General features: G+C 60.8%; 51 protein-coding genes and 1 riboswitch (1 of these 52 only partly in view). Of the genes, 31 read left to right on the top strand and 20 right to left on the bottom strand.

Features of this window, described 5'->3' with window-relative positions:
* Positions 1 to 70: 70 nt before the first annotated feature.
* The 6 genes from mreD (at position 71) to tldD (ending at position 8,983) form a co-directional block, all read left to right on the top strand.
* Entirely contained in the window at positions 71 to 559 is a 489-nt protein-coding gene (gene mreD, locus BFP96_RS19295) for a rod shape-determining protein MreD (protein ID WP_065885772.1), read from the top strand.
* 50 nt (positions 560 to 609) lie between these two features.
* Positions 610 to 1,206, top strand: a complete 597-nt coding sequence (locus BFP96_RS19290; protein ID WP_065936828.1) for a Maf family protein — start codon at positions 610 to 612, stop codon at positions 1,204 to 1,206.
* Positions 1,207 to 1,277: 71 nt separating this feature from the next.
* Positions 1,278 to 2,735, top strand: a complete 1,458-nt coding sequence (gene rng, locus BFP96_RS19285; RefSeq protein WP_065885774.1) for a ribonuclease G — start codon at positions 1,278 to 1,280, stop codon at positions 2,733 to 2,735.
* A 76-nt stretch (positions 2,736 to 2,811) separates the two neighbouring features.
* Positions 2,812 to 6,627 carry a YhdP family protein gene (locus tag BFP96_RS19280; RefSeq protein ID WP_065936827.1) on the top strand — a complete coding sequence of 1,272 codons (3,816 nt, stop codon included), beginning with the start codon at positions 2,812 to 2,814 and terminating at the stop codon, positions 6,625 to 6,627.
* 48 nt (positions 6,628 to 6,675) lie between these two features.
* Positions 6,676 to 7,524: a carbon-nitrogen hydrolase family protein gene (locus BFP96_RS19275; RefSeq protein ID WP_065936826.1), complete on the top strand. Its 849-nt coding sequence runs from the start codon at positions 6,676 to 6,678 to the stop codon at positions 7,522 to 7,524.
* Positions 7,525 to 7,540: 16 nt separating this feature from the next.
* Positions 7,541 to 8,983, top strand: a complete 1,443-nt coding sequence (gene tldD, locus BFP96_RS19270) for a metalloprotease TldD (RefSeq protein ID WP_065892647.1) — start codon at positions 7,541 to 7,543, stop codon at positions 8,981 to 8,983.
* Between the two features lie 45 nt (positions 8,984 to 9,028).
* On the opposite strand, the gene yjgA is transcribed toward tldD, so the two are convergent.
* A complete protein-coding gene (gene yjgA, locus BFP96_RS19265) occupies positions 9,029 to 9,550 on the bottom strand; it encodes a ribosome biogenesis factor YjgA (RefSeq protein WP_065885777.1) in 522 nt (173 codons plus the stop codon).
* A gap of 108 nt (positions 9,551 to 9,658) precedes the next feature.
* Here yjgA and pmbA point away from each other — a divergent pair, with 108 nt between their 5' ends.
* From pmbA to BFP96_RS19235, 6 genes are all read left to right on the top strand, one after another.
* The gene (gene pmbA, locus BFP96_RS19260; protein WP_065885778.1) at positions 9,659 to 11,005 is read left to right on the top strand and encodes a metalloprotease PmbA; all 1,347 of its coding nucleotides are present in this window, start codon (positions 9,659 to 9,661) and stop codon (positions 11,003 to 11,005) included.
* A 146-nt stretch (positions 11,006 to 11,151) separates the two neighbouring features.
* The gene (locus BFP96_RS19255) at positions 11,152 to 11,547 is read left to right on the top strand and encodes a FagA protein (protein ID WP_065936825.1); all 396 of its coding nucleotides are present in this window, start codon (positions 11,152 to 11,154) and stop codon (positions 11,545 to 11,547) included.
* The gene (locus tag BFP96_RS19250) at positions 11,540 to 12,916 is read left to right on the top strand and encodes a class II fumarate hydratase (protein ID WP_065892645.1); all 1,377 of its coding nucleotides are present in this window, start codon (positions 11,540 to 11,542) and stop codon (positions 12,914 to 12,916) included. Before BFP96_RS19255 ends, BFP96_RS19250 begins: the two co-directional genes overlap by 8 nt.
* 27 nt (positions 12,917 to 12,943) lie before the next feature.
* On the top strand, positions 12,944 to 13,372 hold the full coding sequence (locus tag BFP96_RS19245; protein ID WP_065892644.1) for a hypothetical protein: 429 nt from the start codon (positions 12,944 to 12,946) through the stop codon (positions 13,370 to 13,372).
* Position 13,373: 1 nt separating this feature from the next.
* The gene (locus BFP96_RS19240) at positions 13,374 to 13,985 is read left to right on the top strand and encodes a superoxide dismutase (protein WP_065885782.1); all 612 of its coding nucleotides are present in this window, start codon (positions 13,374 to 13,376) and stop codon (positions 13,983 to 13,985) included.
* Positions 13,986 to 14,017: 32 nt separating this feature from the next.
* Positions 14,018 to 14,911, top strand: a complete 894-nt coding sequence (locus BFP96_RS19235; RefSeq protein WP_065936824.1) for a ZIP family metal transporter — start codon at positions 14,018 to 14,020, stop codon at positions 14,909 to 14,911.
* Positions 14,912 to 14,948: 37 nt separating this feature from the next.
* Here BFP96_RS19235 and BFP96_RS19230 read toward each other — a convergent pair whose 3' ends face one another.
* From BFP96_RS19230 to BFP96_RS19185, 10 genes are all read right to left on the bottom strand, one after another.
* Positions 14,949 to 15,221, bottom strand: coding sequence for an HPr family phosphocarrier protein (locus BFP96_RS19230; protein ID WP_065897282.1), 273 nt, complete (start codon positions 15,219 to 15,221; stop codon positions 14,949 to 14,951).
* Positions 15,222 to 15,237: 16 nt separating this feature from the next.
* The gene (gene rapZ / locus BFP96_RS19225) at positions 15,238 to 16,095 is read right to left on the bottom strand and encodes an RNase adapter RapZ (RefSeq protein WP_065885785.1); all 858 of its coding nucleotides are present in this window, start codon (positions 16,093 to 16,095) and stop codon (positions 15,238 to 15,240) included.
* A gap of 2 nt (positions 16,096 to 16,097) precedes the next feature.
* Positions 16,098 to 16,562: a PTS IIA-like nitrogen regulatory protein PtsN gene (gene ptsN / locus BFP96_RS19220; RefSeq protein WP_065897284.1), complete on the bottom strand. Its 465-nt coding sequence runs from the start codon at positions 16,560 to 16,562 to the stop codon at positions 16,098 to 16,100.
* Positions 16,563 to 16,572: 10 nt separating this feature from the next.
* Positions 16,573 to 16,878 carry a ribosome hibernation-promoting factor, HPF/YfiA family gene (hpf, locus tag BFP96_RS19215; protein ID WP_003171804.1) on the bottom strand — a complete coding sequence of 102 codons (306 nt, stop codon included), beginning with the start codon at positions 16,876 to 16,878 and terminating at the stop codon, positions 16,573 to 16,575.
* Between the two features lie 76 nt (positions 16,879 to 16,954).
* Positions 16,955 to 18,448, bottom strand: coding sequence for an RNA polymerase factor sigma-54 (locus BFP96_RS19210; protein WP_057724573.1), 1,494 nt, complete (start codon positions 18,446 to 18,448; stop codon positions 16,955 to 16,957).
* Positions 18,449 to 18,632: 184 nt separating this feature from the next.
* Positions 18,633 to 19,358 carry an LPS export ABC transporter ATP-binding protein gene (gene lptB, locus BFP96_RS19205; protein WP_004372092.1) on the bottom strand — a complete coding sequence of 242 codons (726 nt, stop codon included), beginning with the start codon at positions 19,356 to 19,358 and terminating at the stop codon, positions 18,633 to 18,635.
* Complete coding sequence (gene lptA, locus BFP96_RS19200) at positions 19,358 to 19,891, bottom strand: lipopolysaccharide transport periplasmic protein LptA (RefSeq protein WP_065885789.1); 534 nt, start codon at positions 19,889 to 19,891, stop codon at positions 19,358 to 19,360. The genes lptB and lptA overlap by 1 nt, the downstream gene beginning before the upstream one ends.
* Positions 19,878 to 20,450 (bottom strand): LPS export ABC transporter periplasmic protein LptC, encoded by a 573-nt coding sequence (gene lptC / locus BFP96_RS19195; protein ID WP_065885790.1) that lies wholly within the window; start codon positions 20,448 to 20,450, stop codon positions 19,878 to 19,880. Before lptC ends, lptA begins: the two co-directional genes overlap by 14 nt.
* Before the next feature lie 8 nt (positions 20,451 to 20,458).
* Positions 20,459 to 20,983, bottom strand: a complete 525-nt coding sequence (locus BFP96_RS19190; protein ID WP_003171809.1) for a KdsC family phosphatase — start codon at positions 20,981 to 20,983, stop codon at positions 20,459 to 20,461.
* A complete protein-coding gene (locus tag BFP96_RS19185) occupies positions 20,984 to 21,958 on the bottom strand; it encodes a KpsF/GutQ family sugar-phosphate isomerase (protein WP_065897286.1) in 975 nt (324 codons plus the stop codon).
* 310 nt (positions 21,959 to 22,268) lie between these two features.
* Between BFP96_RS19185 and BFP96_RS19180 the strand changes: the two genes are divergently transcribed.
* The 10 genes from BFP96_RS19180 to hisC all read left to right on the top strand — a co-directional run bounded on the left by BFP96_RS19180 (position 22,269) and on the right by hisC (position 30,301).
* Positions 22,269 to 23,078 carry an ATP-binding cassette domain-containing protein gene (locus BFP96_RS19180; protein ID WP_057724577.1) on the top strand — a complete coding sequence of 270 codons (810 nt, stop codon included), beginning with the start codon at positions 22,269 to 22,271 and terminating at the stop codon, positions 23,076 to 23,078.
* On the top strand, positions 23,078 to 23,875 hold the full coding sequence (mlaE, locus tag BFP96_RS19175) for a lipid asymmetry maintenance ABC transporter permease subunit MlaE (RefSeq protein ID WP_057724578.1): 798 nt from the start codon (positions 23,078 to 23,080) through the stop codon (positions 23,873 to 23,875). Before BFP96_RS19180 ends, mlaE begins: the two co-directional genes overlap by 1 nt.
* Positions 23,875 to 24,342, top strand: a complete 468-nt coding sequence (mlaD, locus tag BFP96_RS19170; protein WP_065885792.1) for an outer membrane lipid asymmetry maintenance protein MlaD — start codon at positions 23,875 to 23,877, stop codon at positions 24,340 to 24,342. The genes mlaE and mlaD overlap by 1 nt, the downstream gene beginning before the upstream one ends.
* A gap of 11 nt (positions 24,343 to 24,353) precedes the next feature.
* Positions 24,354 to 25,001 carry an MlaC/ttg2D family ABC transporter substrate-binding protein gene (locus BFP96_RS19165; RefSeq protein ID WP_065897290.1) on the top strand — a complete coding sequence of 216 codons (648 nt, stop codon included), beginning with the start codon at positions 24,354 to 24,356 and terminating at the stop codon, positions 24,999 to 25,001.
* Positions 24,998 to 25,303, top strand: a complete 306-nt coding sequence (locus BFP96_RS19160; RefSeq protein WP_065892637.1) for an STAS domain-containing protein — start codon at positions 24,998 to 25,000, stop codon at positions 25,301 to 25,303. The genes BFP96_RS19165 and BFP96_RS19160 overlap by 4 nt, the downstream gene beginning before the upstream one ends.
* Before the next feature lie 115 nt (positions 25,304 to 25,418).
* Entirely contained in the window at positions 25,419 to 25,658 is a 240-nt protein-coding gene (locus BFP96_RS19155) for a BolA family protein (protein ID WP_003188597.1), read from the top strand.
* A gap of 23 nt (positions 25,659 to 25,681) precedes the next feature.
* Positions 25,682 to 26,947, top strand: a complete 1,266-nt coding sequence (gene murA, locus BFP96_RS19150) for a UDP-N-acetylglucosamine 1-carboxyvinyltransferase (RefSeq protein ID WP_065892636.1) — start codon at positions 25,682 to 25,684, stop codon at positions 26,945 to 26,947.
* A gap of 215 nt (positions 26,948 to 27,162) precedes the next feature.
* Positions 27,163 to 27,798 carry an ATP phosphoribosyltransferase gene (gene hisG, locus BFP96_RS19145; RefSeq protein ID WP_003188599.1) on the top strand — a complete coding sequence of 212 codons (636 nt, stop codon included), beginning with the start codon at positions 27,163 to 27,165 and terminating at the stop codon, positions 27,796 to 27,798.
* Between the two features lie 127 nt (positions 27,799 to 27,925).
* Complete coding sequence (hisD, locus tag BFP96_RS19140) at positions 27,926 to 29,245, top strand: histidinol dehydrogenase (RefSeq protein WP_065892635.1); 1,320 nt, start codon at positions 27,926 to 27,928, stop codon at positions 29,243 to 29,245.
* 3 nt (positions 29,246 to 29,248) lie between these two features.
* Positions 29,249 to 30,301 (top strand): histidinol-phosphate transaminase, encoded by a 1,053-nt coding sequence (hisC, locus tag BFP96_RS19135; RefSeq protein ID WP_065892634.1) that lies wholly within the window; start codon positions 29,249 to 29,251, stop codon positions 30,299 to 30,301.
* A 512-nt stretch (positions 30,302 to 30,813) separates the two neighbouring features.
* Here hisC and BFP96_RS19130 read toward each other — a convergent pair.
* A complete protein-coding gene (locus BFP96_RS19130; RefSeq protein WP_065885798.1) occupies positions 30,814 to 32,088 on the bottom strand; it encodes a uracil-xanthine permease family protein in 1,275 nt (424 codons plus the stop codon).
* A gap of 2 nt (positions 32,089 to 32,090) precedes the next feature.
* Positions 32,091 to 32,729: a uracil phosphoribosyltransferase gene (gene upp, locus BFP96_RS19125; protein WP_003188608.1), complete on the bottom strand. Its 639-nt coding sequence runs from the start codon at positions 32,727 to 32,729 to the stop codon at positions 32,091 to 32,093.
* Between the two features lie 163 nt (positions 32,730 to 32,892).
* Between upp and BFP96_RS19120 the strand changes: the two genes are divergently transcribed.
* The 3 genes from BFP96_RS19120 (at position 32,893) to BFP96_RS19110 (ending at position 34,316) form a co-directional block, all read left to right on the top strand.
* Complete coding sequence (locus BFP96_RS19120; RefSeq protein ID WP_065885799.1) at positions 32,893 to 33,450, top strand: hypoxanthine-guanine phosphoribosyltransferase; 558 nt, start codon at positions 32,893 to 32,895, stop codon at positions 33,448 to 33,450.
* A gap of 3 nt (positions 33,451 to 33,453) precedes the next feature.
* Positions 33,454 to 33,921, top strand: coding sequence for a WbuC family cupin fold metalloprotein (locus tag BFP96_RS19115; RefSeq protein WP_065892633.1), 468 nt, complete (start codon positions 33,454 to 33,456; stop codon positions 33,919 to 33,921).
* Positions 33,922 to 34,028: 107 nt separating this feature from the next.
* Positions 34,029 to 34,316, top strand: a complete 288-nt coding sequence (locus BFP96_RS19110; RefSeq protein ID WP_065936823.1) for a PA4642 family protein — start codon at positions 34,029 to 34,031, stop codon at positions 34,314 to 34,316.
* A gap of 103 nt (positions 34,317 to 34,419) precedes the next feature.
* On the opposite strand, the gene mqo is transcribed toward BFP96_RS19110, so the two are convergent.
* Both mqo and BFP96_RS19100 read right to left on the bottom strand, forming a co-directional pair.
* On the bottom strand, positions 34,420 to 35,958 hold the full coding sequence (mqo, locus tag BFP96_RS19105; RefSeq protein WP_065936822.1) for a malate dehydrogenase (quinone): 1,539 nt from the start codon (positions 35,956 to 35,958) through the stop codon (positions 34,420 to 34,422).
* 702 nt (positions 35,959 to 36,660) lie between these two features.
* Positions 36,661 to 36,894 (bottom strand): hypothetical protein, encoded by a 234-nt coding sequence (locus BFP96_RS19100; RefSeq protein WP_065885803.1) that lies wholly within the window; start codon positions 36,892 to 36,894, stop codon positions 36,661 to 36,663.
* 182 nt (positions 36,895 to 37,076) lie between these two features.
* Between BFP96_RS19100 and BFP96_RS19095 the strand changes: the two genes are divergently transcribed.
* Complete coding sequence (locus BFP96_RS19095; RefSeq protein ID WP_057724591.1) at positions 37,077 to 37,661, top strand: YajG family lipoprotein; 585 nt, start codon at positions 37,077 to 37,079, stop codon at positions 37,659 to 37,661.
* Positions 37,662 to 37,718: 57 nt separating this feature from the next.
* Here the strand turns inward: BFP96_RS19095 and BFP96_RS19090 are convergent, their stop codons facing one another.
* Positions 37,719 to 37,928 carry a hypothetical protein gene (locus tag BFP96_RS19090; protein ID WP_065885804.1) on the bottom strand — a complete coding sequence of 70 codons (210 nt, stop codon included), beginning with the start codon at positions 37,926 to 37,928 and terminating at the stop codon, positions 37,719 to 37,721.
* A gap of 184 nt (positions 37,929 to 38,112) precedes the next feature.
* On the opposite strand from BFP96_RS19090, the gene BFP96_RS19085 reads away from it, so the two are divergent.
* Positions 38,113 to 38,361, top strand: coding sequence for a hypothetical protein (locus BFP96_RS19085; RefSeq protein ID WP_065897294.1), 249 nt, complete (start codon positions 38,113 to 38,115; stop codon positions 38,359 to 38,361).
* A gap of 24 nt (positions 38,362 to 38,385) precedes the next feature.
* Here the strand turns inward: BFP96_RS19085 and BFP96_RS19080 are convergent, their stop codons facing one another.
* Positions 38,386 to 39,549 carry a 1-acyl-sn-glycerol-3-phosphate acyltransferase gene (locus BFP96_RS19080; RefSeq protein ID WP_170876029.1) on the bottom strand — a complete coding sequence of 388 codons (1,164 nt, stop codon included), beginning with the start codon at positions 39,547 to 39,549 and terminating at the stop codon, positions 38,386 to 38,388.
* 132 nt (positions 39,550 to 39,681) lie between these two features.
* Between BFP96_RS19080 and BFP96_RS19075 the strand changes: the two genes are divergently transcribed.
* The 4 genes from BFP96_RS19075 (at position 39,682) to BFP96_RS19060 (ending at position 41,734) form a co-directional block, all read left to right on the top strand.
* Positions 39,682 to 39,864: a CPXCG motif-containing cysteine-rich protein gene (locus BFP96_RS19075; RefSeq protein WP_065885807.1), complete on the top strand. Its 183-nt coding sequence runs from the start codon at positions 39,682 to 39,684 to the stop codon at positions 39,862 to 39,864.
* Between the two features lie 11 nt (positions 39,865 to 39,875).
* Positions 39,876 to 40,136, top strand: coding sequence for a putative signal transducing protein (locus BFP96_RS19070; RefSeq protein ID WP_065936821.1), 261 nt, complete (start codon positions 39,876 to 39,878; stop codon positions 40,134 to 40,136).
* A gap of 36 nt (positions 40,137 to 40,172) precedes the next feature.
* Complete coding sequence (locus BFP96_RS19065; protein ID WP_065892629.1) at positions 40,173 to 40,793, top strand: SOS response-associated peptidase; 621 nt, start codon at positions 40,173 to 40,175, stop codon at positions 40,791 to 40,793.
* A gap of 122 nt (positions 40,794 to 40,915) precedes the next feature.
* Positions 40,916 to 41,734: a M48 family metallopeptidase gene (locus tag BFP96_RS19060; RefSeq protein ID WP_065885810.1), complete on the top strand. Its 819-nt coding sequence runs from the start codon at positions 40,916 to 40,918 to the stop codon at positions 41,732 to 41,734.
* Positions 41,735 to 41,891: 157 nt separating this feature from the next.
* Here the strand turns inward: BFP96_RS19060 and BFP96_RS19055 are convergent, their stop codons facing one another.
* The 3 genes from BFP96_RS19055 to BFP96_RS19045 all read right to left on the bottom strand — a co-directional run.
* A complete protein-coding gene (locus tag BFP96_RS19055) occupies positions 41,892 to 42,476 on the bottom strand; it encodes a TMEM165/GDT1 family protein (protein ID WP_005784895.1) in 585 nt (194 codons plus the stop codon).
* A gap of 89 nt (positions 42,477 to 42,565) precedes the next feature.
* Positions 42,566 to 42,685, bottom strand: a riboswitch (yybP-ykoY riboswitch).
* Positions 42,686 to 42,736: 51 nt separating this feature from the next.
* The gene (locus BFP96_RS19050; RefSeq protein WP_065892628.1) at positions 42,737 to 43,735 is read right to left on the bottom strand and encodes a class I SAM-dependent methyltransferase; all 999 of its coding nucleotides are present in this window, start codon (positions 43,733 to 43,735) and stop codon (positions 42,737 to 42,739) included.
* A 30-nt stretch (positions 43,736 to 43,765) separates the two neighbouring features.
* On the bottom strand, positions 43,766 to 44,253 hold the 3' portion of the coding sequence (locus tag BFP96_RS19045; protein ID WP_065936820.1) for a 2-hydroxyacid dehydrogenase. It continues 478 nt past the right edge of the window; only the last 488 of its 966 coding nucleotides appear in the window; the start codon falls outside the window, past its right edge; the stop codon is at positions 43,766 to 43,768.

Genomic DNA, 44,253 nt, shown 5'->3' with positions numbered 1-44,253 from the left:
CGGCGACCACCACGCCTGCCGCGAGGCCCGCGACCACCGCCCCGGCCACAACGCGGCAGAGGGAGGAATAATGGCCAGCACTCAATCGCGCAATGGCTGGATTGTCTGGCTGACCTTTGCCATCGGCTTGCTGCTCAGCGTTTCACCGCTGCCGCAATTCATGGAAATCCTGCGGCCGCTGTGGCTGGCCCTGCTGTTGGCGTTCTGGTCGTTGAACCTGCCGCACAAAGTGGGCATGGTCACGGCGATGTGCCTGGGCTTGGCGGAGGATGTGCTCTATGGCACCTTGCTGGGCCAGAATGCACTGATCCTGACCCTGATTACGTTCCTGGTGCTGTCGTTGCAGCAGCGCTTGCGCATGTTCCCGATGTGGCAGCAGTGCCTGGTGATCCTGGTGATCTTCGGTCTGGCGCAGCTCGTTCAACTCTGGCTCAGTGCCTTGACCGGCAATCGCCAGCCCACCCTGGCACTGGTGTTGCCGGCGCTGGTCAGCGCATTGCTGTGGCCCTGGGTCAGTTTCGGCCTGCGTGGGTTACGTCGTCGCTATAAAATCAATTGATGGATTGCGAGGCTCTGCCTGGTTATCGAACCCTACAGGGAGAGTCTGCAGTGAATATGCTTTATCTGGCCTCGGGCTCCCCGCGGCGACGTGAGTTGTTGACCCAGATCGGTGTGCCTTTCACCGTGGTCAGCGCCGCCATCGATGAAACGCCTCTCACACACGAAACCCCTGTGGCTTATGTCGAGCGCCTCGCGCGAAGCAAGGCCGCGGCGGGTTTGGCTGCGCTCGAGCAAACCATAGGCATCTGCGTATTGGGCGCCGACACGGCGGTTATCGTCGATGGCAAGATCCTTGGCAAGCCGGTGGACCAGGCCGATGCCTTGGCCATGTTGATGGCCCTGGCAGGGCGTGAGCATGAAGTCCTCACGGCCGTTGCCCTGACCGACGGCCAGCGCTGTGAAACCCGGTGTGTCAGCAGCCGAGTCATTTTTCGCGACATTTCTGTCCAAGAAGCGACGGCCTACTGGCACAGCGGCGAACCCCGGGACAAGGCTGGCGGCTATGCTATCCAGGGGCTTGGCTCGGTGTTCGTGAGCGGGCTCAATGGCAGCTATTCCGCCGTGGTCGGCCTGCCGGTGTGCGAAACCGCGCAACTGCTGGGCCAATTCGGCATACCCTGTTGGCAAAACCTTAACGCGTGCTGAGCGCTTCTACTTTCGCGCCAAGCCATTAGCGGTCGGTCACTATTGTGAAAACGCCTGAACGAGACCCAGCCATGAGTGAAGAGATTCTGATCAATATCACGCCGATGGAATCGCGCGTGGCGGTGGTAGAGAACGGTGTTCTGCAAGAAGTGCATGTGGAACGTACCCAGAAGCGCGGGATCGTCGGCAATATCTATAAAGGCAAGGTGGTACGCGTATTACCGGGCATGCAGGCGGCCTTCGTCGACATCGGCCTGGACCGCGCCGCGTTTATCCATGCCTCGGAAATCTCCCTGCGCGAAGGCCCGGCGGTGGAAAGCATCAGCGCCCTGGTGCACGAAGGGCAGAGCCTGGTGGTGCAGGTCACCAAGGACCCCATCGGCTCCAAGGGCGCCCGGCTCACGACTCAACTGTCGATTCCTTCGCGGTACCTGGTGTATATGCCGCGTACCGCCCATGTGGGGATTTCCCTCAAGATCGAAGATGAAGCCGAGCGCGAGCGCCTGAAGAAGGTGGTCAGCGACTGCGTGGCCGCCGAAGGCATCAAGGAAGCCGGTGGTTTTATCCTGCGCACCGCCGCCGAAGGCGCGGGCGCCGATGAAATCCTGATGGATATCCGCTACCTGCGGCGGCTGTGGGACCAGATCGCGGCGCAGATCCAGACCATCGGCGCGCCCAGCGTGATCTATGAAGACCTCGGCCTGGCGTTGCGTACCTTGCGCGATCTGGTCAGCCCGAAGATCGAGAAAATTCGCATCGACTCGCGGGAAACCTTCCAGCGCACCACGCAATTTGTCGCCGAGCTGATGCCGGAAATTGCCGACCGCCTGGAGCACTATCCGGGCGAGCGGCCGATCTTCGACCTGTATGGCGTCGAAGACGAAATCCAGAAAGCCCTGGAGCGCAAGGTCCCGCTCAAATCCGGCGGTTATCTGGTGGTGGACCCGGCGGAAGCCATGACCACCATTGACGTCAACACCGGCGCGTTCGTGGGCCACCGCAACCTCGAAGAAACCATCTTCAAGACCAACCTCGAAGCGGCCACCGCGATTGCGCGCCAACTGCGTCTGCGCAACCTGGGCGGCATCATCATCATCGACTTCATCGACATGGAAGATGGCGAGCACCAGCGCCAGGTCCTGCGCACCCTCGAAAAGCAGCTGGAGCGCGACCACGCCAAGACCAACATCATTGGCATCACCGAGCTGGGCCTGGTGCAGATGACCCGCAAGCGCACCCGCGAAAGCCTTGAACAAGTGCTGTGCGAGCCCTGCAGCAGTTGCCAGGGCCGCGGCAAATTGAAGACCCCGGAAACGGTTTGCTACGAGATTTTCCGCGAAATTCTACGGGAGGCACGCGCCTACCAGGCCGAAGGTTATAGAGTGCTCGCCAACCAGAAAGTGGTGGACCGCCTGCTGGATGAAGAGTCGGGTAACGTCGCTGAACTGGAGGGCTTTATCGGGCGCACCATTCGTTTTCAGGTCGAAACCATGTACTCCCAGGAACAATACGACGTGGTGCTGCTCTGATCCCCATTCGCTTTCTCTTTTCGAGACCGACAGGCGCAGACCTGCGGTCCGACCACTGCCTTGAGGGTCGCCTGACATGGAGCGTCTGATACGCTTTTTTGCCGCTTTGACCCGTTGGGGACTGGGCCTGTGTGCGTTGCTGCTGGTAGTGGCGGCGGTGTACGTGAGCCTGGGCCGTGAATTGACCCCGCTGGTGGCCGAATACCGCGCTGAAGTCGAAGCCAAGGCCCAGGTTGCCGTACAGATGCCTGTGCATATTGGCAGCCTCGAAGGCCGCTGGAGCGGATTTGCGCCAATACTGCTGGCCCATGACGTGATGGTCGGGGAGGGCAGCAGTGCATTGCGGCTGGACCAGGTTGAGGTGGTGCCCGACCTCTGGGCCAGCCTGATGGCTCGCGAAGTGCGCATCGCCCACCTGCAAGTCAGCGGCTTGCAGTTGAGCGTCAAGGAAGACAAGGACGGTCGCTGGGCGCTGCAAGGCTTGCCCATACAGGACGACCAGCCACTGGACCCGGAGCAACTGCTCACCCGCATGCAAATGGTCAAGCGCGTATCGGTGCTCGACAGCCAGGTGACGCTGCAACCGTTCGACCGCGCGCCGGTGACCGTGACGTATGTAGGCCTGAACCTGCACACCGGCACGACCCGGCAACGCGTGGACGCGCGCCTGACATTACCCGACGGCCAACCGCTGGCCTTGAGCCTGCGCAGCCGCATGCGCGCCAGCCAATGGAAAGACGCCGAGGTCGAGGCCTACCTGAGCCTGCCTCAAAGCGACTGGGCCAAGTGGATTCCGTCCCGGCTGACCCAGCAATGGAAGCTCACCCAGCTCAAGGCCGGCGGTGAGTTCTGGCTCAATTGGGCCAACGGCACCGTACAGAGCGCCGTGGTGCGCCTCGATTCACCGCAAGTCAAAGGCAGCTACGCCGAGCGTAAGCCGGTACACATCGAGAACCTCGCCCTGACCGCTTATGTGCAACGCAGCGACGGCGGCCTCAAGGTGCTGTTTGATTCGCTGGCGATGAATATCGGCGAAACCCGCTGGGAATCACGCCTGCAACTGCAGCAGAACCTGGCGACCGATAAAGATCAGGAAGTGTGGAAACTTCAGGCCGACCGGCTCGACCTGACCCCCATCACGCCCTTGCTCAATGCCCTGGCACCGCTGCCGGAAGGTTTCGCCAAGGCCGTCGAGCACCTCAAAGCCACCGGCCTGTTGCGCAATGTGCTCGTGGACTTCCGCCCACAGGACAGCACCGATCAGAAAGTCAGTTTTGCCGCCAACCTTGAGCGTGTCGGTTTTGACGCGTATTTCGGCGCACCGGCCGCGCGCAACGTGTCCGGCAGCATCAGCGGCGACCTGGGCCATGGCGAGTTGCGCATGGACAGCAAGGACTTTTCCCTGCATCTGTCGCCGATCTTCGCCAAGCCCTGGCAGTACATCCAGGCCAATGCGCGCCTGACCTGGACGCTGGACAAACAGGGCTTCACGCTCATCGCACCGTATATCAAGGTGCTGGGGGAGGAAGGCAAGGTCGCTGCGGACTTCCTGATTCGCCTGCATTTCGACCATAGCCAGGAGGACTACATGGACCTGCGGGTCGGCATGGTCGATGGCGATGGTCGTTTCACCCCCAAGTATCTGCCCGCCGTGTTGAGCCCGGCGCTGGATGAGTGGTTGCGCACGGCGATCCTCAAAGGCGCGGTAGACGAAGGATTCTTCCAGTACCAGGGCTCGCTGAGCCACAACGCGCTGCCGGCTTCACGCAATATCAGCCTGTTCTTCAAGGTGCACGATGCCGAGTTGGCGTTCCAGCCGGGCTGGCCCCATGTGAGCAAGGTCAAGGGTGAGGTATTTGTCGAGGAGAGCGGCGTGCGCATCCTGGCCAGCAAGGGTCAGTTGCTCGATACCCAGGTCAAGGACGTCTACGTCAATATCCCTCACGCGCCGGCCGGCCAAGACAGCCACCTGCTGCTCACCGGCGGATTCTCCGGTGGGTTGGGCGATGGTCTGAAAATCCTCCAGGAAGCCCCGATCGGCACCGCCTCCACCTTTGCGGGCTGGAAGGGCGAGGGCAACCTGCAAGGCAGCCTGGACCTGGATGTGCCGCTGGCCAAGGGCACCGAACCCAAAATCGTGGTCGACTTCAAGACCGACAAGGCGCGCCTGCAATTGGCGGAGCCCACCCTGGACCTGACCCAGCTCAAGGGCGATTTCCGTTTCGACAGCGCCAAAGGCTTGAGCGGCCAGAATATTTCGGCCCAGGCGTTTGACCGCCCGATCACCGCGCAGATTTTTGCCGAAGGCAAGCCCGGCGCCATCAGCACCCGCGTCACCGCCAAGGGGCAGGTCACGGTCAAGCGGCTCACGGACTGGCTGAAAATCAGCCAGCCGCTGCCGGTGTCCGGCGATATCCCGTACCAGTTGCAAGTCATCCTGGACGGCGCGGACAGTCAGCTGATGGTCGACTCCAATCTCAAGGGCGTTGCGGTTGATTTGCCGGCGCCATTCGGCATGCCGGCGAGCCAGGGCCGTGACAGTACGTTCCGCATGACCTTGCAGGGCGCTGAGCGGCGTTACTGGTTTGATTACGGTGAGCTGGCCAATTTCACCTTTGCGGCGCCGTCGGATAATTTCAATGATGGACGCGGCGAATTGTTCCTCGGCAATGGCGATGCGGTATTACCCGGCGCCAAGGGGCTGCGCGTTCGCGGGGTGCTCTCAGAACTGGATATCGACCCGTGGAAAAAACTCGCGAACCGTTACGCGGGTAACGATCCGGGCGGCAGTGCCAAGCAACTGCTCAGTGGCGCCGATTTCAAGGTGGGCAAGCTGACCGGCTTTGGTACTCAATTCGACCAGGTCAAACTGCAGCTGGATCGCAAGCCCGTGGCCTGGGGCCTGCAGTTCGACAGCCAGCAAGCCAAGGGCACGGTGAATCTGCCGGATGCCAAGGGCGCGCCCATTGCCGTCAACCTGCAATACGTGAAGCTGCCCGCCGTGGACCCTACCGTGCAGGCTGACGAGAACGCGCCGGACCCGTTGGCCGATGTCGACCCCAAGGAAATTCCTGCGCTGGATATCACCATCGACCAACTGTTCCAGGGCCCGGACCTGGTGGGCGCGTGGTCGCTGAAAATCCGCCCGACCGCCAGGGGCATGGCCTTCAACAACCTGAACCTGGGCCTCAAGGGCATGCAACTCAACGGGGCCGGTGGTTGGGAAGGCGCGCCGGGGGCCAGCAGCAGTTGGTACAAAGGACGACTGGACGGCAAGAATATCGCTGACGTGCTCAAGGGGTGGGGGTTTGCGCCCACGGTGACCAGCGAGGACTTTCATCTGGACGTGGATGGTCGCTGGCCGGGCTCGCCCGCCTGGGTCGGGCCCAAGCGGTTCTCCGGTAGCCTGGACGCAGCGTTCCGTAGAGGCCAGTTTGTGGAAGTGGAGGGTGGCGCCCAGGCGCTGCGGGTGTTCGGCCTGCTTAACTTCAATTCCATTGGCCGCCGTTTGCGCCTGGACTTCTCCGACTTGCTCGGCAAGGGCTTGAGCTATGACCGGGTCAAGGGTTTGCTGGCGGCCAGTGACGGTGTGTTCGTGACCCGTGAGCCCATCACCATGACCGGGCCGTCCACCAACCTGGAACTCAATGGCACCCTGGACCTGGTGGCGGATCGCGTCGATGCCAAGTTGCTGGTGACCCTGCCGGTCACCAACAACCTGCCCATTGCGGCGTTGATCGTCGGCGCGCCGGCCATCGGCGGTGCGTTGTTCCTGATCGACAAGTTGATCGGCGACCGGGTATCGCGCTTCGCCAGTGTGCAGTACACCGTGCAAGGCCCCTGGAAAGACCCGAAAATCACCTTCGACAAGCCATTTGAAAAGCCAAACTGAGAGGCTGTGGAGTAGCATGGTCGCATGCCCTTTACGGAGTGTCGGCCCATGTCCTTTGCGGTAATTCAAATGGTCAGCCAGAGTGATGTGCCGGCTAACCTGGCCCAGGCACGCCGCCTGCTGGAACGCGCGGCCGCGGATGGCGCCAGGCTCGCGGTACTGCCGGAGAACTTTGCCGCCATGGGCCGCCGTGACATGGCCGATATCGGTCGCGCCGAGGCAATGGGTGAAGGTCCGATCCTGCCCTGGTTGAAACAGACCGCCCGCGACCTCACCTTATGGATAGTGGCGGGCACAATACCGTTGCCACCCAGGGATCAACCGGACGCCAAGCCCAACGCCTGCTCGCTGCTGATCGACGACCGCGGTGAAGTCGTCGCTCGTTACGACAAGCTGCACTTGTTCGACGTGGATGTAGCGGACGCCCGAGGTCGCTATCGCGAATCCGACGACTATGCTTTCGGAAGCAATGTGGTCGTGGCGGATACGCCCGTGGGGCGCCTGGGGCTGACGGTGTGTTACGACCTGCGCTTCCCCGAGTTGTACAGCGAGTTGCGTGCGGCGGGGGCTGAATTGATCAGTGCGCCGTCGGCGTTTACGGCGGTAACCGGCGCAGCGCATTGGGATGTGCTGATTCGCGCGCGGGCCATCGAGACCCAGTGTTATCTGCTGGCGGCCGCCCAGGGCGGTGTACACCCGGGGCCACGGGAAACCCATGGGCACGCGGCGATTATCGACCCTTGGGGGCGCGTGCTGGCCCGGCAGGATCAAGGCGAAGCGGTGCTGGTGGCCGCACGCGACAGCAGTGAACAGGCGTCGATACGGGCGCGCATGCCGGTGGTCAACCACCGGCGCTTTTTCTCGCAGGGCGCACAGCGACCTGCTTCAGAACGATGAATTTAAGGCCAAACCTATGAGCGAGTTGTTGTCCTCAGTCAGTGAACATCTCCTGGCACCCGGTGGCGTGACCATCGAAAATCTGCAAACCGTGCTGGGCGATCTGGCCGGGCCAGGCATCGACGCGGCCGACCTGTATTTCCAGGGGCAGATTTCCGAGTCCTGGGCGCTGGAAGACGGCATCGTCAAGGAAGGCAGTTTCAACCTTGACCAGGGTGTAGGGGTTCGCGCGCAATCGGGCGAAAAAACCGGTTTTGCCTACAGCAACGCGATTACCCTGGAGGCCCTGGGCCTGGCGGCGCGTGCGGCGCGTTCGATTTCCCGCGCGGGCCAGAACGGCACGGTGCAGGCGTTCAGTACCCAGGACGTGGCTCAGTTGTACGCGCCGGATAATCCGCTGGAAGTGATCAGCCGCGCGGAAAAGGTCGAGCTGCTCAAGCGTGTTGACGCGGCTACTCGTGCCCTCGACCCGCGTATCCAGCAGGTCACCGTGAGCATGGCCGGTGTGTGGGAGCGCATCCTTGTCGCGTCCACCGACGGCGGGCTGGCGGCGGATGTACGGCCACTGGTGCGTTTCAACGTCAGTGTGATCGTCGAGCAGAACGGTCGCCGCGAACGCGGTGGCCATGGCGGCGGCGGGCGTACCGACTACCGTTATTTCCTCGCTGAAGACCGCGCCATGGGTTACGCCCGTGAAGCGCTGCGCCAGGCACTGGTCAACCTGGAAGCGATTCCTGCGCCGGCCGGTACCTTGCCGGTGGTGCTGGGCTCGGGCTGGTCCGGTGTGTTGCTGCACGAAGCCGTAGGGCATGGGCTGGAAGGCGACTTCAACCGCAAGGGCAGTTCGGCCTATAGCGGGCGCATGGGCGAGATGGTCGCATCCAAGCTGTGCACCATTGTCGATGACGGCACCCTGGCCGGTCGCCGGGGTTCGTTAAGTGTGGATGACGAGGGCACGCCGACGGAGTGCACCACCCTGATCGAAAACGGCGTGCTCAAGGGCTACATGCAGGACAAGCTCAACGCCCGGCTGATGGGCGTGGCGCGCACCGGCAACGGTCGCCGCGAATCCTATGCCCACCTGCCGATGCCACGCATGACCAACACCTACATGCTCGGGGGTGAAAGCGATCCGGCAGAAATCATTGCCTCGGTGAAGCGCGGCATCTACTGCGCCAACCTCGGTGGCGGGCAGGTGGATATCACCAGCGGCAAGTTCGTGTTCTCCACCAGCGAGGCGTACTTGATCGAAGACGGCAAGATTACCGCACCGGTCAAGGGCGCTACATTGATCGGTAATGGGCCGGAGGCCATGAGCAAGGTGTCGATGGTGGGTAACGACCTGTCGCTGGACAGCGGCGTGGGCACGTGCGGGAAGGATGGGCAGTCGGTGCCGGTGGGCGTGGGCCAGCCAACCTTGAAAATCGATGCGATCACCGTGGGTGGCACGGGGTCGTAAGCCGTGGAGCTTCGGGTGGCGAAGGTCGCCACCCGGGGAAGAGGATCAGCGCAGACCGCGTTGAGTCTCGTCCAGCTCACGGATGTATTTGAAGATTTTACGGCTGGTGGCAGGCGCCTTGTTATGCGCCTGTTCGTGTTGGGCCTGACGGATCAGGGAGCGCAATTGCTGGCGGTCCGCTTCCGGATAGTCCAATACGAATTTTTCCAGCACGGCGTCATCGCCCGAGATCAGGCGGTCACGCCAGCGTTCCAGGTTATGGAAGCGTTCGTTGTACTGGCGAGTGGAGGCATCGGTTTGATCGAGCAAGGCCAGAATGGCGTCAGTGTCCTGATCGCGCATCAGCTTGCCGATAAACATGATGTGCCGTTTGCGCGCGATATTCGCGGTGTGCTTAGGCGCATCGGCCAAGGCCCGACGCATTTCGTCGGTCAGTGGCAGTTTGGCAATCAAGTCTTTCTTGAGCGTTGTAAGGCGCTCGCCAAGGTCAACCAGAGCATGCAGCTCGCGTTTGACCTGGGTTTTGCTTTTCTCCCCATCGAGGGAGTCGTCGTAAGAATCAACCATGGTGGCAGTCCGCAAAGAAACGCCGCCATGATAACCAGTCGGGGGCCGCTTGTCCGGCCCGGTCGCTCGACGGCCTTAACCGAGAGCAGAATTTGAGTGGAGAACACCATGAGTGCAGCCCAAAGCGTCGGTCCGCAAGCGTTACCGGCACTGCAGGAACAAGTCGAGCAGATCCTTGCCGAGGCCAAGCGCCAGGGGGCCAGCGCCTGTGAAGTAGCGGTGTCGCTGGAGCAGGGGCTGTCGACGTCGGTACGTCAGCGGGAAGTGGAAACCGTCGAATTCAACCGCGACCAGGGGTTCGGCATTACCTTGTACGTGGGCCAGCGCAAGGGCTCGGCCAGCACGTCGGCCAGCGGCCCGGAGGCGATTCGCGAGACCGTCGCCGCTGCGTTGGCAATCGCCAAGCACACCTCCGAGGATGAAAGCTCGGGCTTGGCCGACAAAGCGTTGATGGCCAAGGACTTGCAGGATTTCGATCTGTTCCACGCCTGGGACATCACGCCCGAGCAAGCCATCGAGCAGGCGCTGACCTGCGAAGCGGCAGCGTTCGACGCCGATGCTCGCATCAAGAACGCCGACGGCACCACGCTGAGCACCCATCAGGGTTGCCGTGTGTACGGCAACAGCCATGGTTTTATCGGGGGTTATGCGTCCACCCGTCACAGCCTGAGCTGCGTGATGATCGCTGAAGCCAATGGCCAGATGCAGCGGGATTACTGGTACGACGTGAATCGTCAGGGTGAGTTGCTGGCAGATCCGGTAAGCATTGGCCAGCGCGCTGCGCAGCGTGCAGCCAGTCGCCTGGGCGCCCGCCCGGTACCCACGTGCGAGGTGCCGGTGCTGTTTTCCGCCGAATTGGCCGGTGGCCTGTTCGGCAGTTTCCTCGGGGCGATTTCCGGCGGCAACCTCTATCGCAAGTCTTCGTTCCTGGAAGGCGCGATCGGCCAGCAGCTGTTCCCTGAATGGCTGACCATCGATGAGCGTCCGCACCTCATGCGCGCCATGGGCAGCGCCTCGTTCGACGGCGATGGCCTGGCCACTTACGCCAAGCCGTTCGTCGAGAAAGGCGAGTTGGTGTCTTATGTATTGGGCACCTACGCGGGCCGCAAGCTTGGCCTGCCCAGCACCGCCAACTCCGGCGGCGTCCATAACCTGTTCGTGACCCATGGCGATGAAGACCAGGCGGCCCTGTTGCGTCGCATGGGCCGCGGCCTGCTGGTGACCGAATTGATGGGCCACGGCCTGAACATGGTGACGGGTGACTATTCCCGTGGCGCGGCGGGATTCTGGGTGGAAAACGGCGAGATTCAGTTCGCCGTCCAGGAAGTGACCATCGCCGGCAACATGCGCGATATGTTCAAGCAGATCGTTGCCGTGGGTAACGATCTGGAGCTGCGCAGCAATATCCGCACCGGCTCCGTGTTGATTGAACGGATGACTGTCGCCGGCAGCTGACCTGCGACGCTTCACCAAAAAGGCGCGCCATCTCGATGATGGCGCGCCTTTTTTTGTGGCTCTGTGAGGCAGGATCGACCCACTGTTCTTGTTTTGATTCTCAATATCATTTAATAATGAATATCATTACTGGATGAGTGTGGATCATGAGTTCTGTCTTGCGTGAGGACCCGTACCTGGAAAGTTGGCGCTGGATGAGTCGGCAGATCCGCTGCGGGCTCGACCCCAATGAACCTCGCCTGATCGAACATTACCTCAATGAGGGGCGGTACCTGGCGTGTTGCACCGCAACGCACCCGTGGACAATCGCCGAAACCTCATTTCGCCTGCTCATCGACACCGCCAACGATGTCGCGCTGCCGTGGCATTGGCGCGCCCTGTGTCTGGACCAGGCCTGGCGCCCGCTGGGTGACCTGGAAAAACTCTCCCACTGCGCCTGCCGGCTCAAGCGCTGGCAGGCGTTTGCCTGGCAGTTGGCGACCTGCCAATTGCTGCCATCCCTCTCTTTCTCCGACCTGGTGCAAGGATCAAATGATGAGTAACACCCGTATCGAACGCGACAGCATGGGCGAACTGCAAGTCCCCGCCGAAGCCCTGTACGGCGCGCAAACCCAGCGCGCGGTGAACAACTTTCCGATCAGCCATCAGCGCATGCCGGCGCAATTCGTTCGCGCGCTGATCCTGGCCAAAGCCGCCGCAGCCAGGGCCAACGTCGACCTCAAGCAAATCAGCGAAGGGCAGGGCAAGGCCATTGTCGATGCCGCCCAGGGTCTGTTGGAAGGCGACTACATGCAGCACTTCCCGGTGGATATTTTCCAGACCGGCTCCGGTACCAGTTCCAACATGAACGCCAACGAAGTGATTGCAACCCTGGCCAGTCGCTTGCTGGGCGAGGTGGTAAACCCCAACGACCACGTCAACTGCGGGCAAAGCAGTAACGACATCATTCCTACCACCATTCATGTCAGCGCCGCGCTGGTGCTGCACGAGCAGACGCTGCCGGCCTTGCTGCACCTGGTGCAGGTGATCGAGCAAAAAGCCGAAGCGGTTCACCCGTTCATCAAGACCGGGCGCACCCACTTGATGGATGCCATGCCTGTGCGCATGAGCCAGGTGCTCAATGGTTGGGCGCAGCAACTCAAGGCCAATATCGGCCACTTGCAGGACCTGTTGCCGGCACTGCAGGCGCTGGCCCAGGGTGGCACGGCCGTAGGCACCGGCATCAACGCCCACCCTGAGTTTGCCGCACGCTTCAGCGGGCACCTGAGCCACCTGACCCAGGTGAAGTTCACGCCGGGCAAGAACCTGTTTGCGTTGATTGGCTCCCAGGACACCGCCGTCGCCGTCTCCGGCCAGTTGAAAGCCACTGCGGTGTCGCTGATGAAGATCGCCAATGACCTGCGCTGGATGAACTCCGGTCCACTGGCAGGCCTGGGCGAAATCGAACTGGAGGCGCTGCAGCCGGGTTCTTCGATTATGCCGGGCAAGGTCAATCCGGTAATCCCCGAGGCCACGGCCATGGTGGCCGCGCAAGTCATCGGCAACGATACGGTGATTACCGTGGCCGGCCAATCGGGCAACTTCGAACTGAACGTGATGCTGCCGATCATCGCCCAGAACCTGCTCAGCAGCCTGGAGCTGCTGGCCAACGCCAGCCGTTTGCTGGCAGACAAGGCCATCGCAAGCTTCAAGGTCAACGAAGCGAAGCTCAAGGAAGCATTGTCGCGCAACCCGATTCTAGTCACCGCCCTCAATCCGATCATTGGTTACCAAAAGGCCGCCGAAATCGCCAAGCAGGCTTATCAGCAGGGCCGTCCGGTGATCGATGTCGCCCTCGAACACACCGACTTGCCGCGCAGCCAACTGGAAGTCCTGCTGGACCCGGAAAAGCTCACGGCTGGCGGCGTGTGATCATCGACCCCGCTTTGGAGGTTCACCATGGAGCACTGGAAACGCACGATCGAACGGGCCAATCGCTGCTTTATGGCAGGCGAGCTGGTTGACGCCCGTGAGGCCTACCTGCAAGCCCTGGCCCTGGCCCAAGTGTTGTTCGAACGCTGGGCGGATGCCGACGAAGCGGTGGCGGCTTGCGTTATCTCCCACCACAACCTGGCAGACCTGCACCTGCGTCTCAACCAGCCTGAGGAAAGCGCGGAATACCTCTGCGCCATTCACCAACGGCTGCTGCAGACCATGCAGGACCCACGGCTCAGTCCGCAGTTGCGTGAGGCAGCGCTGCGCCAGAGCAGCAAAACCTATGTCGAACTGTTGAATTTCATCAGCGATCACGGCGAATACCCGCGCACCCATCGTTTGCTGGGCGGTGCTGCGACGCAACCGACCCCCTCTCAATATGGAGCACATTGATATGACCTACACCCTGCCGGCCCTGCCTTATGCCTTTGACGCCCTCGAACCCCATATCGATGCGCAAACCATGGAAATTCACTACACCAAGCACCACCAGACGTACATCAATAATCTCAATGCTGCGGTCGAGGGCACTGAGTTTGCGGGCTGGCCGGTGGAGAAGCTGGTGTCCAGCGTTGAAAAACTCCCGGAGAAACTGCGCACTGCCGTGGTCAACCAGGGAGGCGGCCATGCCAACCACTCGCTGTTCTGGGCGGTCATGTCGCCGACGGGTGGCGGAAAACCCGAGGGTGTTCTGGGCCGGGCCATCGACGAGCAGTTGGGGGGCTTCGACAGCTTCAAAGAGGCTTTTACCAAGGCGGCGTTGACCCGCTTCGGCAGCGGCTGGGCTTGGTTGAGTGTGACCCCGCAAAAGACCCTGGTGGTGGAAAGCAGCGGTAACCAGGATAGCCCGTTGATGAGCGGCAATACGCCGATCCTCGGCCTGGACGTCTGGGAACACGCCTACTACCTGCTGTATCAAAACCGACGACCGGAGTACATCAATGCATTCTATAGCGTCATCAACTGGCCCGAGGTTGCCGCACGCTATCAGGCTGCATTGGCCTGATATTCACTCCATCACAAGATCTAAGGCCGACCATGGGCACTGAAACACTGGCGATCAGCAGCGTGCGATTATTTCGCTACGCGTTTGGCTCCCTGCTTCTATTAGTCGGTACGGCATTGCTGGTGGCTCATGGCCTGGCTTGGCTCGACCTGGAGCCGCGCATCTTGCGAGCGCTTCAGGGCGGGGGCATCTGTGCGCTCGGTACTGCGCTGGGCGCGGTTCCGGTGCTGGTGATTCGCCGTATGCCGGCGGCGTTGAGCGACACCCTGCTGGGTTTTGGTGCGGGGGTCATGCTGGCGGCGACCGCCTTTTCGCTGGTGGTGCCGGGTATTGCCGCCGCAGAAAACCTGGGGCTCACGCCCTGGGGGGCGGGAGGCTTGATCAGCTTCGGCATCATGCTGGGTGCGTTCGGGCTGTATCTTGTCGACCGCAAGGTCTCGGGCGCCAGCCCGGAAATGCTGGTGGGCACGCCGGATAAGCCGGTGATCCCGCCGCGTATCTGGCTCTTTGTGTTCGCCATCATTGCCCACAACATCCCGGAAGGCATGGCCGTGGGTGTTTCTGCCGGCGGCGGCATGGCGGATGCCGACAGCCTCGCCATGGGCATTGCCCTGCAGGACGTACCGGAAGGCCTGGTGATTGCGCTGGTATTGGCAGGGGCGGGGATGTCGCGGATCAAGGCGTTTCTGATTGGCGCCGCGTCGGGATTGGTCGAGCCCGTCTTTGCCGTGTTATGCGCGTGGTTGGTGAGCCTTGCCGAAGTGCTGCTGCCCTTGGGCCTGGCACTCGCTGCAGGGGCGATGCTGCTGGTGGTGACCCATGAGGTCATCCCTGAGTCACGCCGCAACGGTCACGACAAGCTCGCCAGTCTGGGATTGTGCATCGGGTTTTGCTTGATGATGGTGATGGATACGGCGTTGGGATAGCAGGAGCGAGCCAGTTCGCTCCCGCAAGAGGAAGGCGTTATTCGCCCTCGTCGAAGTAGTTGTTGATCAGCTTGACTAACGCGTCCATCGCTTCCTGCTCTTGTTCACCCTCGGTTTCCAGATGGATTTTAGTGCCCTTGCCTGCGGCGAGCATCATCATTGCCATGATGCTCTTGCCGTCGACCATCGATTCAGGGTCACGCCCGGCGCGGATCTGGCAGGGGAACCGCCCGGCGACACCGACAAACTTGGCTGATGCGCGGGCGTGCAAGCCCAGCTTGTTGATGATTTCAATTTCCCGAGCCGGCATCGCAGTGGTGTTCCTTTCAGCTAAGGTCGCGGTGGCGAACCTGGACGTTCTTGAGGGTTTGTTGCAGCACCTGGCCCAGTCGCTCCGTCAGGTAGACGGAACGGTGGTGGCCGCCGGTGCAGCCGATGGCAATGGTGACATAGGCGCGGTTGCTGGCAGCAAAGCGCGGCAACCATTTGAGCAGGTAGGTGGAGATGTCCTGAAACATATCTTCCACATCCGGTTGTGCCGCCAGGTAGTCGATCACGGGTTGGTCAAGCCCGGACTGATCGCGCAACTCCGGTTTCCAATAGGGATTGGGCAGGCAGCGCACATCGAACACCAAGTCGGCATCCACCGGCATGCCGCGCTTGAAGCCAAACGACTCGACCAGGAACGCCGTGCCAGGCTCCGGCTGGTTCAGCAATCGCAACTTGATCGCATCGCGCAGTTGGTAAAGGTTCAGGTTGGTGGTGTTGATCTTGAGGTCGGCCAGATCGATGATCGGCCCCAGCAGTTTGGTTTCGTCCTCGATGGCTTCGGCCAGGGAACGGTTGGCGCTGCTGAGCGGGTGACGTCGACGGGTTTCGGAGAACCGCTTGAGCAGGGTTTCCTCGTCGGCGTCCAGGTACAGCACGTCGCAATGAATATGCTTGGCGCGCACCTCCTCAAGCAGTTCGGGGAACCGTGAGAGGTGGCTGGGCAGGTTGCGGGCGTCGATCGACACAGCGACCAGCGGTTGCGCCAGTTCGGTGTGGATCAGGGCGCGCTCCGCCAATTCCGGCAGCAAGCCGGCGGGCAGGTTGTCGATGCAATAGAAGCCGCTGTCTTCAAGAACGTTAAGCGCAGTGCTCTTACCCGAGCCGGAACGGCCGCTGACGATGATCAAGCGCATGATTACTGCCCGTTTTGCTCATCCAGGACGACCTGATACAGCGCCTCGTTACTGCCGGCGCTGCGCAATTTATCGCGCACTTCCTTGCGGTCGAGCATGCTGGCGATCTGCCGGAGCAGTTCCAGGTGGGCATCGGTGGCGGCTTCCGGGACCAGCAAGACGAACAGCAGGTCAACCGGGGCACCGTCGATGGCGTCGAAATCGATAGGGTGATCCAGGTGCAGCAGAGCGCTGACCGGTGTTTCGCAGCCTTTTAGGCGGCAGTGGGGGATGGCGATGCCGTTACCAAAACCGGTGGAGCCGAGTTTTTCACGTGCAATCAATGCCTCATATACAGCTTGCGTATCCAGCTCGGGCACTTCACGCCCAATCAGATTAGCAATTTGTTCAAGGGCGCGCTTTTTACTGCCGCCCGGCACGTTCACGAGGGAACGGCCGGGGGTCAGGATGGTTTCAAGTCGGATCATGGGGGGAGGGTTAACGACCTGTACCTTGCATCAGGTGCAGATTCTTTTCCTTATGCTTTATGAGTTGGCGGTCGAGCTTGTCGTAGAGCGAGTCAATCGCCGCGTACATATCTTCATGTTCCGCATTGGCGACGAGTTTGGCATTCGGTACGTGCAGGGTGGCCTCGATTTTCTGTTTGAGCTTGTCGACCTCCATGATGACCTGCACGTTGGTGATCTTGTCAAAGTGCCCCGCAAGCTTGTTCAGCTTGCTCTCGGTGTATTCACGCAGGGGCTTGGTGACTTCCAGTTGGTGTCCACTGATGTTGACTTGCATACAGCTTCTCCTTCGTTGCCAGTGCATAAAGCGGCAGGCGAAAAGCGCCTGCCACTGGAACGCTATGCCCCGCCCGTCACATCAAACGCTTACGCTCGCTGGAAGGCGCGATCCCGAGGGACTCGCGGTACTTGGCGACGGTTCGACGGGCGACCTGAATGCCTTGTGCCTCCAGTAAACCAGCGATCTTGCTGTCACTCAACGGCTTTTTCTGATTTTCCGCGGCAACCAGTTTTTTGATGATCGCGCGGATCGCCGTGGACGAGCATTCGCCGCCTTCGGAGGTGCTTACGTGGCTGGAGAAAAAGTATTTCAGCTCATATATGCCCCGCGGGGTATGCATGAATTTCTGCGTGGTCACCCGTGAAATCGTCGATTCATGCATGCCGACCGCCTCGGCGATGTCATGCAGCACCAGCGGTTTCATGGCTTCGTCACCATATTCCAGGAAGCCGCGCTGGTGCTCGACGATCTGGGTGGCGACTTTCATCAGGGTTTCGTTGCGGCTTTGCAGGCTCTTGATGAACCAGCGCGCTTCCTGCAGCTGGTTGCGCATGAAGGTGTTGTCGGCGCTGGTATCGGCGCGGCGCACGAAACCGGCGTATTGCGGGTTGACCCGCAGGCGTGGCACCGACTCCTGGTTCAACTCGACCAGCCAGCGCTCGTTGTCCTTGCGCACGATCACGTCAGGCACGACATATTCGGCTTCGCTGGACTCGATCTGCGAGCCCGGGCGCGGGTTGAGGCTCTGCACCAGCTCGATGACCTGGCGTAGCTCGTCTTCCTTGAGCTTCATGCGACGCATCAGCTGGCTGTAGTCGCGGCTACCCAGCAGGTCGATGTAGTCGCTGACCAGGCGCTTGGCTTCAGCCAGCCAGGGGGTCTTGGCCGGCAGTTGGCGCAGTTGCAGCAACAGGCACTCGCTGAGCGTACGGGCGCCAATCCCGGCGGGCTCGAATTGCTGGATGCGGTGCAGGACGGCTTCGATCTCGTCCAGCTCGATATCCAGCTCCGGGTCGAACGCCTCAAGAATTTCTTCCAGCGTCTCGTCCAGATAGCCCTGGTTGTTGATGCAATCGATCAGGGTGACGGCGATCAGGCGATCGGTGTCGGACATCGGCGCCAGGTTCAGTTGCCACAACAGGTGACTCTGCAGGCTTTCGCCCACGGACGTACGGGTGGTGAAGTCCCATTCGTCATCATCATTGCTGGGCAGGCTGCTGGCGCTGGTCTGGTACACGTCTTCCCAGGCGGTATCCACGGGAAGCTCGTTGGGAATGCGTTCGTTCCATTCGCCGTCCTCGAGGTTATCCACCGTAGGGGCGGTTTCCTGATAGGACGGTTCCTGCACGTCGGGATTGGGCTTTTGCTCGATGTTGTCGGCCAAAGGGTCTGTGTTGTCGAAGTCGTCGCCTTCTTCCTGGCGTTCGAGCATCGGATTGGACTCCAGGGCCTCCTGGATTTCCTGTTGCAGGTCCAGGGTCGACAATTGGAGCAGGCGGATGGCCTGTTGCAGCTGCGGTGTCATCGTCAGCTGCTGGCCCATTCTCAGGACTAGCGATGGTTTCATGGCAGGGGCTTAACACCTTATTCGCCGGCGCAATGCGCCATCCACGACAGGGCGCGTGAGCGCCAAACATAAGCAAATTATATGCCTGAAATCAGGGCCTTTGCCTAGAGCGCGGTAACAATAAAAAAACCGAGGTTTTCATTGACTCGCTCGCACTCTTGCCAATGGCCCGATATCACTGTGTCTACAGGCGGAACTCGTGACCGAGGTAAACTTCTTTCACCAGCTCGTTGGCCAGGATCGTCGCGGAATCACCTTCGGCGATCAGTTGCCCATCGTTGACGATGTAAGCGGTTTCGCAGATATCCAGGGTTTCACGCACGTTGTGGTCGGTGATCAACACACCAATGCCCTTGGCCTTGAGGTGATGGATGATCTGCTTGATATCGCCCACCGAAATCGGGTCGACACCGGCAAACGGTTCGTCCAGCAGGATGAATTTCGGCGCGGTTGCCAGGGCGCGGGCGATCTCCACACGACGACGCTCACCCCCGGACAGGCTCATGCCGAGGTTGTCGCGGATGTGGTTGATGTGGAATTCCTGCAGCAGGCTTTCCAGCTCCTGGCGGCGGCCATCGCGGTCGAGTTCCTTGCGGGTCTCGAGGATCGCCATGATGTTGTCGGCCACCGACAGTTTGCGGAAGATCGACGCCTCCTGGGGAAGATAGCCGATACCTGCGCGGGCACGGCCGTGCATTGGCTGGTGGCTGACGTCCAGGTCGTCGATCAATACGCGTCCCTGGTCCGCCTGGACCAGCCCGACGATCATATAGAAGCAGGTAGTCTTGCCGGCGCCGTTGGGGCCGAGCAAGCCGACGATCTGGCCGCTGTCGATCGACAGGCTCACATCGCGTACCACCTGACGGCTTTTATAGGCCTTGGCCAGATGCTGGGCTTTCAGGGTTGCCATTACTCGGCCTTCTTCTTCGGCTGGATGACCATGTCGATCCGTGGGCGAGGTGTGCTGAGCTTGTTGCCATTGGCGCGACCGGCCTGGGCGACCTGGGTCTTGGTGTTGTAGACGATTTTCTCGCCTTCGGTCGAGTTGCCGTCGGCACTGAGTACCTTGGCCTGGTCAATCAATACGATGCGATTTTGCTGGGCATGGTATTGAATGGTCTTGCCGTAGCCCTTCATCGGGCCTGGGTCTTCTGCCTTTTGCTGCTGCTCGAAGTAAGCCAGGTTGCCCACCGAGGTCACGACATCGATATCGCCGGCCTGGGTACGCGTCAGGGTCACCGTGTTACCGGTGATCTTCATCGAGCCCTGGGTGATGATGACGCCACCGGTGTAGGTCGCGACGCCTTGTTTGTCATCCAGCTGCGCATCGTCAGCCGAGATGTGGATCGGTTGCTGGCTATCGTTCGGCAGAGCCCAGGCGCTCACGCTTCCCAGTGCTGCGCCCAGACCGAGCAAAATAGGGAGGGTTTTAACGAGCCTCATACTGTCCTCTTACGTTCGATAGCAGGTGTATCCTGCTTTCTTTCAAATACGCTTTCATTCCCTTGCCAGTCGATACACCGCCAGCGCCGTCGATTCTAACGTCTTGCTCGGTCTGCGCATATTGCTGTTGTGGGAATACCGTCATGCGACTGCTGGTAATGATGGTGTCACGCTTCTGCGCGTCTGTACGTGCGACGCGTACCGAGTCGATCAGTTCGATCTGGGTGCCGTCCGGATTGACCTCGCCACGCAGGCTGGTGACATGCCACGGCAGTTCGGTGCCACGGTAGAGGTTCAGGTCCGGATTGGTCAGCAGGCTGACTTCCGAGGCCTTCAAGCGCTCGACCTTGTCGGAGGCCAGCACGTACTGCACCTTGCCATCGGGCAGGAACTGCACGGTGTGGGTGTTGGTGGCGAAGTTATCGATGATGCTTTCATCAACCTGCACGACAGGTTTGTCGAGAAAGCGCTCCGGGCTGATATTCCAGTAGCCCACCGCGAGGAACAGCGCGGCGATGACCCCGAATAACAGAAAGTTGCGAATCTTTTTGCTCAGCATATAAGGCTCTATAAGTAGGCGGCGTGGGCCGCTTCAAGACTGCCCTGGGCACGCAGGATCAATTCGCAGAACTCGCGGGCGGCACCCTCGCCGCCACGGGCGGTGGTAATGCCATGGGCGTGTTCACGCACAAACGCTGCGGCATTGGCGACGGCCATGCCCAGGCCTACCCGGCGGATCACCGGCAGGTCAGGCAGGTCGTCACCCAGATAGGCGACCTGTTCATAGCTTAGGTTGAGTTGGCCAAGAAGCTCGTCCAGCACCACCAGTTTATCCTCGCGGCCCTGATACAGGTGAGCAATCCCCAGGTTTTGTGCGCGGCGTTCCACAACGGGGGTCTTTCGACCACTGATAATCGCGGTTTGCACGCCGGCGGCCATCAACATCTTGATGCCCTGGCCGTCGAGTGTATTGAAAGTCTTGAATTCGCTGCCGTCTTCGAGGAAGTACAGGCGGCCATCGGTCAGCACGCCATCGACGTCGAATATCGCCAACTTGATGTGTTTACCGCGTTGCAACAGGTCGCTGGTCATTTACATCACTCCTGCACGCAACAAGTCGTGCATGTTCAGGGCGCCGATCGGGCGGTCATTGTCATCGACCACCACCAGCGCGCCGATCTTGTGGTCTTCCATGATCTTCAGGGCTTCGGCCGCCAGCATCTCGGGGCGGGCGGTCTTGCCGTGGGGCGTCATCACGGCATCGATGGTCGCGGTGTGGATGTCGATGGTGCGGTCCAGGGTACGACGCAAATCGCCGTCGGTGAACACGCCGGCCAGTCGCCCGTCGGCTTCCAGGATCACGGTCATGCCCAGGCCCTTGCGGGTCATTTCCATCAGCGCATCCTTGAGCAGGGTGCCGCGTTGTACGTGGGGCAATTCATCGCCCGCATGCATGACGTTTTCCACTTTCAGCAGCAAGCGACGGCCCAGGGCGCCGCCGGGGTGGGAAAAAGCAAAATCTTCAGCCGTGAATCCGCGGGCTTCCAGCAAGGCCACCGCCAGGGCGTCGCCCATGACCAGCGCGGCGGTCGTGGAGGAGGTGGGCGCCAGGTTCAGTGGGCAGGCTTCATGGGCGACATGAACGTTCAGGTTCACTTCGGCGGCCTTGGCCAGCGTCGAGTCCGGGTTGCCGGTGACGCTGATCAGCGTGATGCCCAGGCGCTTGATCAGCGGCAGCAGGGTCACGATTTCGTTGGTGGTGCCCGAGTTGGACAGTGCCAGAATCACGTCATCCCGGGTGATCATGCCCATGTCGCCGTGGCTGGCCTCGGCCGGGTGCACGAAGAACGCCGTGGTGCCGGTGCTTGCCAGCGTCGCGGCGATCTTGTTGCCGATGTGGCCGGATTTGCCCATGCCAACCACGACAACGCGGCCTTTGCTGGCCAGAATCATCTCGCAGGCGCGTACGAAATCTGCGTCGATGTGGGCCAGCAAACCTTCTACGGCTTCCAGCTCGAGGCGGATGGTGCGTTGTGCGGATTGAATAAGGTCGCTGGATTGGCTCATGTCTGAAATCGTATAGCCTGACGAAAAGTCGGCGATTATAGCGGTAATGATCAATTCCCTCACGCAAGTTCGTCAGGCTTTATTCCGAAGGTCTCCCGGATTCGTCTCAATATCACAACCCGCTACGTTTTTTTCGCTGTCCTGAATCTGAACAAGCACTGTTCCGGCCTTGGGGGCGCTGTACCAGCAGTGATATAGTTCGCGGCCAGTTCGGTCCGCCCAACCCATGGCGCAAACATTTGCGCATCCGCGGTAAACGAAAGTCGCATACATGGTGTCTGAGTGAAAGGCTGCATCCCAAGGAGATTAGATGAGTGCCGATAACGCCTACGCGGTCGAGCTGAAGGGCCTTTCCTTCAAGCGCGGTACGCGCAGCATCTTCAATAACGTCGATATTCGCATTCCTCGCGGAAAAGTCACGGGCATCATGGGGCCTTCCGGTTGCGGCAAGACCACCTTGCTGCGTCTGATGGGCATGCAATTGCGCCCCAGTGCCGGCGAAGTGTGGGTCAACGGCCAGAACCTGCCGACCCTGTCGCGCAGCGATCTGTTCGATGCGCGCAAGCACATGGGGGTCCTGTTCCAGAGCGGCGCGCTGTTTACCGATCTCGATGTGTTCGAAAACGTTGCGTTCCCGCTGCGGGTGCACACCCAGCTGTCCGATGAGATGATTCGTGACATTGTGCTGCTCAAACTGCAGGCGGTAGGACTTCGCGGGGCCATCGACCTGATGCCTGACGAATTGTCCGGCGGCATGAAGCGCCGCGTCGCCCTGGCGCGAGCCATCGCACTGGACCCGCAGATCCTCATGTATGACGAGCCTTTCGTGGGCCAGGACCCGATCGCCATGGGCGTGCTGGTGCGCCTGATCCGCCTGCTCAACGACGCATTGGGGATCACCAGCATCGTGGTGTCCCACGACCTGGCCGAAACCGCGAGCATCGCCGACTACCTCTATGTCGTGGGGGATGGCCAGGTGCTGGGGCAGGGCACGCCGGAGGAGCTGATGAACGCCGATAACCCGCGCATTCGTCAATTCATGACCGGCGATCCCGATGGCCCGGTGCCTTTTCACTTTCCGGCAGCGGACTACCGCGCAGATCTCCTGGGGAAGCGCTGATGCGCAAAACATCTATTATCGAGAAGGTTCGCCTTTTCGGTCGCTCGGGCATCGACATCGTCGAAGTCCTCGGGCGTTCGACTATTTTTCTGTTCCACGCCCTGCTCGGTCGCGGCGGTATCGGTGGCGGCTTTGGCTTGCTGCTCAAGCAACTGCATGCGGTTGGCGTGATGTCCCTGGTGATCATCGTGGTCTCCGGGGTGTTCATCGGCATGGTGCTGGCGCTGCAAGGCTTCAACATTCTGTCCAGCTACGGTTCCGAGCAGGCGGTAGGGCAGATGGTCGCCCTGACGCTGTTGCGTGAACTGGGGCCGGTGGTCACCGCGTTGTTGTTCGCCGGGCGTGCCGGTTCGGCGCTGACCGCCGAAATCGGCAACATGAAGTCCACCGAGCAGCTGTCCAGCCTGGAAATGATCGGCGTGGACCCGCTCAAGTACATTGTTGCCCCGCGCCTGTGGGCCGGCTTCATTTCCCTGCCGTTGCTGGCGATGATCTTCAGCGTGGTCGGAATCTGGGGCGGTTCGTGGGTGGCGGTGGACTGGTTGGGCGTCTATGACGGTTCCTACTGGGCCAACATGCAAAACAGCGTGACCTTCACGGGCGACGTGCTCAACGGCATCATAAAGAGCATCGTCTTCGCCTTTGTAGTGACCTGGATCGCCGTATTCCAAGGCTATGACTGTGAACCCACTTCAGAAGGGATCAGTCGCGCCACCACCAAGACCGTTGTGTACGCCTCGCTGGCGGTACTGGGCCTTGACTTCATTTTGACTGCCTTGATGTTTGGAGATTTCTGATGCAAAACCGCACTGTGGAAATCGGTGTCGGCCTTTTCTTGCTGGCTGGCATCCTGGCTTTACTGTTGCTGGCCCTGCGGGTCAGTGGCCTGTCGGCCAGCCCCACCGCCGACACTTATAAACTTTACGCGTACTTCGACAATATCGCCGGTTTGACGGTCAGAGCTAAAGTGACCATGGCTGGCGTAACCGTCGGCAAGGTCACGGCAATCGATCTGGATCGCGACAGCTTCACCGGGCGAGTGACGATGCAAGTGGACAAGAAGGTGGACAATCTGCCGACGGACTCCACCGCATCCATCCTCACTGCGGGTCTGCTGGGCGAGAAGTACATCGGTCTCAGCGTTGGCGGGGAAACAGCCCTGCTCAAGGATGGTTCGACAATCCACGACACACAGTCGTCGTTGGTACTTGAAGACTTGATCGGTAAATTCCTGCTCAACACGGTCAATAAAGACGCCAAATGAGGAATCTGTTCATGATCTCTACCTTGCGACGCGGCCTTCTGGTGCTGCTTGCAGCGCTGCCGTTGATGGCCAACGCAGCCGGTTCCGCCCACGAACTGGTGCAGGACACCACCAACAAAATGCTGGCTGACCTGTCGGCCAACAAGGAAAAGTACAAACAGGACCCGAGCCTGTTTTACAACGCGCTCAACAGCATTGTCGGTCCGGTGGTCGATGCCGAAGGCATCTCCCGCAGCATCATGACCGTCAAGTATTCGCGCAAGGCCACGCCTGCGCAGATGCAGCGTTTCCAGGAAAACTTCAAGCGCGGGCTGTTCCAGTTCTACGGCAACGCCTTGCTTGAATACAACAACCAGGGCATTACCGTGGCTCCGGCCGGGGATGAGTCGGGTGACCGCACCAGCGTCAACATGAGCGTCAAGGGCAACAATGGTGCCGTGTACCCTGTGCAGTACACCCTGGAGAAGGTCAAGGGCGAGTGGAAGCTGCGCAACGTGATCATCAACGGCATCAATATCGGCAAGCTGTTCCGTGATCAGTTCGCCGACGCGATGCAGCGCAATGGCAACGACCTGGACAAGACCATCGATGGTTGGGCCGGTGAAGTGGCCAAGGCCAAGGAAACTTCCGATAAGGAAGCCGGGAAGCCAGCGCAATGACCGAGTCGGCTGTTCGTATCGGCGACGCCGGCGAGCTGTTGCTCAGCGGCGTGCTCGATTACCGCACCGGGCCTGACCTGCGCAAGCAGGGCCAGGCTCTGATCAAGGCCAGCAGCGCGTCTGCCCTGGTGGTCGATTGCTCGGCGGTGACCAAGTCCAGCAGCGTCGGTCTGTCGCTGCTGCTGTGCTTTATGCGTGATGCCGAAGCGGCAAAAAAGCCACTCAGCATCCGTGCATTGCCTGAAGACATGCGCGAGATTGCCGAGGTTTCCGGCCTGACCGAGCTGTTGGCACACCCTTAATACACATTTATCAAAAAAGCCCCCCGTCAGAGTCCTGCTATGCGGGGTTCGCAGGCGCGGGGCTTTTTTGTATGATGTGCGACCCGTGCGCACTGGGCGCCGATAGAGGTTGAGCATGCAGGCCCTAGAAGTTAAGAGCTTCCTTGAAGGAAAGCTGCCGGAAACGACTGTAGAAGTTGAAGGCGAAGGCTGCAATTTCCAGCTGAACGTGATTAGCGATGAACTGGCGGCATTGAGCCCGGTCAAGCGTCAGCAGCAGATCTATGCCCATTTGAACCCATGGATCACCGATGGCAGCATCCATGCGGTCACTATGAAATTTTTCAGCCGCGCGGCCTGGGCCGAGCGCACCTGAGCCCCCAAGGCGTCGAGATTCTTATGGATAAATTGATTATTACCGGTGGTGCCCGCCTCGATGGCGAAATCCGCATTTCCGGTGCGAAAAACTCTGCCTTGCCGATCCTGGCGGCGACCCTGCTGTGCGACGGCCCTGTGACTGTGGCCAACCTGCCGCACCTGCACGACATCACCACCATGATCGAGCTGTTCGGTCGCATGGGTATCGAGCCTGTGATCGACGAGAAATTGTCCGTCGAAATCGACCCTCGCACCATCAAGACCCTGATCGCACCGTACGAACTGGTGAAAACCATGCGTGCGTCGATTCTGGTACTCGGCCCGATGGTCGCGCGTTTCGGTGAAGCCGAAGTGGCCCTGCCTGGCGGTTGCGCCATTGGCTCGCGTCCGGTCGACCTGCACATCCGTGGCCTGGAAGCCATGGGCGCGGTCATCGACGTCGAAGGCGGCTACATCAAGGCCAAGGCGCCGGAAGGCGGCCTGCGTGGCGCGAATTTCTTCTTTGATACCGTCAGCGTGACCGGTACCGAGAACATCATGATGGCCGCTGCCCTGGCCAACGGCCGCAGCGTCCTGCAAAACGCCGCGCGCGAGCCGGAGGTGGTCGACCTGGCCAACTTCCTCAACGCCATGGGCGCGAAGGTTTCCGGCGCCGGCACCGACACCATCACTATTGATGGTGTAAAGCGTCTGCACACCGCCACCTACAAAGTCATGCCTGACCGCATCGAGACCGGCACGTACCTGGTTGCCGCTGCCGTGACCGGTGGTCGCGTGAAGGTCAAGGACACCGATCCGACCATCCTCGAAGCCGTCCTGGAAAAACTCAAGGAAGCCGGCGCCGAAATCACCACCGGTGAAGACTGGATCGAGCTGAACATGCACGGCAAGCGGCCAAAAGCCGTCAATGTGCGTACGGCCCCGTACCCGGCATTCCCGACCGACATGCAGGCGCAGTTCATTTCCTTGAACGCGATCGCTGAAGGCACCGGCGCCGTGATCGAGACCATCTTCGAAAACCGCTTCATGCATGTGTACGAACTGCACCGCATGGGCGCCAAGATCCAGGTCGAGGGCAACACCGCCATCGTTACCGGCATCGACAAGCTCAAGGGCGCGCCAGTGATGGCCACCGACCTGCGTGCCTCGGCCAGCCTGGTGATTTCGGCACTGTGCGCTGACGGCGACACCCTGATCGACCGCATCTACCATATAGACCGTGGCTACGAGTGCATCGAAGAAAAACTGCAGATGCTCGGCGCTAAAATCCGCCGCGTTCCGGGCTAGTCCCTGCTGCATTGTAGGAGCGAGCTTGCTCGCGAAAAACTCATGTACACCGCGTTGACTCTGAGTGAACGCGTTATCGTTGACGTTCTTCGCGAGCAAGCTCGCTCCTACACACACACTGGTTTGTTTCAAATCGAGGCTGTAACGGCCTCGATCTGTGTCTGGCGCCGTTTGCGACCGGACAGCAATAGCCTGATGAAGGACTGACATTTCCCATGTTGACCATCGCACTGTCCAAGGGCCGCATCCTTGACGACACGTTGCCGCTTCTGGCTGAAGCGGGCATCGTGCCGACCGAGAATCCGGACAAGAGCCGCAAGCTGATCATCCCCACGACCCAGGACGACGTGCGCCTGTTGATCGTGCGGGCTACCGACGTGCCGACCTATGTTGAACATGGCGCCGCCGACCTGGGTGTCGCCGGCAAGGATGTGCTGATGGAATACGGTGGCCAGGGGCTCTACGAGCCATTGGACCTGCGTATCGCCCTGTGCAAACTGATGACCGCCGGCCGTGTCGGCGATGTCGAACCCAAGGGCCGCCTGCGCGTGGCGACCAAGTTCGTCAACGTCGCCAAACGCTACTACGCCGAACAAGGCCGCCAAGTCGATATCATCAAGCTCTACGGCTCGATGGAGCTGGCGCCGCTGATTGGCCTGGCCGACAAGATCATCGACGTGGTCGACACCGGCAACACCCTGCGCGCCAACGGTCTCGAACCCCAGGATTTCATTGCCGACATCAGCTCGCGCCTGATCGTCAACAAAGCATCGATGAAGATGCAGCACGCCCGTATCCAGGCGTTGATCGACACCCTGCGCAAGGCAGTGGAGTCTCGACACCGCGGTTGACTCACCTGCGTAGCCCAAAAGCTGCGCCCGTCTATCCGCCTCATAGCCAGAATTCTCAGGTGCCCAAGCGGAGCGAACGGTAGTTTAGGGCGCCTGAGTTTTTTGCCAATCCTATGAGGCCCTCGCTATGACCACGTCCACTGCAATTGCCCGACTCAACGCTGCCGACCCGGATTTCGCCCATCATCTGGATCATCTGCTGAGCTGGGAAAGCGTGTCCGACGACTCGGTCAACCAGCGGGTGCTCGACATCATCAAAGCCGTGCGCGAGCGCGGCGATGCGGCACTGGTGGACTTCACCCGTCAGTTCGACGGCCTGGACGTCAAGTCCATGGCCGACCTGATCCTGCCCCGTGAACGCCTGGAACTGGCCCTGACGCGTATCACTGCGCCCCAGCGTGAAGCGCTGGAAGTGGCGGCGGCGCGGGTGCGCAGCTATCACGAAAAACAGAAGCAGGATTCCTGGAGCTACACCGAGGCCGATGGCACCGTGCTGGGCCAGAAGGTCACGCCGCTGGACCGCGCCGGCTTGTATGTACCGGGCGGCAAAGCCTCGTACCCGTCGTCGGTGTTGATGAACGCGATCCCGGCCAAAGTGGCGGGGGTGACCGAGGTGGTCATGGTGGTGCCGACCCCGCGTGGCGAACTCAACGAGCTGGTATTGGCCGCCGCCTGCATCGCCGGTGTCGACCGGGTGTTTACCATCGGCGGCGCCCAGGCCGTGGCCGCCCTGGCCTATGGCACTGAAAGCGTGCCGAAGGTCGACAAGGTGGTAGGCCCGGGCAATATCTACGTGGCCACCGCCAAGCGCCATGTATTCGGCCAGGTCGGTATCGACATGATCGCCGGGCCTTCGGAAATCCTCGTGGTGTGTGACGGCCAGACCGACCCGGACTGGATCGCCATGGACCTGTTCTCCCAGGCCGAGCACGACGAAGACGCCCAGGCGATCCTGGTCAGCCCCGACGCCGACTTCCTCGACCAGGTTGCCGCCAGCATCGACAAGCTGTTGCCGACCATGGAGCGCGCCGAGATCATCGAGAAATCGATCAATGGCCGCGGCGCACTGATTCTGGTGAGCGACATGGAGCAAGCCATCGAAGTGGCCAACCGTATCGCGCCGGAGCACCTTGAGCTGTCCGTCGCGGACCCACAGGCCTGGCTGCCGTTGATTCGTCACGCCGGCGCGATCTTCATGGGGCGCCACACCAGTGAAGCCCTGGGCGACTACTGCGCAGGCCCGAACCACGTACTGCCGACCTCCGGCACCGCACGTTTTTCGTCGCCGCTGGGGGTGTATGACTTCCAGAAGCGCTCGTCGATCATCTTCTGTTCGCCCCAGGGCGCGTCCGAACTGGGCAAGACCGCGTCGGTGCTGGCCCGTGGCGAGTCGCTGAGCGCCCACGCGCGCAGTGCTGAATACCGCATTCTTGAAGAGGGGAAATAAGGCATGAGTAAATTCTGGAGCCCTTTCGTCAAGGATCTGGTGCCTTACGTGCCGGGTGAACAGCCGAAGCTGACCAAACTGGTCAAGCTCAACACCAACGAAAACCCCTACGGCCCATCGCCCAAGGCGCTGGCGGCGATGCAGGCCGAGTTGAACGACAACTTGCGTCTGTACCCGGACCCCAACAGCGACCTGCTCAAGCAGGCCGTAGCCAGCCATTACGGGATCGATGCGGGCAAGGTCTTCCTCGGCAACGGTTCCGACGAAGTCCTGGCGCACATCTTTCACGGCTTGTTCCAGCACGACCTGCCGCTGCTGTTCCCGGATATCAGCTACAGCTTCTACCCGGTGTATTGCGGCCTGTATGGCATCACCTTCGACGCGGTGCCATTGGACGAGCAGTTCCAGATTCGCGTGGCCGACTATGCGCGGCCCAACGGCGGGATCATTTTCCCCAACCCGAACGCGCCGACCGGCTGCGTGCTGGCGCTGGACGCCGTGGAGCAGATCCTCAAGGCCAGCCCGGACTCGGTGGTGGTGGTCGATGAAGCCTATATCGACTTCGGCGGCGAGACGGCCATCAGCCTGGTGGACCGCTACCCCAACTTGCTGGTGACCCAGACCCTGTCCAAATCGCGCTCACTGGCCGGTTTGCGGGTGGGCCTGGCCGTAGGGCACCCGGACCTCATCGAGGCGCTTGAGCGGGTCAAGAACAGCTTCAACTCCTATCCGCTGGATCGGCTGGCGATTGCAGGCGCGGCGGCGGCGTTCGAGGACCGTGAGTACTTCGAGAAGACGTGCCAATGGGTGATCGACAGCCGCAACAAGGTGGTCGCACAACTGGAAGATAAAGGCTTCGAAGTGCTGCCGTCAGCGGCCAACTTCATCTTCGCTCGTCACCCGCGACACGACGCTGCCGGCCTGGCGGCCAGGTTGCGTGAGCAGGGTGTGATCGTGCGGCACTTCAAGCAGGAACGGATTGCCCAGTTCCTGCGGATCAGCATCGGAACGCCGGAGCAGAACCAGGCGCTGATTGATGGCCTGGGCGAGCTCTAAGCCACACTGGAGATAAAAATGTGGGAGGGGGCTTGCCCCCGATGGCGGCCTCTGTGCCGACCAGGATGTTGGATCAGATCGAGTACATATCCGTTTCTGCGGTAACGGCCACTTAGGGTTCCGCCCTGACGGCGGCTCACTTTGGAAAAGCCCCAAAGTAAGCAAAGGGCTCTTGCCCCACCACTCGGCACCTCGCTTAGGCTCGGTGTGCCCTCACTCCGGCTTGAATCCGTGGGCCGCCGCAATGGGCCATCCATGGCCCAGTGCGGCTAACCCGGCGTCCTGCCGGGTTACCCACGGATTCAAGCCTGCGTTCGGCCAGCGTGGTTTAACGGGGCGCCTGAGATCAAGATCAAAAGCAGATCAAGATCAAGAGCGACTCGCTGCGCATCGTGGTTACGGTTGAGCGTTACAGAGTTGTGTAGATACCTAGGCCCCGATGGCAGTGTGTCAGTCAATAGATGTATTGACTGACACACTGCCATCGGGGGCAAGCCCCCTTCCGCATTTAGTTAGAGCAGCGGTTCGTCAGGTTTCTTGTTCTTCCAGCCATCGTTGCCCGGCAGCAGCAGGTTCAAACCAATCGCCACCACCGCACACAGGGCGATGCCCTTGAGGCCGAAATCGTCCGGGCCGGTGCCGGTGCCTACCAGCACACCACCAATCCCGAACACCAGGGTCACCGACACAATCACCAGATTGCGCGCTTCACCCAGGTCGATCCTGTGGCGGATCAGCGTATTCATCCCCACCGCCGCAATTGAGCCGAACAGCAGGCACAGAATCCCTCCCATTACCGGCACCGGAATGCTTTGCAGCAGCGCGCCGAACTTGCCGATGAACGCCAGGCTGATCGCGAACACCGCGGCCCAGGTCATGATTTTCGGGTTGTAGTTCTTGGTCAGCATCACCGCGCCCGTCACTTCGGCGTAGGTGGTATTGGGCGGGCCGCCAAACAGGCCGGCGGCCGTGGTGGCAATCCCGTCACCCAGCAAGGTGCGATGCAGGCCGGGCTTCTTCAGGTAGTCGCGACCGGTCACGCTGCCTACCGCAATCACGCCACCGATATGTTCGATCGCAGGGGCCAGGGCCACCGGCACGATAAACAGGATCGCCTGCCAGTTGAACTCCGGCGCGGTGAAGTGGGGCAGGGCGAACCACGGTGCGGCGGCGATCTTCGCCGTGTCGACCACGCCGAAGTAGAACGACATGGCAAAACCCACCAGCACGCCGGAGATGATCGGCACCAGGCGGAAAATGCCCTTGCCGAACACGGCCACGATCAAGGTGGTCAGCAGGGCGGGCATCGAGATCAGCATGGCCGTCTGGTAGTGGATCAACTCGGCGCCGTCGCCGGACTTGCCCATGGCCATATTGGCGGCAATCGGCGCCATGGCCAGGCCGATGGAAATGATCACCGGGCCGATGACGACCGGCGGCAGCAGTCGGTCGATGAAACCGGTGCCTTTGACCTTCACGGCAAGGCCCAGGAAGGTATAGACGAAACCCGCCGCCATCACCCCGCCCATGGTCGCCGCCAGGCCGAACTGGCCCTTGGCAAGAATGATCGGGGTGATGAACGCAAAGCTCGATGCCAGGAACACCGGCACCTGCCGTCCCGTCACCACCTGGAACAACAACGTGCCCAGGCCTGCGGTGAACAGTGCGACGTTTGGATCAAGACCTGTGATCAGCGGCATCAACACCAGCGCGCCAAATGCTACGAAGAGCATCTGTGCGCCAGACAGGATCTGGCGCCAAAGCGGGTCGTTGAATTCATCCTGCATGGTCACGCGTCCTTCTGCTTGGTGCCGAAGATCTTGTCACCGGCATCGCCCAGGCCCGGGATGATGTAGCCGTGTTCATTCAGGCGTTCGTCGATGGAGGCGGTGTAGATCTGCACGTCAGGGTGCGCTTTCTCGACGGCGGCGATGCCTTCGGGGGCGGCCACCAGCACCATGGCGCGAATGTCGCGGCAACCGGCTTTTTTCAGCAGGTCGATGGTGGCGACCATGGAACTGCCGGTGGCGAGCATCGGGTCGATGATCATGGCCAGGCGCTCGTTGATTTCCGGGACGAGTTTTTCCAGGTAGGTGTGGGCCTGCAGGGTTTCTTCATTGCGGGCCACGCCCACGGCGCTGACCTTGGCGCCCGGGATCAGGCTGAGCACGCCTTCGAGCATGCCGATACCGGCGCGCAGGATCGGGACTACGGTGATTTTCTTACCGGCGATTTTCTCCACTTGTACGGGACCGGCCCAACCGGGGATCTCGTAGGTCTCCAGGGGCAAATCCTTGGTGGCTTCGTAAGTGAGCAGCGCTCCGACTTCCTGAGCAAGCTCACGGAAGTTCTTCGTGCTGATGTCGGCGCGGCGCATAAGGCCGAGTTTGTGTCGGATCAGCGGGTGGCGGATCTCGCGAGTGGGCATGGGAAAGGCTCCGGCGGCGGGCAAAAAAACCGGCCTAGATTAATCTATCCGAGGGTGTTGTCCTATAGACATCAAGTACGTTAGTCCATAAAGGCTTGATTGGAGCGCAGTAGAAGCGTACCTTCGCCCGCTTTTCTTGCCACAGCACCCCCTGGAGAGCGCCATGTCCGCTGATCTCGAGCATATCCGTCAAATCATGCACGAGGCTGACTGCCTGTACACCGAAGCGCAGGTCGAAGCAGCGATTGCCAAGGTCGGCGCGCACATCACCCGCGAAATGGCCGACACCAACCCAGTGGTTTTCTGCGTGATGAACGGTGGCCTGATCTTCGCCGGCAAATTGCTTACCCATCTGCAATTTCCGTTGGAAGCTTCTTACCTGCACGCCACCCGCTATCGCAACGAAACCAGTGGCGGCGATCTGTTCTGGAAAGCCAAGCCGGAAGTGTCGTTTATCGACCGTGACGTGCTGATCATCGACGACATCCTCGACGAAGGGCATACCCTGGGCGCGATCATCGACTTCTGCAAACATGCCGGCGCGCGTAAAGTGCACACCGCCGTGCTGATCGACAAAGACCACGATCGCAAGGCGCGCCCCGAGCTGAAAGCCGATTTCGTCGGGCTGCCGTGCATCGACCGCTATATCTTCGGTTATGGCATGGACTATAAGGGCTACTGGCGTAACGCCAATGGCATCTACGCCGTTAAAGGAATGTAATCGATGGCCCGTTTTCTTGATCAGACCTTATTTGCAGAGTTGGCCGAGAAAGCGGGCGACAGCCCCCGTGGCCGGCACCATCACAACTTCCACCAGATGGAAGAACCCTGTCATCGCCTCGCCGTGGCCCTGCAACCGAGTACCTATGTGCCGCCTCATCGGCACCTGAGCGCGGACAAGGCGGAAACCTTGCTGGTGCTCAAGGGCCGCTTGGGTTTGCTGATATTCAGCGAAACCGGTGAAGTCCTCGCCAAGCGCGTCATGCAGGCGGGCGGCGAGTGCGCGGGCGTCGACCTGCCGCCCGGCGTATTCCATGGCCTGGCGGTGCTGGAACCCGATACGGTGATGTTCGAATGCAAGGCCGGGCCTTATCGGCCGGTGGGTGAGGGTGAGCTGGCCACCTGGGCACCGCGCGAAGGCGATGCCGGTGTGGCCGACTACCAACGCTGGATGCTCGCGCAGTTCGATTGAACTGACCAAAATCCAAATGTGGGAGGGGGCTTTTCAACGCTTTCGAAGCCTGTGCACCACAGGTAGACTTCAAACCCCGTGTCAATGTCTGCAGGCTGGAGTCGGTAATGCGTAAAGATAAAATACAGGTGATCGGTGACGAGATCGGCGACGACCAGATCAAGTTGTTCCTGAACTTCGAACCGGTCGATGCGACTTCTCCGTCCCTGCACAAACTGATCAAGGCCTATCGCGGCCTGCGTATCGACGACTTCGAGCGCTTCCTGGGGTTCTTCAAGGAAGCTGGCCTGGACCTGGACGGCAAGGACGAGCAGGGCCAGACCTTTGTCGACCTGATCAAGGACCAGCGCCACGCCGCCGAGTACATCGCGCTGATCGACAACGCTCGCGGCTGATTAGCCGAAGCAATAAAAAACGCCCCGGCCTCATAAGAGTCCGGGGCGTTTCGCTTTTAACGGTAGGCGCGAGCTTGCTCGCAAAGAACCTGAGAGCGCCGCGTTAATCCACTTGCGCTGCGTTATCGTTGACGTTTTTCGCGAGCGAGCTCGCTCCCACAGGCTCCACCAGCTCAAGGCTGATGTTGTTCTGCGTGTTGATCGTGCGATACAGCTCGGCATCCGTCTCCAGCACTTTTTCGCGCGCCGGGAAGATCTCGTGCAGCTTGCTCGCCCATTCGCCGTTGGCTTTCTCCGGGAAGCAGCGCTCGATCAAATCCAGCATGATCGACACCGTCACCGAAGCGCCCGGCGAGGCGCCCAGCAGCGCCGCCAGCGAACCATCCGCGGCGGCAACCAGCTCGGTGCCGAATTGCAGCACGCCGCCTTTCTTCGGGTCCTTCTTGATGATCTGCACGCGTTGGCCGGCCACTTCCAGGCGCCAGTCTTCGGCTTTCGCTTCGGGGTAGAAGCGGCGCAGGGATTCCAGGCGCTGCTCCATGGACTGGCGCACTTCGCTGACCAGGTACTTGGTCAGGTCCATGTTGTCGCGAGCCACTGCCAGCATCGGGCCGATGTTGCCGGCGCGGATCGACATCGGCAGGTCCAGGAACGAGCCGTGCTTGAGGAACTTGGTGGTGAACCCGGCGTAGGGGCCGAACAACAGCGACTTCTGGCCATCCACCACGCGGGTGTCCAGGTGCGGCACGGACATCGGTGGCGAACCCACGGCCGCCTGGCTATAGACCTTGGCCTGGTGCTGCTTGACCACTTCCGGGTTATCGCAACGCAGCCACTGGCCGCTGACCGGGAAACCGCCGAAGCCTTTGCTTTCTTCGATGCCCGAAGCCTGCAGCAGCGGCAGGGCCGCGCCGCCGGCGCCGAGGAACACGAAGCGGGCATCCACTTCGCGGCTGTTGCCGCTGTTGACGTCCTTGATGCTGACAGTCCAGCCCGCACCATTGCGCTTGAGGTCGGTGACACGCTTGCAGTACTTGACCTGGGCGTCCGGTGAACTGGTCAGGTGGTTGAGCAGTTGGTTGGTCAGGGCGCCAAAGTTGACGTCGGTACCATTCATCACGCGGGTGGCGGCGATTTTTTCATCGAGCGGGCGGCCCGGCATCATCAGCGGCATCCACTCGGCCATCTCGCTGCGGTCTTCGGTGTAGTGCATGTCCGAAAACGCATGGTGTTGGCTGAGGGTTTCAAAACGCTTCTTGAGGAAGGCAACGCCGTTGTCGCCCTGCACGAAACTCAAGTGCGGGACCGGGCTGATAAAGGATTTGCACGAGCCAAAGGTGCCCTTTTGGGCCAGGTACGCCCAGAACTGTTTCGACACCTCGAACTGGGTGTTGATGTGCACGGCTTTCTTGATGTCGATGGAACCATCGGCGGCCTGCGGCGTGTAGTTCAGCTCACAGAGCCCGGCGTGGCCGGTACCGGCGTTGTTCCACGGGTTGGAACTCTCCGCGGCACCCGAGTCCATCAGCTCAACGACTTCCAGCTTGAGGCCGGGGTCGAGCTCCTTGAGCAGTACGGCCAGGGTGGCACTCATGATGCCGGCCCCTACCAGAACTACGTCGACTGCTTCGTTATGCGCCATTTAACGCGTCTCCAAAATCTGCAGCACCAAATTGACGGCATGGCTGCCAGGAGTGACGGGGCGGTTCACGTGTTGCCCCAGGTAACCCATGGCCAGGATCGCCATGTCCGTTTCGCAATTCTTTGCAACTTCAGCGCACGCTTCCTGCCCGGCTAATCTGCCTATGAACGCATTCATGGGCGCCTGTGGCAATTCGACTTATGGTCAAAGCGTGCGATTCGTGCAACCAATCCGTAGCGGACAGGCTCAAGCTCCGGTTATTGAGGAACGCTCGGTCCTGTGTTGGGCTGTTTCAGACGCTGATGGTGCTTGTACAAACGCCAAACTATTCATTTGCTCGCCACACTCTTGTGAAGTTGTGAAAACCCGTTTTTTTCACGCTCTTTTGAAGACGTGAACCTCAAAAAAGGGCTGCCCCAGCCTGGCACCTGGCCCGCGAAACGGGCAAACAACTCAAGTGGCCGAGCGCAATGGCAGCTCTGGCAGATTCGATAAAGGCGGGTGGTTTGCACAGGAAACAGCAAGCACGCCAGCTTCACTCGATCTGTGTGGGCGGCTCTCTGTGGGCGATTTGGAGGTTAGTGCCAAGGCAATAACGATGCTGCGGGGCCCGATCAGGAGACGTCCTTATAATCGGGGGGAGATTGTAGCGAAGAACGCCAGGGAAATGGGCGTGTTTTATGACTTTTATTAGTGCGCCGGTCAGGAGGCCAACGCTTGGTGCGATTGTGCGCGTACAAACTGAGGGCTGACCCTGGCACTGGCCGGCAGCGGGCGGTGCATCCAGCCCAGATGCGTCTCCGCGACTTCGACCCAGCCTTCACCGACGGGCGGCAGGCTGCATTGCTTGAACGCCAGGCAATGACCGTGGGCATCGAGCAGCGCAAAGTGGCGGTGGCGGCTGTGTGACAGGAACAGTGACTTGAGAAGGCGCATGGCTGTGTACCGGTTGCGTTACATGCTTGAAGGTTGTCAGTCTGGCATGACAGGGGAATGACGTTTTGATGGGAAATTGTAATTTGCCGATGTCTTCAGCTGCGGTTCAGGATCGCTGGTGGGTGATGCGCGTGCACCGTTATACTGGCGGCCTGTGTGCGCCTAGTCCTGGAGAAATGAGTATGTTGCAACGCCTGTTGTTCGGTTTGATCACTGTGACCAGTTTGGCTTTGGTTGGCTGCGCCAACAGCCCGCAACAACTCAGCCCGCAACCTAAAGTCACGGCGCAGTTGGCGCCGGTCGGTCACGGCCAGCCCGTATCGGTGCGTGTAGTGGACGGTCGTCCGTCACCGACCCTCGGTTCGCGTGGCGGCCTGTACCCGGAGACCGCGCTGATTTCGGTGACCGGCCAGGACGTGCTGCCCAAGCTGCAGGCCCAGGCTGAAGCCGCTGTGCGCTTGCTGGGCTTTACCCCGACCAATTCGCCCGGCGCGCCGCAACTGACCGTTACCCTGGCCGAACTGAAATACCAGTCGCCCAAGGAAGGCCTGTATGTGACCGAAGCGTCCATCGGCGCTACCTTCAAGTCCGACGTCAGCGCCGGTACCCGTCGCTACAGCGGCCGCTATGCCGCGTCCCTCAACCAGCGCTTCGGCATGTCGCCGAACCAGGAAACCAACACCAAGCTGGTCAGCGACGTGCTCAGCGATGCCTTGACCCGACTGTTCAAGGACCCAAGCATCGGCCAGTTGCTCAGTTCGCAATAAGCTGTTCACGCAAAACCGGGCTCATCGCTGAGCCCGGTTTTTTTATGCCTGTCGCTTTCAGGCGGCGGTATCGACGTAGAAATCCAGCATGCTCACGCCCGTGAGTAAGTCCAGCTCCGGCAAGTCGGCATGCGGGTGCCCGGCGAGGGCGCAATACACCAGCCAATGGCGGTCCTGGACATTGAAGGCAAGGCCGCCGATCAGGGCTTCCTGTTCATCGCTCGGGGCGATCAGATACAGCCGGTCCTGGTTTTGCGCGTGCAGCATGACAAGCTCCTCAAGCGTCGAAGGGCAACAGAGTGGCCTGTTAAGGTGACGTTCAGGTGACGCTGTAAATTACTGGATACATTAAACCGTCAACGGGGAGGGAGCATTAAAGGCGCAGGGAGCCACTATCGTTCAGGTTCGTATCTGGACCGATACCCGAATACTGTTTCGCCGAGGTTTTGCGATGGCGCTGCTGATCAATGCTGTTGCCCTGATGGTTGCCTGCTGCGGCGCCATACTGCTGTTCATCACTCGCCTGCGGGCGCAACGGGCGATGGCCGAACTCACCGCGCAAAGTGAAGAACGCGCCATTGACCAGCCGATGTTGTTTCTGGACACGCGCACCGAACGGGCGCATCGCCAGGCTTACCGTGTAGGGTTCTCTATGCTGGGGTGGGCGCTGGCCATTTCCTGGCTCAGTACCCACTTCTAAGAACACCCACATTTTGATCGATGTTTACAGAGGGATCCCGGCCTTGACCCGGTATTGATTGCGCACCGGTGTCGCATATTGCGTCACGAGATACGGACGATGCTCGGACGGGCATTCATTCAAGCGCCGTTCCCACTCGGCCTTCGCCTTGGCCAGTTCATCGGCCGGGAATACGTCTTCGGCCTTGGGCACGTCCAGTTGCGGGTCGGCATCGTTCCATTGGGCGTAAGCCAGGTAGTGCACCGGGAACAGCCGATAACCGCCGAGAATCTGCCGGTCCATTTCGACCGCCAGCAACTTGGTGTCCTCGAAGCGCTCGGTAATCGGTGGCGCGAAATTCACGTGCACCCGGCCTTTGTAGCCGGTGATGCCCAGCGCAATGCTCACGTCATCCTCGCCCGGCGCCTTGCTGTAGGTGCCGGTGGTGGCGCGGATATACAACTCGCGGGCCTTGGCGGCGTCGCACGGATCATACTCATAGCTGATCGACACCGGCGTCAGGTTCAACGACTGGATGACTTCGGCGAACGGCTCGTCCTTGCGGCTGACGTGGAACATCTTGAGGATCGCCGATTCGGTGCGATCATCCCCATCCTTGGCCCGGCCTTCCGCCTGGGCGATCCAGATCGACTGGCAGTCGTTGCGGATCGAATGGTTGATGTAGGCCGACAGCAACTGGTAGGCCGCCATCTTTTCCTTTCGCCCGGTGATCGAGCGGTGCACGATGAAGCTCTTGTTCAAGCGCATCAGGTCGCTGACAAACGGTTTTTGCAGCAGGTTGTCGCCGATGGCGATGCGCGGCGTCGGCAGGCCGGCATGGTAGACGGCGTAGTTGACGAAGGCCGGGTCCATCACGATGTCACGGTGGTTGGCGAGGAACAGGTAGGCGGTGCCGGACTTCAATTGCTCGACGCCGGTGTAGGTCACGCCGTCGGTCGCGCGGTCGATGGTATGGTCGACGTAATACTCGACTTTATCCTGCAGCGTCGCCACGGTGGTGACGCCGGCGAACTCACGGCGCAGTTTGCGCGCGATCATCGGCTTGAGCAGCCAGCCCAGCGCGCCGGCAAAGCGCGGGAAGCGAAAGTGAGTCAGGATGTCCAGAAAGGCCTTGTCACTGAACAGCCGGTCCAGTACTGCGGGGACTTCGCTGTCGTTGTAAGGTCGGATGGTATCGAATTCGCCCATCATGCTCTCTTGTTAGAAACGGCTAGGGTAAGTAAAGGAAATACCAGGGGCGGCGTGAGTAAACGGGCTCAGCCGGCAATAGCCCTGTCAATAGACCGGCGATTATACGCACAAGTCACCTGGGAGACTGCGATGCTGGAAACTGCGCTGTACGATTGTCCTTATTGTGGGGAAACGGTCGAAACGACGGTGGATTTGTCCGGCGGTGATCAGGTTTATATCGAGGACTGCCAGGTGTGTTGCCGACCGATCACCTTCGACCTGCAGGTCCATGGTGAAGAGTGGATGCTCGAAACCCGCAGCGAGAATGACTGACAGGTATACCCATGCAGCGAATCTACGAACCGGAAAACCTCATGGAAGGCGAGCTGCTGCAACAGATGCTTGCCAGCGAAGGCATCGAGGCGCACCTGGTGGGTCGCCATTTGCTCGGTGGCACGGGTGAGCTGCCGATCTTCGGCTTGCTGGGACTGGAGGTCGATAATGATCAAGCCGCTTGCGCACGCGAGCTCATAACCGCCTATAACGGCGCGCAGCCCTTACCCTTTGATGACGCCGACAGCTTGCCCGACGTATTGGTCTGTTAGGCTGTCGGTTGGTTTACCCAAGAGTCGTGTTGCCCCATGTGTGGACGTTATGCCCTGTTTCGCTGGAACCCCGCCTTTGCTGCCTTGCCGGGTTTCCCGGCCGACCAGCAGGCCCAGTGGAATATCTCCCCCAATGATTCGGTGCTGATCCAGCGCGCCATCGATGGCCAGCTCAGCCTGGCGCGCGCGCGCTGGGGGCTCACACCGCCGTGGCTCACCGACCTCTCCCGCACACCCGCCCACGCCCGCGCCGAAACCGTGGCCGAACAGCCGATGTTTCGCGAAGCGTTCCGCCAGCGCCGCTGCCTGCTGCCCGCCAACGGGTTTTACGAATGGCGCGGCACCCAGCGCAAGCGCCCATACTGGCTGACACCGGGGGAAGGCTCCACGCTGTTTTTTGCGGCGATCTGGGAAGCGTACCCGGTGCAGGAGCAGGTGTGGTTGAGCACGGCGGTCATCACTCAAGCGGCGCAGGCCCAGCGCCGACCGTTGATCCTGGACGAGGCGGGGCAGGCTGCCTGGCTGGACCCCGAGACGCCGCTGCATGTGCTGCAAAGTCTGCTGGCCGCTGAGCCTGCCGCGTTGCGCGAGCGGGTGCTGGCCAATATGGTCAACGATCCCAAGCTCAACGGGCCGGAGTGCCTGACCCCGGCTTGAGCCTGAGCTTATCGGCCGGCACGTGGGATCGATCCGAAATACACCCGTTAAACGTCTGATGTATCTGGCGCGGATACAAATGTCCGCCTACGATACGCGCCATGTTTCCAGGGAGCGTGTTCATGAAGAAGTCATTGGCGGTAAGTGGGTTGGTTGCAGCGATGCTGCTGGCCGGGTGTCAGTCGGTCAACACTACCAGCGGCGGCGCGGTGGGGGTTGAGCGCAAGCAGTACATGTTCAGCATGCTGTCGAGCCAGGAAGTCGACCAGATGTACGCCCAGTCCTACCAGCAGACCCTGGGCGAGGCCAGTGGCAAAGGGATTCTGGACAAGACCAGCGCCAACGCCAAGCGCGTGCAGGCCATTGCCAATCGCCTGATCGCCCAGGCACCGACCTTCCGCCCGGATGCGGCGCAATGGAAGTGGGAAGTGAACCTGATCAAGAGCGACGAGATGAACGCCAACTGCGGGCCGGGTGGCAAGATCCTGGTGTACAGCGCATTGATCGATAATCTCAAGCTCACCGATGATGAACTCGCCGCCGTGATGGGCCATGAAATCGCCCACGCCTTGCGCGAACACGGCCGCGAAGCCATGTCCAAGGCTTACGGCATCGAGATGGCCAAACAGGGCGCCGGTGCAATATTCGGGCTCGGCCAGGACAGCCTGGCGCTGGCCGATACCGTGGCCAACTACGGCATGACCTTGCCCAACAGCCGCAGCAATGAGAACGAAGCCGACCTGATCGGCCTCGAACTGGCCGCCCGCGCCGGTTACAACCCGAACGCGGCCATCACGCTGTGGAACAAGATGGCCAAGGCCTCGGAAGGCGCGCCGCCGGAGTTCATGAGCACTCACCCGGCATCGGACAGCCGCATTGCGTCATTGCAGGCGGCGATTCCGAAGGTCATGCCGCTGTACCAACAGGCCAAGAAATCCTGATATTCCAAGCCTGGTAAAGATCCAAATGTGGGAGGGGGCTTGCCCCCGATAGCGGTGGGTCAGCTGAGGAATGCTTAGCTGAAGCACCGCTATCGGGAGCAAGTCGAATCGTCGCACCGCCCCTCCCACATTGGGTTGGGTTTACAGCCCTGGTTCCTTAGATCCAGCCACTGCTCTGCATGGCCTTGTACACCGCCACAATCGCCAGTACAAAAAACGCCGTAGCCGCCAAACGCCGAATCAACGTCAACGGCAGCTTCTCCGCCGCAAAATTCCCCGCCAGCACCACCGGCACGTTAGCAATCAACATGCCCAGGGTGGTCCCGATAATCACCAGCCACAATTCCGGATACTGGGCCGCCAGCATCACCGTGGCGATCTGGGTCTTATCACCGATTTCCGCGAGGAAGAACGCAATCAGCGTGGTCAGGAACGGTCCGAACTTACGCGTGGTGCTGGCTTCGTCATCGTCGAGTTTGTCCGGCACCAGGGTCCACAGCGCCGTGGCGCAGAAGCTTGCCGCGAGAATCCAGTGCAGCACCGCGTCGGAGAAGAAACTTCCGAACCAGGCTCCCACTGCGCCGGCAGCCGCATGGTTGGCCAGGGTCGCGGCGACGATGCCGGCGATGATGGGCCAGGGCTTGCGAAAGCGGGCAGCGAGAATGAGTGCGAGCAGTTGCGTCTTGTCGCCGATTTCGGCCAGGGCAACGATTGCGGTAGGTACGAGCAATGAATCCAGCATCAGGTAGGTTTCCAGGGGCGGGTCGACACGGCTATGACACGTACAGCCTTCCCGCCCCGGGTAAGGTGTGCGTGTCATAGGTCTTGTCAGACCCCGGTCCGTCTGTGCGGACTCCTGGGTCGCATACGCCATGGTCTGCTGACCAAGTATGTTGACGTATGCCGGACGAGCATGGCGCTCGTGGGAGACTACTCCCCTAGGACGCTGCGGATTCTGCCTAGGCAAAACCCATTCGGCAAGCGTTCTTTTTCAAACGCCCGTCAGGGACGCTTGGCCCGGTAGATGCGAAAACCATTGCCCTCGGCCTTGATCGCGCAGATGCCCAGATGCTCTTCGATCAGCGGCTGGTATTTCAGGAAGCTATTGGCGACCAGGCGCAGTTCGCCGCCTTTTGCCAGATGTTTGCCTGCTTTTCGCAGCAGATTTTCCGTGGCGAAGTAATCCGTGTGCACCCCGACATGGAACGGCGGGTTGCTTAAAATCGCGTTCAAACCCATCGGTGCGGCGTCGATGCCGTCACCGGTCAGTACTTCGGCTTCCAGGTCATTGGCAGCCAGGGTCAGGCGGCTGCTGGCGGCGGCGAAGGCGTCCACATCTAGCAGGGTCACGGTGTTGTGCGGGTAGCGACGTTTCACCGCTGCTCCCAATACGCCGGCGCCGCAGCCAAAGTCGAGCAAATGCCCGCTGGGCAGCTTGTCCAGGTGTTCCAGCAACAGTTCGGTGCCCCGGTCCAGGCGACCATGGCTGAACACGCCCGGCAGGCTCACCACCTTGAGCGGCCCGTCGACCAGCGGTACCTCGAAGGTCTGCGCCAGGCTATCCAGATCGGGCGCTTGCGGCGCGTTGCCCACCGTGACCTGCCAGAGCTGGCAGTGCCGCGCGTTATCCAGCTTGCGCGGCTTGCTGAAACGGGTCATCTGCTTGGCGGCGCTTTCGATGCCGGCCTTTTTTTCGCCCACCAGAAACAGCTCGGCGCCGGGCAGGCGCGCGGCCACGGCGTTGAGCAGGTAGTCGGTGAGGTCCTTGGACTTGGGTAGGAAAATCACCGCGGCCTCAAATGCGCGTTCGGGCACCTTCACGCCGAATTGGCTGCGCTCGGGAAAACGCGCCTCCAACGCCGCCTGATCGCCGGCGTGCCAGCTCCAGCCGTGGGCGTTGGGCAGGCGTCCGAGCAAATCGTCGGCAGGCAAACCGACCAGCAGCAGGTTGCCTTGAAAAAGTTCGGCCTGGCGAAGCAGTACTTCACTGCGCGGATCCATGGTCTGCTCCTTGAAAAGGGGCGCAGTTTATCAAGCGACGACGCGCAGCGGGGCACCGTTGAAAAAGCCCAAGGCGTTTTCGCGCAATTGCGCGACGATCCGCTGCCGCGCTTCACGGCTGCCCCAGGCATTATGGGGCGTGACGATCAGCCGAGGAATATCACCGGCCAGCAGCGGGTTGCCGTTTACCGGAGGCTCGACACTCAACACATCGGTGGCCGCACCACCCAGGTGGCCGTTGCGCAATGCATCCGCCAGGGCCTGTTCGTTGATCAAACCGCCGCGTGCGGTGTTGACGATAAACGCGCCGGACTTGAGCAGTGCCAGTTCGCGAGCCCCGATAAAATCGCGGGTGTGCTCGTTGAGCGGGCAGTGCAAGGTCAGCGCGTCCACCTGCCCCAGCAGTTCATCCAGCGGCATGCGGTCGGCGCGGGCAGGGCGCCCGGGAATCGCGCCCAGCACCACGCGCATGCCAAAGGCTTCGGCCAGACGTGCCACGGCACTGCCCAGTTCGCCAT

The sequence above is a fragment of the Pseudomonas sp. 34 E 7 genome (genome assembly GCF_900005715.1).
Taxonomy (GTDB): domain Bacteria; phylum Pseudomonadota; class Gammaproteobacteria; order Pseudomonadales; family Pseudomonadaceae; genus Aquipseudomonas; species Aquipseudomonas orientalis_A.
The sequence above is the reverse complement of the archived record's forward strand: the minus strand, read 5'-3'. Positions and strand labels throughout refer to the sequence as shown.

Coding starts and splice junctions, on each gene's coding strand:
- mreD (WP_065885772.1), top strand. CDS start 71: ATGGCCAGCACTCAATCGCGCAATGGCTGGATTGTCTGGCTGACCTTT.
- rng (WP_065885774.1), top strand. CDS start 1,278: ATGAGTGAAGAGATTCTGATCAATATCACGCCGATGGAATCGCGCGTG.
- BFP96_RS19280 (WP_065936827.1), top strand. CDS start 2,812: ATGGAGCGTCTGATACGCTTTTTTGCCGCTTTGACCCGTTGGGGACTG.
- BFP96_RS19275 (WP_065936826.1), top strand. CDS start 6,676: ATGTCCTTTGCGGTAATTCAAATGGTCAGCCAGAGTGATGTGCCGGCT.
- tldD (WP_065892647.1), top strand. CDS start 7,541: ATGAGCGAGTTGTTGTCCTCAGTCAGTGAACATCTCCTGGCACCCGGT.
- yjgA (WP_065885777.1), bottom strand. CDS start 9,550: ATGGTTGATTCTTACGACGACTCCCTCGATGGGGAGAAAAGCAAAACC.
- pmbA (WP_065885778.1), top strand. CDS start 9,659: ATGAGTGCAGCCCAAAGCGTCGGTCCGCAAGCGTTACCGGCACTGCAG.
- BFP96_RS19255 (WP_065936825.1), top strand. CDS start 11,152: ATGAGTTCTGTCTTGCGTGAGGACCCGTACCTGGAAAGTTGGCGCTGG.
- BFP96_RS19250 (WP_065892645.1), top strand. CDS start 11,540: ATGAGTAACACCCGTATCGAACGCGACAGCATGGGCGAACTGCAAGTC.
- BFP96_RS19245 (WP_065892644.1), top strand. CDS start 12,944: ATGGAGCACTGGAAACGCACGATCGAACGGGCCAATCGCTGCTTTATG.
- BFP96_RS19240 (WP_065885782.1), top strand. CDS start 13,374: ATGACCTACACCCTGCCGGCCCTGCCTTATGCCTTTGACGCCCTCGAA.
- BFP96_RS19235 (WP_065936824.1), top strand. CDS start 14,018: ATGGGCACTGAAACACTGGCGATCAGCAGCGTGCGATTATTTCGCTAC.
- BFP96_RS19230 (WP_065897282.1), bottom strand. CDS start 15,221: ATGCCGGCTCGGGAAATTGAAATCATCAACAAGCTGGGCTTGCACGCC.
- rapZ (WP_065885785.1), bottom strand. CDS start 16,095: ATGCGCTTGATCATCGTCAGCGGCCGTTCCGGCTCGGGTAAGAGCACT.
- ptsN (WP_065897284.1), bottom strand. CDS start 16,562: ATGATCCGACTTGAAACCATCCTGACCCCCGGCCGTTCCCTCGTGAAC.
- hpf (WP_003171804.1), bottom strand. CDS start 16,878: ATGCAAGTCAACATCAGTGGACACCAACTGGAAGTCACCAAGCCCCTG.
- BFP96_RS19210 (WP_057724573.1), bottom strand. CDS start 18,448: ATGAAACCATCGCTAGTCCTGAGAATGGGCCAGCAGCTGACGATGACA.
- lptB (WP_004372092.1), bottom strand. CDS start 19,358: ATGGCAACCCTGAAAGCCCAGCATCTGGCCAAGGCCTATAAAAGCCGT.
- lptA (WP_065885789.1), bottom strand. CDS start 19,891: ATGAGGCTCGTTAAAACCCTCCCTATTTTGCTCGGTCTGGGCGCAGCA.
- lptC (WP_065885790.1), bottom strand. CDS start 20,450: ATGCTGAGCAAAAAGATTCGCAACTTTCTGTTATTCGGGGTCATCGCC.
- BFP96_RS19190 (WP_003171809.1), bottom strand. CDS start 20,983: ATGACCAGCGACCTGTTGCAACGCGGTAAACACATCAAGTTGGCGATA.
- BFP96_RS19185 (WP_065897286.1), bottom strand. CDS start 21,958: ATGAGCCAATCCAGCGACCTTATTCAATCCGCACAACGCACCATCCGC.
- BFP96_RS19180 (WP_057724577.1), top strand. CDS start 22,269: ATGAGTGCCGATAACGCCTACGCGGTCGAGCTGAAGGGCCTTTCCTTC.
- mlaE (WP_057724578.1), top strand. CDS start 23,078: ATGCGCAAAACATCTATTATCGAGAAGGTTCGCCTTTTCGGTCGCTCG.
- mlaD (WP_065885792.1), top strand. CDS start 23,875: ATGCAAAACCGCACTGTGGAAATCGGTGTCGGCCTTTTCTTGCTGGCT.
- BFP96_RS19165 (WP_065897290.1), top strand. CDS start 24,354: ATGATCTCTACCTTGCGACGCGGCCTTCTGGTGCTGCTTGCAGCGCTG.
- BFP96_RS19160 (WP_065892637.1), top strand. CDS start 24,998: ATGACCGAGTCGGCTGTTCGTATCGGCGACGCCGGCGAGCTGTTGCTC.
- BFP96_RS19155 (WP_003188597.1), top strand. CDS start 25,419: ATGCAGGCCCTAGAAGTTAAGAGCTTCCTTGAAGGAAAGCTGCCGGAA.
- murA (WP_065892636.1), top strand. CDS start 25,682: ATGGATAAATTGATTATTACCGGTGGTGCCCGCCTCGATGGCGAAATC.
- hisG (WP_003188599.1), top strand. CDS start 27,163: ATGTTGACCATCGCACTGTCCAAGGGCCGCATCCTTGACGACACGTTG.
- hisD (WP_065892635.1), top strand. CDS start 27,926: ATGACCACGTCCACTGCAATTGCCCGACTCAACGCTGCCGACCCGGAT.
- hisC (WP_065892634.1), top strand. CDS start 29,249: ATGAGTAAATTCTGGAGCCCTTTCGTCAAGGATCTGGTGCCTTACGTG.
- BFP96_RS19130 (WP_065885798.1), bottom strand. CDS start 32,088: ATGCAGGATGAATTCAACGACCCGCTTTGGCGCCAGATCCTGTCTGGC.
- upp (WP_003188608.1), bottom strand. CDS start 32,729: ATGCCCACTCGCGAGATCCGCCACCCGCTGATCCGACACAAACTCGGC.
- BFP96_RS19120 (WP_065885799.1), top strand. CDS start 32,893: ATGTCCGCTGATCTCGAGCATATCCGTCAAATCATGCACGAGGCTGAC.
- BFP96_RS19115 (WP_065892633.1), top strand. CDS start 33,454: ATGGCCCGTTTTCTTGATCAGACCTTATTTGCAGAGTTGGCCGAGAAA.
- BFP96_RS19110 (WP_065936823.1), top strand. CDS start 34,029: ATGCGTAAAGATAAAATACAGGTGATCGGTGACGAGATCGGCGACGAC.
- mqo (WP_065936822.1), bottom strand. CDS start 35,958: ATGGCGCATAACGAAGCAGTCGACGTAGTTCTGGTAGGGGCCGGCATC.
- BFP96_RS19100 (WP_065885803.1), bottom strand. CDS start 36,894: ATGCGCCTTCTCAAGTCACTGTTCCTGTCACACAGCCGCCACCGCCAC.
- BFP96_RS19095 (WP_057724591.1), top strand. CDS start 37,077: ATGTTGCAACGCCTGTTGTTCGGTTTGATCACTGTGACCAGTTTGGCT.
- BFP96_RS19090 (WP_065885804.1), bottom strand. CDS start 37,928: ATGCTGCACGCGCAAAACCAGGACCGGCTGTATCTGATCGCCCCGAGC.
- BFP96_RS19085 (WP_065897294.1), top strand. CDS start 38,113: ATGGCGCTGCTGATCAATGCTGTTGCCCTGATGGTTGCCTGCTGCGGC.
- BFP96_RS19080 (WP_170876029.1), bottom strand. CDS start 39,549: ATGGGCGAATTCGATACCATCCGACCTTACAACGACAGCGAAGTCCCC.
- BFP96_RS19075 (WP_065885807.1), top strand. CDS start 39,682: ATGCTGGAAACTGCGCTGTACGATTGTCCTTATTGTGGGGAAACGGTC.
- BFP96_RS19070 (WP_065936821.1), top strand. CDS start 39,876: ATGCAGCGAATCTACGAACCGGAAAACCTCATGGAAGGCGAGCTGCTG.
- BFP96_RS19065 (WP_065892629.1), top strand. CDS start 40,173: ATGTGTGGACGTTATGCCCTGTTTCGCTGGAACCCCGCCTTTGCTGCC.
- BFP96_RS19060 (WP_065885810.1), top strand. CDS start 40,916: ATGAAGAAGTCATTGGCGGTAAGTGGGTTGGTTGCAGCGATGCTGCTG.
- BFP96_RS19055 (WP_005784895.1), bottom strand. CDS start 42,476: ATGCTGGATTCATTGCTCGTACCTACCGCAATCGTTGCCCTGGCCGAA.
- BFP96_RS19050 (WP_065892628.1), bottom strand. CDS start 43,735: ATGGATCCGCGCAGTGAAGTACTGCTTCGCCAGGCCGAACTTTTTCAA.